The following is a 43586-nucleotide window of genomic DNA, read 5'->3' on the forward strand; positions in this document are numbered from 1 at the left end:
CAAAGTGTTCATTGGTCTTGGCAATCCATCATCGGCGCGACCGAAAGCCGGGCGCAGGCGTCAAGAGAGATCACATTCGTTTCAGCCATTCTGGCACCGACCGCCGCTTGCGGCTCCGCCTTGTTTCTGATCGCGAACCGGAAAACCCGGTCAGCCGCTTGCGCCCGTTTGACAAACCCCGCGCCTATCCAGAACCTGGCTGGACCGTCGTGGCAGGGTTTCGGCTGTCAGATTGCGGTGGTACCGCCTCCCCGGCTCGAACGGGGGACCCCCAGATCCACAATCTGGTGCTCTAACCAACTGAGCTAAGGCGGCACAGGCGGCTATCTAGCCCCAGCACGGTCCCGGCGCAAGCCCGTCTTGCCGGTTTTTCGCATGCAGGGTAAGGAAAATGTTCAGATCCACAGGCCACGCGCCAGGAGAACCAGCATGAGCATCAACAGCGAAAGCGATATTGCCGCGAATCTGCAAATCGGGCCTACTGATCGCGGCATGGTCAGGATCTATGTCGAGGCCGAGGGCGTCGATCTACCGCTGGATTTCGATCCCGAAGAGGCCGAAGAGATTGCCGAAGAGCTGCTTGCTGCTGCCGAGGCTGCGCGCAGCATGGGCTCTGGTGGCAAACCGGCCAAGGGCAATGTCAAGAAGCCCCGCCGCTGATTCCCATCGGATCGGTCAGCGCCATCAGCCGGGTGGTCGAGACCCGGGCGATGTCACGTAAAAGCCGGCTGCGCCGTGCCCCGGCCAGCCGCGATTCGGGCCCCATGCGGACCAGTTCGGCCCCCCATGAGTCAGCGCGGATCAGGCCCGAGCCCTGAGGCAGCAGATCTTCGGGAAAATCGGCGTCTACCGCCCAGAAAAAGCGGTCGCAGAACTCAAGATAACCCTGCCATTTGCGGTCCGAGACAAAATCGGCACGACAGCTTTTGCATTCGACCACCCAGATTTCGCCCTTGGGCGAGACCGAGATCACATCGACCCGCAACCCGCCGGTTGGCGTGAACTCTGCCAGTGCTGCATGGCCCAACCCGGTCAGCATCCGCGCCACTCCACGCGCCAGCCGCTGCCCCGGCTGAGCGGGCAGCAGATCTGCTGTGGGGTCGGTTTGAGAGGTCATGTGCCAAACATGAACGAAACGGAAACATCTTGCAAGCGTCGTGCGCAACGGGTCCGGTACTTGCGGCAGGCTGGCCCTCGTCCTATCTAGGGGGCTGGCGGGTTTCTGCTCTTCTCGTGCGTGGCCATTTTTCTCACTGGCCTATAATTTCACCGAGGGGGCTGGCTCTGTCGGGGCCTTGGTCCCGTTATCTGGCGCCCACCTGGATATCCAGGCTTTCGGGGAAACCTGCGCTGCCACGGTTGCTGCGGTTCCCGCCACTCTCCCCCGCTCTCCCTTTTTTTTGCTGGTACCCAAGAAAAAAGGGCGGCCCGCAGGCCGCCCAGAGAGAGGAGGGATCTTCTTTGCGATCAGAAGCCGTAGACCAGCGACACGCCCAGCGTGTTGTCGGTACGGATCGCGCGGTCCGAGACGTATTCGGTCTTGTAGGACACGCGGGTAGCAAAGGCGTCCGTCATCTTGAAGTTCAGACCCAACTCGTTCGTCGCCGTGTCGTTGGTGTCCGAGGTCAGATAGTCGGTGTCGTTGGTGATAAAGAACTGGTCGTTGATCTTGTGATAGAACCGCGACGACAGCAGGTAACCAACTTCGGTATTCGAGACATATTCGAAGGTACCGGTCTTCGGATCGACCGCATCGACGGACAGCACGTCCACAGCCTTGGTGTAGCGCACGCCGACGGCGGCCTGCACGCGCCATGCGGTGGTGTCGTTGGTGATCACGCGGTAACCCGGACCAACACCGAAGTAGGCGTCACGCTTCAGGCGGCCATCCAGTGCTCCAAAGTCCTGATCGCCGGCCAGGCTGACCGGATCGCTGGCCAGCGCATCGGTGGTCAGACGGCCCAGAGCAAAGGCATAGAAGCGATCGTTGAAGTTATACATCCCTTCATAGATCACGTAGGTCTTTTCGGTGTCTTTGTCGCCCGAGTTGTTTTCGCCATACTCAAGCAGCAGGCCGACCGATTGCGAGAACGGGCCCTGGTTGTGCGACAGACGGCCAGCCAGCGTAAAATCCTGGCTGTCGCTGTTGCCGGTGCGGCCGGCATAGGTCAGCGCGACCGAGCCGAACACGCCCTGACGCTGTTGCGGGGTGCCGTAGCGATAGGCGTCGGCCGAGCGGTTGAAGTCGTCGCGGACCGCTTCCTCGACGTCGTTCAGCCGTTCGTTGACCTGCGAGATGCCGGTCGCGTTAGCACCGGTTGCGATCTCGGATTGCGCGAAAGCGGGAGCCGCGAAGGCGGTGGCCAGAACAGTGGCACCAGCAAGATAAGCAAGCGTTTTCATTTTTCAGTCCTTTTTCGAACCGTTTCGTGTCCGTGGCACCGATCTTCCGGGCCACGAGCATCTCTGCTTGGACAGAGGTAAAACGCTGCTCTGAAGCGTTAAAGAGGCCCGGAGATTGCAGACTGACTCTCAAAAAAGTGAAATTTTGTGAGATTTTTAATATCGGCGGAAAATTGACCGTTTGAATTTGTGATGAAACCCTTTCTTCGAAGGGCGGTAACAAAATTTTTCGCCCCAGATCAGCCGCTAACGGCAAGTCCAATTGCTCACGAATTGTAAAGAAGCGGTAATACTTAAAGCCCGAGATGGTTTTGCCTAAAAATTAGGCGGGCGATGGCGGATTTTGCGCGCGTGAAATTGTTGCGAAAGACCCACACTGGTGGCGTAAAAGCGTGCGGGGCTTGCCACGTTCAACGCGGATCGGGTCGGGCGGCTGCCGAAGCTTTTGCGCGCTGCAGGTGAATACGCTGGCGCAATCCACCGCCCGGTCCACCCTGATTGGCCATCAGCATGACGCGAATTCCGAACTGCGTGCCCGAAAAAAGAATGGTGTGAAAGACAATTAGCATAAGCACCGCGATCCATCCGCCACGTGTGGCAGAGATCAAATGGCGCAGCCCTGCTACATCCAAAACCAGCAGTAGCGTTGTGAATGCCAGCGCCAGCGCAAAGCCAATGGCGATGCTGACGATATAAAGGCGGACAAGCTGCGGCATTGAACTTCCCGGGGCATGGTGGTGTCCGGGCATTCTAATGCGGCAGTGTCTGATCGCGAAGGGAAAAACAGGCCCGCGGCAGAATGTCTCGTTCGCGGGCCGGGAATCAAAAGGCCTCGGGCCGGGCCTCGCGCGCCATGTGGTCAAGAACCGCATTGACGAACTTTGCTTCCCGCCCCTCGGCAAAAAATGCCTGAGCGACGCGGACATATTCAGTGATGACCACCTTGGGCGGGGTCTTGGGCGTCACAAGTTCGGCCCCCGCTGCCCGAAAGACCGAGCGCAGAACCGGATCGATGCGCCCGATCGGCCATTTCTCGACCAGCGCACGGTCAGTCATCTGGTCGATGCGGGTCTGCCAGGTGACCGCGTCGTCGACGATCCGGGCAAAAAGCTCTTGGTCGGCGTCATCCGAGGGGACGTCCGCGTCTTCGTTGTCGCGGCCGATACGCCAGTTCAGGAATTCGCGCTGGACGCGGTCGGCCGACTGACCGGCGGCTTCCATCTGGAAAAGTGCCTGCACGGCATAGATCCGGGCGGCCGAGGCGCGGGCCTGCCGTTCTTGCCTGTTGCCGTGCGATTTGTTGCTCGTCCCGCTCATGCGCTGCCCGGCCCGTCGATTTCACCTGCCAGTCGGATAACGTCGCGGGGCGTCGCCGCTGCCTTGTCCCGCGGCGTCTGACCTTCCCAGCCGCGCTTGAGCGCGATCAGGTGCAGCGCCGCTGCCGCCGCACCGCCACCCTTGTTCTGGTCGTCCGGGTTTGCGCGGACCTCGGCCTGAGCAAAATTTTCGACTGTCAGGATGCCGTTGCCGATGCAATGGCCCTGCAACCCCAGCAGCGTCAGCCCGCGCGAGCTGTCGTTGCAGACGGTGTCGTAATGCGTCGTCTCACCCCGGATCACGCAGCCAAGTGCGACATAGCCGTCATAGAGGTTGCGGCTGGCGGCAAGCGCGATGGCAGTGGGAATTTCCAGCGCCCCGGGCACCTCGACCAGATCGACGGCAGCGCCGGCCGATTCGGCGACGCCACGCGCGCCGGCGATCAGCGCATCCGCGATCTGGCGGTAATAAGGCGCGACCACGATCAGCAGGCGCACACTGCCCTCGATCCGGGGCAGCGGCAGTTGGTAATGTTCAATGCTGGCGGCCATGACTTACTCTTCGGGAATTGGACGGGTGGAATGGATGGAAAGTCCGTAGGCGTCAAGCCCGATAGCCCTGACAGGGGCCGAATTGGTCAGCACCACCAGTTCTGACAGGCCAAGCGCAGACAGAATCTGCGCCCCAAGCCCGTATTGGCGCAGCACGTGCGAGGAAACCTCGTCCTGACGCGGCAAGCGCGGCTCAAGGTCGCGGAACAGCACTACGACGCCCCTGCCCTCTTCGGCAATGATACGCATGGCGGCGCCCAGCGTGCCCGCATTCTCGCGCCCGATTCCCAGAACATCATGCAGCGGGTCCAGCACATGCATGCGGACCGGAACCGGACCGGGTTCGCTCAGGTCGCCCTTTGTCAGCACGATATGCTCCGCGCCAGAGATCTCATCCGCAAAGATGCGCATCATCCATTCGCCGCCATGGACGGATTGCACCGCGCGCTGGCCGCGTTCGGCAATCAGGTTGTCGTGGCGGCGGCGGTAGGCGATCAGGTCGCTGATCGTGCCGATCTTCAGCCCGTGCTTCTGGGCAAAGCCGATAAGGTCCGGCAGCCGTGCCATGGTGCCGTCCTCGTTCATGATCTCGCAGATCACGCCCGAAGGGTTCAGTCCGGCCAGCCGCGAGATATCAACTGCGGCCTCGGTATGGCCTGCACGGACCAGAACACCACCGTCGCGGGCGCGCAGCGGAAAGACATGGCCGGGGGTTGCGATATCAGTCGGTCCCTTGCTGGGATCTATGGCCACCGCCACCGTATGGGCGCGGTCATGGGCCGAGATGCCGGTCGTCACGCCCTCGCGCGCTTCGATCGACATGGTAAAGGCGGTCTCGTGCCGGCTGGAGTTCTTGGGGCTCATCAGTGTCAGCCCCAATGCGTCGATGCGCCCGGCGGTCAGTGCCAGACAGATCAGGCCGCGGCCATGTGTGGCCATGAAGTTGATCGCCTCGGGCGTGGCCATCTGGGCGGGGATGATCAGGTCGCCCTCGTTCTCGCGGTCCTCGTGATCGACCAGGATGAACATGCGGCCGTTGCGGGCCTCATTGATGATCTCTTCGGTGGGAGAGATCGCATCGGACCAGTCGATCTCGACCGGGCCAGGCTTGTCATATTGCATCCGCCGCTCCTGCAAAGAACTTCTGGCCGGTGACGAAAGCCGCCAGCCCTCCTGCCATCATGATTTCGCGCTCATGGTCGGTCTCTCCGATCATCAGCACCGCGTCGCCCGGCAGGCCCTGCGCGCGCAGCCAATCCTTCATCCGCTCGCGCATGGCTGACCAGCTTGCGCCAAATTGCGGCAGCGCCAGTGCCGAGACTGCGCCGATCTGCTTGGCAACCGGCTGAGGCGCCAGGCCCGGCCCGTATCCCAGATGTGCGGCGGCGGCGCTTTCGCAGATGCGCTGGCGCTTGGCCGGGCCAACCGGGCGGTCGCTGCGAAACGCCCCCAGCGCATTCGTCGAATAAAGAAAGGCCACCAGATCGCGGCCTGTCGTTGCCCGGACGCCCGCATAGGTGCGGTAGTCAAGCCCCAGCTCTTTGGCCCGGCGCAGTTGCAGGCGCACCACTTCGACCGGCAGGCGCGCGCCCAAAAGCTCGCGCCGTGCCACGCTCCAGCAATGGGCACGAAAGCCGCTGCCAGAGCCGGGGCCGCGATTGTGGCCGATGCCTGCCATCAGCCCGCCTCGGCCAGCCGCGCCACATAGCGCGCCAGAGTGTCGATTTCGAGGTTCACCTGATCGCCGACTTTTGCCGTGCCCCAGGTCGTCACCGCCTGAGTATGGGGGATAAGGTTGATGCCGAAAAGTTCGCCTTCGACCTCATTGACGGTCAAAGATGTGCCGTTCAGCGCCACTGACCCCTTGGGAGCAATGAAACGCGCCAGCTCTTTCGGGGCGCGCAGGGTGATGCGGGTGCTGTCGCCCTCGGTGCGCATCTCTTCGATCAATGCGACGCCGTCGACATGGCCCGAGACGATATGCCCGCCAAGTTCATCCCCGACCCGCAGCGCACGTTCAAGGTTCAGCCGCTTGCCGCGCGCCCAGCCGTTCGCGCCGATATTGGTCTTTGAGATCGTCTCGGCCGAGATATCGACGTCAAACCAGTCCGCACCCTTTTCGATCACGGTCAGGCAGATGCCGTCGCAGGCAATCGAGGCCCCCAGATCGACCCCCGACATATCGTAACGGCACGAGATCCGCGCCCGCATGTCACCGCGCATCTCGACGCTGGAAACCTCGCCGATATCGGTGATGATGCCGGTAAACATGCGCATACCCCTTTTGCTTTTCAGGCTGAGAACTAGAACTTCGGGGGCGCTACTGCAAGCAAACGTGAAGCTGTGGCGCAACGTTCATCAGTTAATAAATCGTAAAAACCCGTGACAGGCTGTGAAAATTGGGGCAATCAGGTGTAGACATGACTTCGGTGGCCGGACGCTGCCTGTAGCGAATAGCCATGACGCCGGTGGCAGGGCGCCGCCTGTAGCGAAACGCCCGCTCAATTTTGCTCATCACTGACGCCAGATCCACCGAATGCTGAAAGCCAAGACGGAAACGCCTTCATCCGATCCCGCACCATTGGTGCCGGAGATCCAGAACCACCCCCGACGCAAAGCCGGTGGCGCGGTGCGCGCGGCCACGGCTGCGCTGTCGGTGGTGGGTGCCAGTGCGGCTTTACCTGCCACCAAGCGGGTCTTTCTGATGCTTCAGGGGCCGCATGGCCCGTTCTTTGATCGGGTGGGCCTGCTGCTGCGCGCTACCGGGGCGCAGGTCTGGCGCGTGGGCTTTAACGCAGGCGATGAGTTCTTTTGGTCGGACAAGCCGCGGTTCATCCGTCATGCCTCAGGTCCCGAGGACTGGCCCGAGCATCTGGAACAGATCATCACCGAGAAGGGCGTGACCGACATCGTGCTTTATGGCGATGTCCGTCCGATCCATGCCGTTGCGCGCGAGGCTGCGCAGCGCCACGATCTGGTGCTGCATGTTTTCGAAGAAGGTTATCTGCGCCCGTTCTGGATCACCTATGAACGCGGCGGCTCGAACGGGCATTCGGCGCTGATGCGCATCCCCGTGCGTGAGATGCGCAATGCTCTGCGCAATCGCATGAATGAGATGAACCGCCCTCCGGCGCGCTGGGGCGATATGCGTCAGCACAAATTCTATGGCGCGCTTTACCATTTCCTCGTGCTGGCGGCGAACCGGCGTTATCCCGGTTATCGCACCCATCGCCAGATCGGCGTGTTCCAGGAGTTCCGGCTGAACCTGCGCCGCTTTCTGCTGACGCCCTTTGACACATTGGCGCAGATGCGCGAGACGCGCTCAGTTCGTCGCGGCGGCTTTCCTTATGTTCTGGTGCTCATGCAGCTTGAGCATGATTCGAACTTTGTCGCTCATTCGCCCTATCAGCGCATGTCCGAATTTACTGATGAGGTGCTGACGGAATTCGCCCGCTCGGCCCCGCGCCATCATCACATCGTCTTCAAGGCGCATCCGCTTGAAGATGGGCGCGGCGGCGTCCGCCGGGCGATCCTGGACAGGGCGCGGATGCTGGGAATCGAAGAGCGGGTCCATTTCGTGCGGGGCGGCAAGCTTGCGCGCCTGCTTAATCAGGCGCGGGCAGCGGTGACCGTGAACTCTACCGCAGCGCAGCAGGCCCTGTGGCGCGGTCTGCCGGTCAAGGCGATGGGACAGGCGGTCTTTGGCAAGCCGGGTCTTGTTTCGGACCAGAGCCTTGCCGAGTTCCTTAGCGATCCGCGCCCGCCGCATGCCCTTTCCTATCGTCGTTATCGCGACTTTCTGCTGGAAAGCAGCCAGGTGCCCGGCGGGTTCTATGCCTCGCATTCGCGGGCTCATGCGCTGCGGCTGGTCGTTGATATGATGTTGGCGCCCGAGGATCCTTATCAGGCACTTTTTGCCGGCCGGGGCAAATATCGGCAACAAATGGGCGTTAGCGACGACTAGGTTGCCAAGAATTATGGAAAACCCGGACATGCTGCGCTAACGTGCGGCAAAACAAGCATTGCGATCCGGGAATCGCGCGAGAGGACAGGAGTAACAGTTTGACGCAAGCAGGTTTTTCGCGCTTTGGATCCGGCGCGCTCGGTGGCCGGAGACAGTCCCTTGCCGCCCGCATGGCCCAGGTTGCCCTGGTGGGGGCAATGCTTCTGGTCTCGGCCTGCGGACTGCCCCGTTCGGGCCCGACCAAGGGCGAGATCCTTTCGGGTTCGGTGGAAAAAGGCGGCAGCACCCATATCATCAATGTCGATAACCGGGTGAACCGTGCTGCGAACTTTACCCCCGCCTATGGTTTCTCGGCCGATTTCCGCGCCGCCGGCACCGTCGGTGCCGATGAAATCCGCCCCGGCGACGTGCTGGGCCTGTCGATCTGGGAAAACGTCGATGACGGGCTGCTGGCCTCGATGGGACAAAGCTCGACCCAGCTGACCGAACTTCAGGTGGACAGCCAGGGCTATATCTTTGTGCCCTATGCGGGCCGGGTTCGTGCCGCTGGTAACAGCCCCGAGGAGCTGCGTCGCCTTATCACGCAAAAGCTGGAAACCCAGACCCCCGACCCGCAGGTTATGGTAACCCGCGTGGCCGGCGACGGCGCGACCGTCTCGGTCATGGGCAAGGTGAACGCGCAAGGCGTCTATCCGATCGAGCGTCCGACCCGTACCCTGTCTTCGATGTTGTCGCGGGCTGGCGGTGTCGCGATCGAGCCGGAAATTGCCGTGGTAACCGTCAAACGTGGCAACTCCAGCGGCAAGGTCTGGCTGCGCGATCTGTATTCAAACGCCCGCAACGATATCGCGCTGCGCCCCGGCGACGTGATCCTGGTCGAAGAGGACCAGCGCAGCTTTACCGCGCTTGGGGCGCTTGGCGGCCAGACCAAGGTGCCGCTTGGCAATGAACAGATCAGCGCGATCGAAGCGGTGGCCATGGTCGGCGGTCTTAGCACCCAGCTTGCCGATCCCAAGGGCGTGTTCATCCTGCGCGATGAGCCGCAATCGGTGGCGCGCGCCGTGCTGGGCCGCAACGACATCTATGGCACCCAGCGATTCGCCTATGTTCTGGACCTGACCAAGCCGGACGGCATGTTCCTGGCCCGTGACTTTGTCATCCGCGATGGCGACACTGTCTATGTGACTGAGGCCCCGTTCGTCCAATGGCGCAAGACCCTGCAATCGATCCTTGGCACTGCGACCGAGGTCGGCAGCGTCGACAACGCCTTCAACTAGGTCGAATGGTGCAGACTGATAAAGCCGCCGGGGGATCTCGGCGGCTTTTCATATGTAACGGCGGTTTTCTTACCCGCCCGCGACTTCGTCGTATTCTTGCCCTTGCCGGATGGTCGGTGCGGGTCGGGGTGCCGGGACGCAGTGATTACGTAGGCATCTGGGGCGACAGTCCGACTGCATGGCGCGGCAAGGCGCTGGCCGGTCGGACTGGTGCCCGGCTGGTGCGCTTCGAAGACGCGTTCCTTCGCTCAGTCCTGCCCGGGCGGGCGCGGGGCACAGTGGCGCGGCGCGGCCCCGTTGGTCTGATGATCGACCCTATCGGGTTGCATTTTGATCCCCGTGCGCCGTCGCTTATCGAAACTCTGGTCCATGCGCCTGAAACGCAGGCGCAGCTTGATCGCGCCCGTCAGGGGATCGAGCGGCTGATTGCGGCTGATCTGTCGAAATACAATGCCCATCTGCCCGCTGTTGCGCCGCCGACCCCCGGCTATGTTCTGGTGATCGACCAGACGCGCGGCGATGCCTCACTGATGGGGGCGACGCGGGATGATTTCCTGCGGATGCTTCAGGCGGCGCGGGATGAAAATCCAGGCCAGCCTGTCGTCATTCGTAGCCACCCTGAGACAGCGCGGGGTCTGCGTCCCGGCCACTTTACCCCGCAGGACCTGCGTCCGGGGGATGAGTTCTGCGATAGCCCGGTCTCTCCCTGGGCGCTATTGCGCGGTGCGGCGGGGGTCTATGTCCTGTCTTCGCAGCTGGGGTATGAAGCTATGCTTGCCGGCCACAGGCCGCGGGTCTTTGGCCAGCCGTTCTATGCCGGTTGGGGCTTGTCCGAGGATCAGCATCCCGTCCCGCGCCGCCGCCCTGCCAGTATCGAACAGCTCTTTGCCGCCAGTCATCTGCTTGCCCCGGTCTGGTATGATCCCTGCCGGGACCGGCTGACCGATTTTGAGGGCGCGATGGACCAGATCGAGGCCGAGGCCCGGGCATGGCGTCAGGATCATGACGGGCATCTGGCCTATGGTATGCGGCTGTGGAAGCGGCCCTTTATGGCGCGCTTTTTCGGCAGCGGCCGGGGGGTGCGGTTCAGCGACAAGCCGGGGCCACAGGTCACTATGGCCTGGGCCAATCGCGCGGACGAGACACCCGGCGCGCTGCGGGTCGAGGATGGGTTTCTGCGCTCGCGCGGTTTGGGTGCGGCGCTGGTTCCGCCGCTGTCGCTGGTCGCTGACGATCTTGGCATCTATTACGATCCCAGCCGCGAAAGCCGGTTTGAGCGGCTGATGGCCCAGCCCCTGCCCCCCGGTGGGCGCGAGCGGGCGTCGCGACTGGCGCGGCAGCTGACCAGGGCCGGGATCACCAAATACAATCTGACCGGACAGCTGCCTGATCTGCCCCCCGGACGCCGCATCCTTGTGCCCGGACAGGTCGAGGATGACGCCTCGATCCGTCTCGGCGCGGGCGAGGTGCGCAGCAATCTTGCCCTGCTGCAACGGGTGCGGGCCGAAAACCCCGATGCCGTGCTGATCTATAAGCCCCATCCCGATGTCGAGGCTGGCCTGCGCCCCGGGCTGATCCCCGCGGCTGCGCTTGATGCGTTAGCCGATGTCGTTGCCCACGGTGCTCCGGCGGATGCGCTGCTGGGCAAGGTTGATGAGGTCTGGACCATGACCTCAACCCTTGGATTCGAGGCACTGTTGCGCGGCGTTTCGGTCACGACGCTGGGCGCACCCTTCTATGCAGGCTGGGGTCTGACCCGCGATCTGGGGTCGGTTCCCGCCCGCCGGCAGGTGCGGGCCGATCTTGAGCAACTGATCTATTGCGCGCTGATCGCCTATCCGCGCTATTTCGACCCGGTCAGCCGCCTGCCCTGCCCGCCCGAAGTCGCGGTTGAGCGGCTTTCGGACCCGACATTCGTATCGGGCGGTCCAGCCTTGCGCTGGCTTGCCAAGGCGCAGGGTGTACTTTCCAGCTATGCCTGGTTGTGGCGGCGCTAGTCGCGCAGCCAGCGATGCATAAGATCAGGGCCGATGCGCCGGGTCTCAGCCAGGTGAAAGCGTGGGGCATCGGCCAGATGATCCAGCGCAAGGGCTCCGATCCCGCTGCGTGCATCACCGCCCAGAACGACCCCGGCGCTATAACCGATCAGCTGATCAACCAGTCCGGCGCGCAGCAGGCTGGCGGCCAGCACCCCGCCCCCCTCGCAAAAGATCCGCGTCAGGCCACGGGCTCCAAGCTCGGCCATAAAGCCCTCAGGTGCGCCCGAAACCTGCCATAGCGGCCCATGTTCGGCCCCCTCTGGCGGCAGTTCGGGCAAGGGGCGAGACGAGACGACGACCCGCACCGGCTGGCGCACCGCGCCAAAGCCGCGCACGTTCAGACCGGGCCGGTCAGTGCGGGCGGTTTCGCCCCCGACCATCACCGCGTCATGCGCAAGACGCAGCGCATGGACATGGCGACGTGAATCGGGACCGGTGATCCATTGGCTTTCACCCGAGGCGGTGGCGATGCGACCATCGAAACTGACGGCCAGTTTTAGGGTCAGCATGGGCCGGCCAAGCTGGATGCGGTTTAGAAACCCCCGCTGCAACTCGCGTGCCTCGGCCTCGCACACATCTTCGGTCACAGTGATGCCCGCCTCACGCAGCATGGCATGGCCGCGCCCGGCGACGCGTGGATCTGGGTCTGTCAGCGCCGAGACGACGCGGCTTACCCCTGCCCGGATCAGCGCCTCGGCACAAGGAGGGGTTTTGCCGTGATGGGCGCAGGGCTCAAGCGTGACATAGGCCGTGGCGCCACGCGCGGCCTCGCCCGCCTGCATCAGCGCCCTGACTTCGGCATGGGGGCGCCCGCCGGGCTGAGTCCAGCCGCGCCCGACGATGACACCGTCGCGCACCAGCACGCAGCCGACGGCAGGATTAGGCCAGACATTGCCAAGCCCGCGCCGCGCCAGCGCCAGCGCGTGCCGCATGTGGCGCAGGTCGTTCACTCTTCGACCGCTTGCGGCCGCAATTCGGACACGAATTTGTCGAAATCGTCCGCTGCCTGGAAGTTTTTGTAAACGCTGGCGAAACGGACATAGGCGACGGTGTCGATCCGGGCCAGAGTCTCCATCACGATCTCGCCTATGACCTTCGAGGGAATGTCGGTGTCGCCAAGGCTTTCCAGCCGTCGCACGATGCCCGAAATCATCTGGTCGATACGCTCCGGCTCAATCGGGCGTTTCTGCATGGCGATGCGGATCGAACGCTCAAGCTTGCTGCGGTCGAAATCCTCGCGCCGGCCGTTTGATTTGACGACCACCAGATCGCGCAGCTGCACCCGTTCATAGGTGGTAAACCGCCCGCCGCAGGCCGGACAAAAGCGGCGGCGGCGGATGGCCACGTTGTCTTCGGCAGGACGCGAATCCTTGACCTGCGTATCGACATTTCCACAGAAAGGACAGCGCATCCCTTGTTCCCCCAAAGCCCCGGACCCCAGTCAGTATAGGCAAGCCCAAACCGCTTGGGTAGCCCATTGATCATCATACCAGATAGGGGATGGATCTGTGGCTGGTTGACGCTGCGGCAATCGGGTCTGGCCCGGGAGCGGGACGGGAATTTGCGCTGATATCTCGACAGGCTTGCGGGCGCGTGCAACATTTCCCCCACTATCGGCCGCCAGAAGGGGGCCGATCAATGCGGAGGAACCCAATGAAAAAAACCAACCAGATCGACCGGCGCGGCTTTCTGACCCGCGCCACGGTTGGCGGTACAGTGGCGGCGACCGGGGCCGCTTTGGCTGCGCCCGCCATCGCGCAGGAAATGCCCGAGGTGAAATGGCGTCTGACCTCGGCCTTTCCCAAGTCGCTGGACACGATCTATGGCGGCGCCGAAGTGCTGTCGAAATATCTGTCCGAGGCGACGGGCGGCAAATTCCAGCTGCAGGTCTTTGCGGGTGGCGAGATCGTCCCGGGCCTGCAGGCGCAGGATGCTGTGACCGACGGCACGGTCGAGGCCTGCCATTCGGTCGGCTATTACAGCTGGGGCAAGGACCCGACCTTTGCGCTGGGATCTGCGGTGCCTTTCGCGCTGTCGGCGCGGGCGATGAACGCCTGGCAATACCACGGCGGTGGCATTGATCTTTATAATGAATTCCTTGCCACGCATAATATTTTCGGCCTGCCGGGCGGCAACACCGGCGCGCAGATGGGCGGCTGGTTCCGCAAAGAAATCGCCTCGGTGGACGATCTCAAGGGGCTCAAGATCCGGGTCGGCGGCTTTGCCGGCAAGGTGCTTGAGCGGCTGGGTGCCGTGCCTCAGCAGATCGCTGGCGGCGACATTTACCCGGCGCTGGAAAAGGGCACCATCGACGCCTCGGAATGGGTCGGCCCCTATGACGACCTCAAGCTCGGCTTCTATAAGGTCGCGCCCTATTACTACTACCCCGGCTGGTGGGAAGGCGGCCCGACCGTCCATTTCTTCTTCAGCAAAGAGAAATACGAATCGCTGCCCGACAACTACAAGTCGCTGCTGCGTACGGCATGTCAGGCGGTCGATGCCGACATGCTGCAAAAATACGACCACCTGAACCCTGTTGCGCTAAAAGAACTAGTCGCTTCGGGCGCTCAGCTGCGTTCGTTCAGCGCCGAGATTCTGGACGCCTGCTATAAGGCCGCGAACGAAGTCTATGCCGAGCTTGAGGCATCGAACGCGCCGTTCAAGAAAATCTGGGATTCGCTCAAGGTCGCCCGCGCGGACTGGTACCTGTATAACCAGACCTCGGAATATACCTACGACACCTTCATGATGATCCAGCAGCGTAACGGCACGCTCTGAGCCATCTTCAGACCGACAAGATGGGCCGCTGCGAGTATATCGCGGCGGCCCTTTTCTGTGGCGGCGTTCATGAAAAAGACGGCCCGGAGGCCGCCTTTGCTATCAGTTGCCCTGAGGCTGCGCTGGTGCGGTCAGACCGGGTGGCGGGCCCGACAGCGGCCCACCCAGCCCGTCCGCCGGCGCAGCGGGGGCGGCAGCTTCGGGCGCAGGCGTTTCGGGTGCAGGGCTGGTGCTCGCGCCGAAATCCGGTGCCCCGCCAAGACCGCCCAGCCCATCCAGCGAGGGGGCTGCGGGCGCGGTCGTGCCTTGCTGGCCAAAGGGATCTCCTCCCCCAAGCCCGCCAAAGCCGCCAAGGCCCCCCAACTCGCCGCCGCCCGAGGGGATCTCGATACGGACGTTCGAGGTGTCGATCGGCGCGCCTTTGTAATGCATGACCAGCCCGGGGAAGATCATCACGATCGCCACCATGACCAGCTGGATACAGACATAGGGCACCGCGCCCCAATAGATCTGCCCGGTGGTCACTGGCTGCATCGTCCGCCCCGTCACCTTGTCCTGATAGGGTGCCCGCGGTGCGACCGATCGCAGGAAGAACAGCGCAAAGCCAAAGGGTGGATGCATAAAGCTGGTCTGCATGTTCACGCCCAGCAGGACGCCGAACCAGATCAGGTCGATGCCCATGGCCTCGGCCGCGGGGGCAAGCAGCGGCACGATGATGAAGGCCAGTTCGAAGAAATCCAGAAAGAACGCCAGCAGAAAGACCAGCAGCGACACCGCGATCAGGAAGCCGTATTCGCCCCCGGGCAGCGAGGTCAGCAGATGTTCGACCCACAGATGCCCGTTCACGCCATAGAAGGTCAGCGAGAACACCCGCGCCCCGATCAGGATGAACATGACAAAAGCCGACAACCGCGTCGTGGCCAGCAGCGCCTGTCGGATCACGTCATAGTTCAGCCGGTTCTTGATTCCTGCAAGAAACAGCGCCCCGACCGCGCCCATCGCACCCCCTTCAGAGGGCGTGGCGATGCCCAGAAAGATCGTGCCCAGCACCAGAAAGATCAGTGCCATTGGCGGGATCAGCACGATGATGACCTGTTGCGCAAGGCGCGACATCAGGTTGGTGTTCATCGCCCGGTCCAAAAGCGCCAGCACATAGATCACGATCACCGCCAGAGCCGGAGCCAGGATGTCGGCATCGCGTCCCTGCGTCGGGTAAAGCCAGCGGAATGCAAGCCACGCCATCCCAAGCGTCAGTGCCAGCGCCACCAGCAGCGAGGTAACGCCCGAGCCAAGCGTCCGCGCCTCTTTCGGCAGGGCCGGCAGGCTGTTCGGGCGGATGATCGACATGACAAAGATGTAAAGGATGTAGATCCCGGTCAGCACCAGGCCGGGGATCAGCGCGCCCTTGTACATGTCACCGACCGACCGGCCAAGCTGGTCGGCAAGCACGATCAGCACCAGCGACGGCGGGATGATCTGCGCCAGCGTACCGGCTGCGGCGATGGTGCCGGCAGAGATGCTGCGATCATAGCCATAGCGCAGCATGATCGGCAGCGAGATCAGCCCCATGGCAATGACCGATGCAGCAACAACCCCGGTCGTCGCAGCAAGAAGCGCGCCGACAATGATGACCGCATAGGCCAGACCACCCCGGATCGGACCGAAAAGCTGACCGATGGTGTCAAGCAGGTCTTCGGCCATGCCGGATTTCTCCAGCACGATGCCCATGAAGGTAAAGAATGGAATGGCAAGCAATGTCTCGTTTGACAGTACCCCCCATAACCTTTCTGGCATGGCGTTCAGCAGGGGCCAGCTAAGGTTGATACTACCGCCCGACAGCGGAGCGAGCTCGACCCCGATGACAAAGAACAGCAGCCCGTTTGCCGCCAGCGCGAACGCGACCGGATAGCCAAAGAGCAGAAAGAGCACCAGCGAGGCGAACATGATCGGCGCCATGTTCTGCGCGATGAAGACCATCATTTGCGGCTGTCTCCGTCCTCGGTGTCCTGTTCCAGTACGGCCTGCATCTCGCGCGCCATCATCTCGCTTTCCACGGCCGCGGCCTCATGGGCCGAGACGAAGGGGGTGGGGTCCTCGATGACGCCACGCATGACGGCGATCTTTTTGATGATCTCGGAAATGCCCTGAAAGAACAGCATGATAAAGGCGATGAGCAACATCATCTTGGCAGGCCACAGCACCAGCCCCCCAGCGTTGTTCGAGACCTCGCCCCGCGCATAAGAGCGCATCACCCAAGGGTAGAGATACCAGATCATCAGCGTGACAAAGGGCATCAGAAACAGGACATGCCCGATCAGGTCGATCCAGTGCTGACGGCGTCGGCTCCACATCCCGTAGATGATGTCGATGCGGATATGCTCGTTCTCTTTGAGCGTATACGCCGCCGCGCCAAGGAACGCGGCCCCAAAGAGGTACCATTGCAGTTCAAGCCAGGCGTTGGACGAGGTGTTCAGCACCTTGCGGACGACAGCATTCCCGGCGCTGACCAGAACGGCGACCAGGATCATCCAGCTCATGCCGCGGCCGATGATCGAGTTGATGCGGTCTATGCCGCGCGACAGGCCCAGCAGGGCACCCATATGAAAACCTCCCTCGTTCAATGGCAGCCCATGCGTGACGGGCCCCGGATTGTCCCTGACTTTCTCATGTGGCGGTCTGGTATGAGTGAACCGCAGGTATGCGTCAAGAAAAAGGCGACGCGCGGGGGTTCAGGCCAGCGCAACCATTGCGACAAGGCCCGCCGCCTCACCGATCTGCTGCATTGCGCCCAGGACGTCGCCGGTCTGGCCGCCAAGTCTGCGCATCGCCCATCGCGCAAGCCAAAGCTGCGCCAGCGCAACCGCCGCGATCAGGACAAGCCAGGCGGGCACCGGACTGGGCAAGGCAAGCGCGGGCAGGATGAGCGACGCACCGCCAAGGATCATCGCCGCCCGGATTGTCCCTTTCCCGGGCCGTCCAGCGGCATGGCCCAGCCCATCGACGCGCGCGGCAGGCATCAGCCCCAGCCCCGCGGTCATCCCGGCGCGGGATGCTGCGGCCAGCCCGACCACCGCTGCTGCCGCGGTCCATGGCTCGGGCATGAGTGCTGCGATGGCAAAGACGCGCAGCCCGACGGTTACGATCAGCGCCAGCACGCCATAGCTGCCAACACGGGAATCGCGCATGATTTCAAGCCGTCTTTCCCGGTCTGCGCCCCCGCTGCCATCCGCGCAATCGGCCAGGCCGTCTTCGTGCAACCCTCCGGTTACAAGCATGACCGTGCCGATGGCAAGCAGCGCGGCGATACCCCCCGGCAGCCCGGCAAGTGCCGCCAGGCCCAGCACGGCCGCCGCGATCAGGCCGACCACCAGCCCGACCAGCGGAAATGCCCAGGCGGCCTGGGCAAGTGTCGGAGGCGCGGCAGGCAGAAACCGTCCCACCGGCAGGCGGGTCAGCCAGACAAGCGCCAGCGCCGCCTCGGTCAGGCGCCTAGCCAATCCCGGCCTCGGCGAAAGTGGCCATACCGTTGTGGCATTCCAGCGCCGCGCGCAGAATCATCAGCGCCACGGCTGCGCCCGACCCCTCGCCCAGCCGCATGTCGAGCGTCACCACCGGCTTTTTGCCAAGGACGGCGATCAGCCGGCGATGCCCCGGCTCGGCGCTTTCATGGCCGATCAGGCAGTGATCCAGCGCATTGCGGTCGTTCACCATCAGGACCCCGGCAGCCGCCGAGCAGATAAAGCCGTCAAGGATCACCGGAATGCCCAGTTCGCGCGCCCGAATCACCGCGCCGCATATTGCCGCCTGTTCGCGCCCGCCATATGAGCCAAGGATCGAGGCCGAGGTTGCCGCGCCCTTGTGACGTTTCAGCCCGGTCTCGACAGCCCGCAGCTTGTTGGCCATGACCCCGTCGTCGGCACCGGTGCCCGGGCCGACCCAATCCTCGGCCGTGCCACCAAAGGTTGCTGCTGCCAGCGCCGCCGCGACGGTCGAATTGCCGATCCCCATTTCGCCAAGCAGGATGACATCGGCTTCGGGGTCGATGGCGTTCTTGCCGGTCTGGATGGCGGTGATCAGATCCTCGGTCTCCATCGCCATGCCTTGGGTGAAATCGGCGGTGGGACGGTCAAGCTCCAGCGCGATCACCTGCAGATCGGCGCCCGCCAGCCGGCAAAGCTGGTTGATCGCCGCGCCGCCGTTGCGGAAATTCCCGACCATCTGGGCGGTGACCTCGACCGGGAAAGGGTTCACGCCCTGATTGGTCACGCCATGATTGCCGGCAAAGACCAGTGCCTGCGCGCGGTCGATCACAGGCCGATCCGTACCCTGCCAGCCTGCCATGAAGACCGCCAGCTCTTCTAACCGGCCCAGCGATCCCGGCGGCTTTGTCAGCTGATCCTGACGGTCACGGGCGGCAGCGGCGGCGGTCTCGTCGAACTGTTTCACTATATCCCTCATTGCGATTTCAGGCACAGCGGCAGGCCGCTGACGGCCATCCAGACTTCGTCCGCAACGCGCGCGATTGCCTGATTCATCCAGCCATGCTCATCCCGGAAGCGGCGGGCAAGCGGATTTTCGGGCACGATGCCAAGGCCCAGCTCATTTGTCACCAGCACCACCGGGCTGTGCTGGGTGCCAAGCGTCTGACAAAGCGCGTTTACATGTGGGCCGGGATCACCCTCGGCCATCATGTTCGACAGCCACAGCGTCAGGCAATCGACCAGCCGCACCCCCTGCCCGTCGGTACGCGCAAGCGCACCGGCAAGGTCGCACGGCTCTTCGACCGTTTGCCAGCCGGGACCACGCTGGTCGCGGTGACGGGCGATACGGGCGGTCATCTCGTCATCCCATGCCTCGGCTGTGGCGATATAGATCCGCGGGCCGGGCTGGCGGGCGGCAAGGGATTCGGCCAGCGCCGACTTTCCCGACCGGGCACCGCCCGTAACCATGGTGATGCGTGTATCAGAACTCATGCCCTTGTTGTTTCACATGGCCTGACGTTGCGAAAGCCGGAAATCGCTCTTGCTGTCTTACAGCTTTTGGGCACTATTTCTCTAATCATCACGGCCGAGCCGGCAAGCAGCCGCGCCGCAAGATATCAGAGAGGTGCCCTATGACCCGTCTGTTCCTCACTACCGCACTGGTTGCAGGGCTTGCCCTGCCCGCTTTTGCCGTCCAGCCCGCCGAAGGTGAAAAGCTGGCCGAGAATCAGAGCTATACCTTCTGGCTGCTGGACGCGATCAAGACGACCGACCCGCAGAAGAACACCGATGTCGAAGGTTCGGATGTCCTGCGTCAGCTGTTCGAGGGGCTGATGAACGAGGACGGCCATGGCGCCCCTGTACCCGGTGTGGCGACGGGTTTTGATCTGTCCGAGGACAAGCTGACCTATACGTTCCACCTGCGCCCCGAGGCGAAATGGTCAAACGGCGATCCGGTCACGGCGCATGATTTCGTCTATGCCTGGCGGCGGCTGGCCGATCCGGCGACCGCAGCGGAATACGCGTGGTACATGGAGCTGATGAACGTCGAAAACGCCACCGCCATCGTCAAGGGCGAGAAAAAGCCCGACGAACTGGGCGTCAAGGCCGTCGATGACCACACGCTTGAGGTGCGGCTGACCACCCCCACCCCCTATTTTCCGAAAATGGTCACGCATCCCTCGACCTTCCCGGTCAACCAGAAGGTGGTCGAGGCCGGGGGCGACAACTGGACGCAGCCGGGCAAGCTGGTCGGCAACGGCGCTTTCGTGCTGAAAAGCCATGACCTCGGCGTGCAGATCAGCATGGACAAGAACCCCGAATACTGGGACGCCGCCAATGTCGTCATGGAGCATATCAAGGGCCTGACGGTGAATGACAACAACGTAGCACTGACCCGCTATCAGGCGGGTGAGCTGGACCGGGTGCAGATCCCTGCCGGTCAGTATCCCCGGCTTAAGGAACAGTTCCCCGATCAGGCGACCTCGATCCCCTTTTCCTGCACCTACGGCTATCTGATGAATGTGGGCGAGAAAGGCCCCGAGGCGCTCAAGGACGCGCGGGTGCGCAAGGCGCTGAGTTATGCCATGCAGCGTGATGTGGTGGTGAACCAGATCCTGCAGGGCGGCCAGAAGCCCGCCTATAACTGGACCCATTGGGCGATCGAAGGCTTTCAGATGCCGCAGATTGACTACGCCTCGTGGTCGCAGGCCGAGCGGCTGGAAAAGGCCAAGGCGCTGCTTGCCGAGGCGGGCTATGGGCCGGACAAGCCGCTAAAGCTGACACTGCAGTACAACACCGACGAAAGCCACAAGAGGATCGCCGTTGCCGCCCAGCAGTTCTATAAACCGCTTGGCATCGAGCTGACGCTGAACAACGTCGAATGGAAGGTACATACCGACCGGATGCAATCGGGCGATTTCCAGATGGCCCGCTATGCGTGGTGCGCCGATTTCAACGAGGCCTCGACCTTCCTCGACTTTTTCCGTTCGACCGGGATGAACTACGGCGGCTATTCGAACCCCGAGTTCGACAAGGTGATGGATCAGTCCAAGACCTCTGAGGACCCCAACCAGCAATATACCGCGGCCGAGCAGATCCTGGCCGAGGACATGCCGCTGGTCCCGATCTATCACTATGCCAAGGTTGATATGATCCGCGATGACATCAAGGGCCTGCCGACCATGAACGTGATGAACAACTGGTACGCCAGGAACATCTATCGCATCCAGAAATAAGCCATGGAGGCGACCGCCCGCACCCGGCCCTGATCCTGTCCGGCACCTGAATTCGGGAACCTGCACATGTTTGGCTTTATCTTGCGGCGGCTCGCGGTCGCCATCCCGACGCTGCTTTTGCTGATCGTCGTTTCGTTCCTGCTGATGTATGCCGCGCCAGGCGGTCCCTTCACGCAGGAACGCGCCCTGCCGCCGCAAGTGCTGGCCAACCTGAATGCCAAATACGGGCTTGATCAGCCGCTGTGGCGGCAGATCGTGGGCTATGTCTGGGGCATTGTCGCACATTTCGACTTCGGCCCCAGCTTTGTCTATCCCGACCGTTCGGTGAACCAGATCATCGCCGCTGGTTTTCCGGTGACGCTGACCTATGGCGGCATCGCCTTTGCCGTTGCGGTGGCGGTGGGCATCAGCCTTGGCGTGGCGGCGGCGATCCGGCAGAACTCCTGGCTTGATCACCTTGCGGTCGGTATCTCGATCGGCGCGCAGGTGTTGCCGAACTTCGTCATGGCGCCTTTGCTGGTGCTGGTCTTTACGCTGTGGCTTGGCTGGCTGCCGGGCGGAGGCTGGGGCGGTCCCACCTATTGGATCATGCCGGTCGTGGCGCTGTCGACCAGCTTCATGGCCTCTATTGCCCGTATCACCCGCAGTTCGATGCTGGAGGTACTGGGTTCAAACCATATCCGCACCGCGCGTGCTAAGGGCCTGCCCGAACGCGCGGTGATCCTGCGCCATGCGCTCCGCCCCGCGTTGTTGCCGGTCATCAGCTATCTTGGCCCGGCCTTTGTCACCATGATCACCGGTTCGGTGGTGATCGACATGTATTTCTCGACCGGAGGCATCGGCCGCAGCTTTGTCGATTCGGCGCTGAACCGCGACTATGCGGTGATGATGGGAATCACCATTCTTGTCGGTGCGCTGACCATTTTCTTCAGCCTCGTGGTCGATGTGCTTTACGCCTGGATCGACCCCAAGATCCGGTATTGAGCCATGATTGACAGCCAGAAAATGCAGTCACTGGCCACGCGCCTGGCCCAGCCCGAGGTCAAGGGCCGCAGCCCATGGGCTGACGCGCGCCGCCGCTTTCGCCGCAACAAGGCCGCCATGGTCAGCCTGCTGGTGCTGATCCTTGTCGGGCTGTTTGCCCTGTTTGGTAATCATATAGCTGCATGGTCGAACGAAGAGATGGACTTTTCGATCATGGGTCAGGCTGCGCAGCTTGGCGCGCCCAGCCTTGAAAACGGGCATTGGTTCGGCACTGACGATCTGGGCCGCGACCTGTTTGCCCGCACGGTGCAGGGCACGCAGATCAGCCTGATGGTCGGTCTGATCGGTGCGGGGATCGCCGTTCTTGTGGGCACGCTTTATGGCGCGACCGCGGGCTATCTTGGCGGCCGTATCGACGCGGTGATGATGCGTACGGTCGATGTGCTGATGTCCATTCCCTATATGTTCGTGCTGATCCTGCTGCTGGTGATCTTTGGCCGGTCGATGCTGATGCTGTTTCTGGGCATCGGGCTGATCTCATGGCTCGACATGTCGCGGATCGTGCGCGGCCAGACCCTGAGCCTGAAGAACCGAGAGTTCATCGAGGCCGCCCGCGCGACCGGAGTTCCTGCCTGGCGCATCATCCTGCGCCATATCGTGCCGAACCTGATGGGCGTGGTGGCGGTCTATGCGACGCTGCTGGTGCCGCTGATGATCCTGACCGAAAGCTTTATCAGTTTCCTTGGCCTTGGCGTGCAAGAGCCACTGACCTCCTGGGGCGCGCTGATTTCCGAGGGGGCGGGGACGATGAATTACGGCACGCTCTGGCAGCTTGTTTTTCCGCTGTTCTTCTTTTGCGTCACGCTATTTGCCTTTTTCTTTGTCGGGGATGGCTTGCGCGACGCTCTGGACCCGAAGGATCGCTGACATGGCATTGCTGGAAATCCGTGATCTGAAGGTGCGCTTTTCGACCGTCGAGGGCGAGGTTGCCGCCGTCAACGGCATCGACCTTGATCTTGAGCGCGGCGAGGTGCTGGGCATCGTCGGCGAATCCGGCTCGGGCAAATCGCAGCTGGCCTTTTCGGTGATGGGGCTGCTGGCGCGAAACGGGCGTGCCTCGGGTTCTGTGCGGTTCGAAGGGGCCGAGATCCTGAACGCTCCGCCAAAGGTGCTGAACAGCATTCGCGCCCGCCGCATTGCCATGGTGTTTCAGGACCCGATGACAAGCCTGAATCCCTATATGCGTGTCTCGGACCAGATGGCCGAGGTGCTGATGCTGCATAAGGGCATGGGCAAGCGCGAGGCAGTTGCCGAGGCTGCGCGGATGCTGGACGCGGTCCGCATCCCTGACGCGCAAGGCCGCATCAGGCTTTATCCGCATGAGTTCTCGGGCGGGATGCGGCAGCGGGTGATGATCGCGATGGCGCTGCTTTGCCGCCCCGATCTGCTGATCGCGGATGAGCCGACGACGGCGCTGGATGTGACCGTTCAGGCGCAGATCATGGAGCTTTTGGCCGAACTGCGCCGCGAATTCGGCATGGCGATGATCCTGATCACCCATGACCTTGGCGTCGTTGCGGGCGCTTGCGAACGGGTGATGGTCATGTATGGCGGCCGGGTGATGGAGCGAGCGGCGGTCGCGCCGCTATTTGCCGACCCTGCCCATCCCTATACCCGGGGGCTGCTTGCCGCCATCCCGCGCGTTGATCAGCAGGGTGAACAGCTGGCCGCCATCCCCGGCAGCCCGCCGAACATGACCAACCCGCCGCCCGGCTGTCCCTTTGCGCCGCGCTGCGCCTATGTCATGCCAGCCTGCGAGGCCATGCCGCCGCTTGAGGCTTTCGCCCCCGGTCGCGAGCGCGCGTGCCACGCAAACCTGGCCGTGCTGCGCAGTACCCCGCATTCCGATCTGTTGCAGGAGGCCAAGCCGTGACCGACCAGCCCTTGCTGGAGGCGCGCGATCTGCGCGTCACGTTCCAGCTTCCCGGACAAGGGGCCCTGCCCTGGGCCAAGCCGCGCCTGCTTCATGCGGTCGGGGGTGTCGATTTCACCCTGATGCCGGGCGAGACTTTGGGGGTTGTCGGCGAATCCGGTTCGGGCAAGTCCACGCTGGCGCGGGCGCTGATCGGTCTTGCCCCGGCAGATGGAAAGGCGATCTGGCAGGATGGCACCAATCTGATCGGCCTGTCTCCGCGTCGGATGATGCGCTATCGCAGCCAGATCCAGATGGTATTTCAGGACCCGTTGGCCAGCCTTAACCCGCGCATGACCGTAGGCCAGATCATCGCCGAACCTTTGACCACCCATCACAAGGGCCTTGGCCGTGACGAGGTCCGCCGCCGGGTCAAAGACATGATGGACCGGGTCGGCCTGTTGCCGAACCAGATCAACCGCTATCCGCATGAATTCAGCGGCGGTCAATGTCAGCGCATCGGCATTGCCCGGGCGTTGATCGTGCAGCCGAAACTGGTGATCTGCGATGAACCGGTCTCGGCATTGGATGTCTCGATTCAGGCGCAGGTCATCAACCTGCTGGCCGAGTTGCAGCGCGATCTGGGGCTGGCGCTGATCTTTATCGCGCATGATCTGTCGGTGGTGAAACATATCAGCGACCGGGTTCTGGTGATGTATCTGGGCCGGGTGATGGAGCTTGCCGGCGCAGACCAGCTATATGCCGATCCCCAGCACCCCTATACGCAGGCGCTGCTGTCAGCCGTGCCGATCCCCGACCCGGAGCTTGAGCGGGACAAGCGTATCATCCCGCTTAGCGGAGAGCTGCCCTCGCCCATGAACCCGCCCTCGGGCTGCGTATTCCGCACCCGGTGTCCGCGCGCGCAGGAGCGTTGTGCCCTGGATCGCCCTGATCTTACGGGTGGGGCACATCTGACCGCCTGCCATTATCCCGGCGCGCTTAGTCCCGAAGAGCTGACGGTGAGCATCTGACAAATACAGTCGGAATCAGGTTGCTGCCGGGGTGGCGCCTGGCGCAGCATGCCGCCATGAAAAAGGATCCGATTCGCGAAACCACCGATGAGGCCCGCGACCTTGCCCGGCAGTTGCTGGCTCAGGCGCGGCATGCCAGCCTTGGTACGATTGACCCTGAAACGGGAGTGCCGCTTGTTACCCGCATCGCCTTGCAGACCGATGCCGATGGTGCGCCGCTTGCGCTTTTGTCCGGGCTTGCGGCGCATACGCGGGCGCTGGCTGCGGATCCGCGTGCCGGTCTGTTGATCGTGGCCGATGTCGCCAAGGGTGATGCCATGACCCACGCGCGACTGTCGATCCTTGGCCGCGCCGTTCCCGCCCCTGCGGATACAGAGCGTCGTGCGCGCTGGCTTACCCGTGACCCCAAGGCCAAGGTCTATTTCGACCTGCCAGACTTTCGCTTCTGGCGGATCGAGCCGGTCTCGGGTCTGCTGAATGGCGGGGTTTGTCAGGCTTTCCGCCTGCTGCCATCAGACATGCTGAACCCCCCGGCAGAGTGATCCGCCGGGGAAAGTACGGTGGTCGCGCAGGGTGACGGTCAGTCCGGGTTGTCCATGCGCAGACGCAGGCTGACCGATCCACGGGCCGCTGTGCTCCAATGCAACGCCACCTGCCGGCGGGTCGATCCCAGTGCGGACTGCACCCATGGCATTTCGAAAACAGGCTTGTTCGCGGCATTGGTGATCTGGCTGGTCGCCACGACCGACTGAACGTTGCGCACCCATCCGTTAAAGGGCAACGCCGTATCCACCGTAATCACCCAACGGTTTGAAGCCGTCCCTTGGGTAAAGGCGACATCGACCGGGTTCGCAACATAGGTGTTCACGCCGTTGAACATGTTACCCTGAAACTGGATGTTGCGCATGCGCTGATAGTTAAGGTCGGCGAAACTGGTATCGACGCTGTCGATACGGTTGACCTTATTGTACAGCGACTTGAACACATTGCCCATCACGGCAAGGCCGTGGATGAAATGCCCCGCACCATAAGGTTTGACGACCAGCCAGTTAAAACCCTCGGTCGTGTTCGAGGCAAGAAAGGTGTTGCCGGTTATGGTCAGGCCGCCGAATGAATATTCATCCCCCTCAAACTTCGGACTGGGGTCGTGCTCATTCGTCCACTCGATCGAGCAGTTGTCGATATAGTTGCCGGTCACCGTAGTCTGCGCGTTGGTCTGCGTTAGCACCAGCCCGCCAAAACGCAGGCCGTTCTGGGCGTTGTCACCCTGAAACCAATGGTTGCCCTCGATGATATGGCCGCCCCCGTTCATCACCGCAAAATGCGCAAAGCGAATAAAGCGGCTGTGACGGATCTTGGTGTCGTTGTTGTTGACGTTCAGTGCAATGGTCGAACGGTTCTGCGCCAGATCGCCCATCTCGTTTGACAGAAACTCACAGCGGTCAACCAGCATACCTTGACAGGATGACCCGATCGAGGTGATGCCGCGATCCTTGGGCCGGGTGAAATAGCAGTCGCGGAAACAGTTCAGCGAACCACTTTTTGCCAGCATGACGCCGCTTGCATTTCCGTCGAGCAGGAATTCGATATCGTCGAAATTCAGTCGGCTGAGATGCTCCATATCCGAAAAGTCGAGCGCATAGCGGTAGCGCACAAAGGTATAGTTGCGCGTCCCCGCCCCGCCATAAAGCGGCTGTGAAAGGGTCAGCGTGCCTGCGGCCACGTTCTTGTCCAGCACATAGACCTCGCGCCCGACACCGCTCCCGATGATGCGAGAGCCGATCTCGATATTCGCGACATTGGCGACGGCAGTCAGGTTCAGCGACCGGGCCGGGTTAAAGGTCGCGGTTGAAGTCACCGTCCGGCTGTCCCATGCCGGGCCGGGCACGATGCTGATCTGCCCGTTCGAGATCACCCGGCGGTTGGAAAAGCTGGTCAGGCCCGGCGCGGCATCGGCCAAGGTGATCGGCGCGGTCAGGTTCACGTTACGGCCGCACAGATCCAGCACAGAATGGTCAGTATAGCCGAACAGCGCCTGTAGCGCGCGCCTCAGCCCCTCGGTTTCATCGCCGAAAGCCGCTGCATAGGTCGGATAGTCAAAGCTGCGCAGCAATGCCAGACGCGCGCTGCGCGGCATACGCAGGGTGCCGACGAAACGGGTGGGAGAGGTCAGGCTAAGATCCGAGCCGATAAAATAGCTCCCTTCGGGCACGAGGACCTGCCTTCCTGCGGCGGCCTGATCGGCTGCAAGGAACGCGGCGCGGTCGTTCGTCTTGCCATCGCCCACGGCGCCGAAATCGCGCACATCGACCCAGTCAAGCATACCCGGCACAAAAGCGGCAGTGACATCCTCGATCACGATGCTTTCAATACGGATCGAGCCGTTATTGTCGCCGATCAGGTCCAGACCAAAATGGCCAAAAGTGGCGTTGCGCCCCCAGGGCATGTCCACGCCCTCGCGTTGGCCGGTGCCGACGATGGCTGCGATCTCGACGACCTCGCCATAGCCCGGCAGCGTAACAGCCGGGCCGGTCTGAGACACGCCGCCGACATTGTTTCCCGCGGCATTGCCGGCAAAGCCCGCAATACGCACCTGCGGCAGGTTCCCCGCGATTGCCTTGACCCGGGCCGAGATGCGCAAATAGCTGCCCGGATTGATCGGGGTGCGTTTCATGTAGCGGATGCGGGTTTCGGTGTCTTGCTTAAGGATCTCAAGACAACTGCCGAAATCTTCGTCAGCAGGGACGATGGCGGCGTTTGCGGCCCCCGCCCAGGTCGGCGACCCCGGCCGGCCATCGGTCCGGGACCACAGATTCAACCCCTGCCGAAATGCGCGCGGCATCAGCGACTGGTTTCCGATGATCGCAAAGGTCATGCCAATTCTCTCCTGTTCCAGAACTTGCGAGGCGTTTGCCCGCGCGGTCTGGCTGGAATTTGGCAATGCCGCGTTAACCAGTCGTTAACCATGCGCGCGCGGCAACAGGGCCGCGCGCAACATCAGTGTCTGGCTGAATCAGGCGGCCGGACCGTCCGTCAGCTCTCCGGCCAGGGCGCGCTCGATCAGCGCGCGGGTTTCATTGACGCCGTAAAGCGCAATGAAACCGCCGAAACGTGGCCCCTGATCGGCACCCAGCAGGACCTGATAAAGCGCCTGGAACCAGTCCCGCATCGGCTCGAACCCATGCTCGCGGCCGATGGCAAAGACCATGGTTTGCAACGCTTCGGCATCGACTGGCTGATCCCAGCTTGCCAGTCGGCCGGCCAGATCCTCAAGCGCGCGACGCTCGACTTCGGTCGGCGCCCGGTAAACACGGGCCGGCGCGACAAAGTCGTTAAAATAGCGAACTGCGAATTCGGCAGCCTGGTCCAGCGCCGGATGCGTCTCGGGGCTGGCCTCGGGCGCATAGCGGCGGATAAAGCCCCAAAGCCCGTGCTTGTCCTTTGCCCCCGCGACCGAGGCCAGGTTCAGCAGCATCTGGAACGGCACGACCATGCTCGATTGAGGCACATTGCCGCCATGGATGTGCCAGACCGGGTTGGCCAGCTGCTGATCCAGCGTTTGATCGGGATAGGCCCGCAGCTGCTGATGATATTCGTCCACCGCCTTGGGGATCACGTCGAAATACATCCGCTTTGCCGTCTTGGGCTTCTGATACATGAAGTAGGACAGGCTTTCGGTCGCCGCATAGGTCAGCCATTCGTCGATCGACAGGCCGTTCCCTTTGGATTTGCTGATCTTTTGCCCGTGCTGGTCAAGGAACAGCTCATAGGTGAAATGCTCTGGCTTACGCCCGCCCAGGATCTCGCAAATGCTGTCGTAGATCGGTGTGTTGGTCGAGTGGTCTTTGCCATACATCTCGAAATCGACGTCAAGCGCGGCCCAGCGGGCACCGAAGTCCGGCTTCCACTGCAATTTCACATGACCGCCGGTGATGGGCAGCGTCAGTTCGTCGCCATCCTCGTCGTCAAAGGTGATGGTGCCGCCCTTGGCATCGACATGCTTGATCGGCACATACAGCACCCGACCCGATTTGGGGCTGATCGGCAGGAAGCAGGAATAGGTTTGCTGGCGCTCTTCGCGCAGCGAGGCAAGCATGACCTCCATGATCGCGTCGTATTTCTCGGCCGCTTTCAGCAGGGTCGCATCGAACTGCCCCGATTTGTAAAACCCGGTGGCGCTGATGAACTCATACTCAAAGCCGAAAGTGTCAAGAAACCGGCGCAGCATGGCGTTGTTATGGGCGCCAAAGCTGTCGTATTCGCCAAAGGGATCGGGCACCGAGGTCAGCGGCTTTTGCAGGTGCTGGCGCAGCATGTCGGTGTTCGGCACGTTGTCGGGCACTTTGCGCATGCCGTCCATGTCGTCCGAAAAACAGAAAAGCCGTGTCGGAATATCCGAGATGATCTCAAAGGCGCGACGGATCATCGTCGTGCGCGCCACCTCGCCAAAGGTGCCGATATGGGGCAAACCCGAGGGGCCATAGCCGGTCTGGAACAGCACGTAACCCTTTTCGGGATCCTTCTTTTCATAGCGTTTCAGCACGCGGCGGGCCTCTTCAAAGGGCCAGGCTTTGGATTTCATCGCGGCATCACGCAGGGCGGTCATCGGGAGTTCTCCATTTCACAGGCTTTTCCCCGTATTGAAATGAGGCGGATTGGTCAATAATTACGCCCGCAAACCGACGGAGAGAAGTGATGCCTGACACTCTGCCCTCTTTCTCGCCCTGCGACGCGCTGGTTGCGGTCATGGTGGCAGTCTCGGCCTCGGATCAGAACCCCCGCACGGCTGAGCTGGTCGCCATTGAGCGCGCGGTGAACCACACCCCGGTCTTTGCCGATTACGACATCGACCGGGTCCGGGCCGTATCCCAGACTGTCGTGACACTGTTCGAAGAAGAGGACGGGCTTGACGCCCTTTTCGGCCTCGTTCGTCAGGCGCTGCCGGAAAAGATGTTCGACACCGCCTATGTGCTGGCCTGCGACGTGGCTGCCTCGGACGGCCGTCTGGGCGAGATCGAAGCCGAGATGCTGGCCGAGATCCGGGACCAGTTCGACATCGACCGCCTGCACGCCGCGGCAATTGAGCTTGCCGCCCGCGCCCGCCACAGGGTTCTTTAATATCAGCGCCTTATATCTTGTTTTTAATCCCGTTTAGAGATTGACCCCGTCGGGCGTCGCGGCGATTGGGGCCGAGGCGGCGAATTCAGCCAGCCAATCCTCGATCAGCGCCTGCTGCAGCGCCTTTGAGCGTTTTGTCCAGCCCTGCACGCCCTCGGGCAGTTCTTGCCCCTCGGTCGCGGCGCGACGCGGCTCGTCTCCGGTCAGGATGGCAAAGGCCAGTGCCCGCCCCTCTGCCGGCTGTGCATAGCCAGCAAGGTTCGAGACAAAGTTCAGTGTCCCGGTCTTGGCCTCGACACGAATGTCGCTTTCCTTGCGTTTGCCCTGCGCATCCCGCAGCGGGATCAGCTTCATCAGCCGGCGCAGGTTGCGCGACTGGCCCGGCCCGGCCATCAGCGCGGCAAGCATGCGGGCATTGACCCGGTTTAGGGGCGACAGGCCCGAATGGTCGTGAAAGGCAAACTCGCTGTTGATCCCCTGACCGCGTAGCCAGTCCGCCATAGCATGGGCCGAACTTGGCGCATCGCCTGCGCGGCTCGCAGCAAGACCAATCACCTCGGCTGTCAGGTTGGTGGAATATTCCAGCATATCCTGCACGATCTGATGCAGAGGAGGGCTTTCGTGACGGGCGATCTCAACCCCTTCGGGCAGGATCTCGATCACCTCGGGATTAGGCAAAGCCAGCCCCCGCGCGCGGCAAAGCGTCTGGAACACGTCCCCGGCATAAAGCTCGGGGCGGCGAACCGGCAGCCAGCGGCTGCCCGAGCGGCCCAGGCTGCGCCGCGCGATAGTCCAGCTCTCCAGCTTGTCGGCGTCATAGGTAAACAGCGGCAGGGATCGGTCGACCGTTGTGATTGCAGTGGTATAGGCGCGGGGCGACAGTTTGCGGCCCCGTGCCTCAAGCGACAGCCGATAGCCCTTTTCACCGCGCCGCCAGTCCAGATGAACGCGGTTAAAGTTCAGGATCATCCCGGAAATCGACGGATTATAGGGCAGATGGACATCCTGCGCCGGGTCCAGCCGCTCGATACGTGGCAGCGCCCCGCCCCAGACAGCAAAGGTGGTCGGCGGCGTGCGCCCCGCTGCCTTTTCATCAGCCACCGCAGCAGCAGCAAGTTCATCCAGTGCATCGGTATCAAGCACCGGATCTCCGCCACCTGCGAGGATCAGCGTATTTCCGGCGCGGATCACGCGGGTTGGGAAACGGTGCCCCTCGCCCAGCCGGTCAAGGGCATAAAGCGCCGTCACCGCCTTCAGCGTGCTTGCCGGGGCCATGGGCTGATCTGCCTGACGTTCAGCCAGGACCTGCCCCGAGATGGGGTCGATCACCGCAAAGGCCACCACCCCGCCCAGCTTGGCCTCGGTGATCAGCTTTTCAGGCCCAAGGTGCGAGGGCCGGGGAGCAGGCGGCTGTTGCGCCACAGCCATGCGGGGCGTCAGGGCCAACAGCCCGAGGCCTGCCATGAAGCCACGCCGCGACAATCGGTTCATCAGTTTCCTTTCGGCCGCCGCGCCCGAATGGCGCTGGAGCTCAGCTTGTTCAGCGGCAGGTTTATCATCACCCATGCCGGAGTCCCAGAGCGTGCCAGCTGCCGCGCACGCAACCCGGGCAGACGTGCGCGCCACATCAGGCGCGCCGCACGGGAAAAGCGGGCGGGCATCCTCCAGCCCGGCCGGGCTACAACGCCAATGGGCACGCGCGCGGCGATCTCTTGCCAGCGGTCCCAGCGGTCGAATTGCACCAGATTGTCAGCACCCATCAGCCAGACAAAGCGTACGCCGGGATAAAGCCGCTGCAGCGCCGCGATGGTGTCGGCGGTCATGCGGGTACCAAGCTGTGCCTCGATCCCGGTGATTTCGACACGCGGGTGCTGCATGATCCTCCTCGCGCCAGCGATCCGCTCGGCCAGAGGTGCGGGGCCATGCGCCTTAAGCGGATTGCCCGGGCTGACCAGCCACCAGATCCGGTCGAGACCAAAGCGCCGCAGCGCCTCTTCGGTGATGTGGACGTGACCCTCATGTGCGGGATCAAAGGACCCGCCCAGCAGCCCGACCGTCATGCCGGGCCGGGCGACGGGAAGACCTGCGCGCATCGTCTAGAACAGGCCCTGCACGTGACCGTCGGCATCCAGCCCCACGCGCAGCGCCGCCGGTTCGCGCGGCAGGCCAGGCATAGTCATGATATCGCCGCAGATCGCCACCACAAAGCCCGCGCCGGCCGAAAGCCGCACCTCGCGCACCGGGACCGAGAACCCCTCGGGCGCACCAAGCGCATGGGGATCCGCGGAAAAGGAATACTGCGTCTTGGCCATGCAGACAGGCAGATTGCCGTGGCCCGCTGCCTCCCATTCGGCAAGGCGTTCAAGGATATGGGGGGCGAAGTCGACATGATCGGCGCGATATATGCGGCGGCAGATGGTCTGGATCTTTTCGGCCAGAGGCATCCCGTCAGGATAGATCGGGGCGAAATCTGCGCCACCTTCGGCCAGATCGACCACGGTGCGGGCCAGATCCTCGGCCCCTTTGCCGCCTTCGGCCCAGTGACGGCACAGCACCGCCTGCACGCCATGACCACGGCAATAGGCGGTCAATGCCCCGATCTCGGCCTGAGTGTCCGTGGCGAAATGGTTTATCGCCACCACCACCGGCAAGCCGAATTGGCGCAGGTTCTCGATATGGCGGCCAAGGTTGGCACAGCCCGTGCGCAGGGCGGCGACGTTTTCGGCCCCCAGATCGGCGCGCGCCACCCCTCCGTTCATCTTGAGCGCGCGCACCGTTGCCACCAGCACCGCCGCATCGGGGCGCAGCCCCGCCAGACGGCATTTGATGTCAAGAAACTTTTCGGCCCCCAGATCGGCGCCGAACCCCGCTTCGGTCACAACGTAATCTGACAGCGCCAACGCCGTGCGCGTCGCCATGACCGAGTTGCAGCCATGGGCGATATTGGCAAAGGGCCCGCCATGAACCAGCGCCGGGTTGTTCTCGATGGTCTGGACAAGGTTGGGTTGCAGCGCGTCGCGCAGCAGGACGGTCATCGCCCCATCGGCCCCCAGATCGCGTGCCGTCACTGGCTGGCGGTCGAAGGTCTGGCCGATGATGATGCGGCCAAGACGCTCTTGCAAATCGGCCAGATCCGAGGCGAGGCACAGGATCGCCATCACCTCAGAGGCGACGGTAATGTCAAAGCCGCATTCGCGCGGCACGCCGTTCGCCGGGCCGCCAAGTGCCACCACTACTTGCCGCAACACCCGGTCGTTCATGTCCATCACCCGCCGCCATGTTACCCGGCGCGGGTCGATGCGCAGCGCATTGCCCCAATGAATGTGGTTGTCGATCATCGCGGCCAGCAGATTGTGCGCGGTGGTAATGGCGTGGAAATCGCCGGTGAAGTGCAGGTTCATGTCCTCCATCGGCACGACCTGCGCACGCCCGCCACCGGCGGCACCGCCCTTCATCCCGAAATTCGGCCCCAGTGAGGCCTCGCGGATGCAGATGGTCGCCCGCTTGCCGATCCGGTTCAGGGCATCGCCCAGACCAACGGTAGTGGTGGTCTTGCCCTCGCCCGCAGGCGTCGGGTTGATGGCGGTGACAAGAATCAGCCGGCCCTGTGGCCTGCCCCCGAGCCCCGCGATACAGTCATGGGTGATCTTGGCCTTGTCATGACCATAGGGCAGGAAATCGGCCTCGCTCAGCCCCAGTTTGGCGGCGATCTGCGCGATCGGCAGTTTGCGCGCCTCGCGGGCGATCTGGATATCCGACTTCATCATCACTCCCTGGTTTGAGGCGGACAGTTGAGCGGCTTGCGCGGGCCAAGGCAAGCCCCGCCATGATCTCAGCCCCTAGCGCAAGCCCGGCTGTGACCGCAAGCGTGGCAGCCATTTCCCGCGCCGCATCCAGACAGCAGCAAGGGCCCAGAAAGCGGTGATCAGCCACAGATCAATGGCCAGACGCAACCAGATATTGGCCGGACCGGGCGGCACGGTCATGTCAAGCGCGTCGCCCCAGATCGACAGCATGACGCAGACGACAAAAGAATAAAGCCCGCCACGCCCGATTTCGGCCAGCACTTCGCCAAAACGGGTAGCGGCAAGCCAGGCAAAGGGCCGCGCCAGCGGCACAGCCACCACCCAGCTTGCAGCAAGAATGGCGATGAAGCGCATGAAATCCAACGACCATTTGTCGATCTTGCCAGTGACCTGGCGCAGGGTCTCGGTAATCGGCTTTGCCGGGGCGCCTATCTTCCAGCTGATGACAATGGTCAGGCTGAAAAGCAGGATCGCGACCGAGATCGTGGTCAGGATCGCCGAATGGCGGCGCAGCACCGGCATGATGCGGTCACGGAATGCCCCCATAGCGATGCCGGAAAAGAACAGCATCTGCCAGCCAAAGGGGTTGAAAAGCAGCCCCGGCCCCGGCCGCTGGTTTGGAATCAGCGCGTTCAACGGTTCGGCAAACAGCCAGACCGCGACCGACACGGCCATGGCAGGAAAGGGCCAGCGCAGCAGGAATGGCACGGTAACCGGTACGGTTGCGATCAGCAGCACGTAAAGCGCCAGCACATCCAGCAGGTTCGGCTGCATCCACATCAGCGCGACGGTGGCGACATAGCCGATGGGATGTTCAAAGATCCAGCGCGCATACTGGAACCATACTGCTGTATGGTTCATCTGCAGCTTGAAGAGCAAAGCCGAGAACAGCGCCAGCAGGATCGCCCCGGCGATCAGCGCCAGCCAGACCTGCGCGGCGCGACGCAGAAAGCGGATCTGGGCCGCCCATCGCCCCTCACGTGCCTCGATCTTGACCCAGACCAGGCCGACGAGGAAACCCGACAGCAGCACGAAAAGCTCGGCTGCGTCAAAGACGGCGAAATTGGTCAGCGTCACGTTGCGCAGCACGCCGATGGGCATATGATCCAGCATGATGCAGACCAGCGCATAGCCGCGCAGCATATCAAGGGCGGGGATCCGTCTCATTGCGGCAGCTTTGCGAATGTTTCTATCAGTGCCCGGCTTTCCAACAGCGCCAGCTGTTCGGCGGGGCTAAGGAAATTCAGCGCCTCGGCCTGCGAGGTAGCATGGGCGATCTTGGCCTCGGCCGCGATGGCGTTCAGACGGTCTTTGACCGGGCTGTCCGGGTTTTCAGGCAAAAGCGCCATGATCCGCGACCGCAGGGCCGGATTACGCCCAAGAAGGGTCAGTCCCCCTTCTCGTGGCAGAGTGCCGCTGATGCGGAACTCAAGCGCATGGGCGGCGGTCAGCATCTCGGGCGCCTCTCGCTCTTCGGGGGTGACGAGCAGACCTTGGCGACGTGCCCAGCGGCCAAAGACCGGGCTGGCGGACCAGCGCGAGGTCATGGGCGACAGGATCAGCCCGGCAAGAATCGGCGACAGCCAGATCAGCTGCCAGGGGGCCAGGAAAGCCAGCACCACCAGTGTCGCGGTGCCGGTGATGACATGGATGGCGTGGCGGCGCAGCACCACCCCCCAAGGCGGCATCTGGCCCGCGCGGACCTGTGCCTCCCATCCGGAATCACGGCCACGCAGGATCTCAAGGATCTGTCGGGTCTGGATCAGCATCTGCACTGGCGCGATCAGGGCGGACAGTACGATCTCGAAAATGGCCGAGGCCAAAAGCCGTACATTGCCGCCCGAATTCCGTGCCAAAGGCCGTAGCCATGCGCGAAGGATGGCGATGAATTTCGGCACCAGCAGAAAGGACATGGCGGCGATGAACAGCCACAGCATCCGTACCGGGTCAAAGGTCGGCCAGGTCGGGAACAGCTGATAGGTCTGCGGGAAATAATCCGGCCGCGACAACAGCACATTGGCCGACAGCGCCAGCCCGACAAGGATCATCGCCAGCCAGATCGGCGACATCAGAAAGCCGAGGATGCCGATGACAAAATGCACGCGGCTGATCCAGGCAAAGCCGCGCGAAAAGATCAGGCGGGCGTGCTGCAGATTGCCCTGCGCCCAGCGACGTTCGCGCACAGCCATGTCCAGCAGTGTGGGCGGACAGCCTTCAAAGCTCTGGCGCAGGTCGTGGTCCAGCCGTACCTTCCAGCCCGCCCGGCGCAGCAGCGCGGCCTCGACAAAGTCATGGCTCAGGATGGTGCCGCCAAATGGTGGCTTGCCCGGCAGTTCCGGCAGGCCGCAGCATTGCGCAAAGGCGCTGACCCGGATCATGGCATTGTGGCCCCAGAAATTGCCGCTGTTGCCCGACCAAGCCGCAACCCCGCGGGCAATCGCGGGACCATAGATGCGACCGGCGAACTGGGTCAGCCGCGCAAAAATGGTCTGGCCGCCGACCAGCATCGGCATGGTCTGGATAAGCCCGATGGCCGGATCGGCGTTCATCCGCGCGGACAGCGCCCGGATCGTCTCGGCCCCCACGATGCTATCGGCATCAAGCACGACCATCTGGTCATAGCGCCCGCCCCAGCGACTGACGAATTCGCCCACATTGCCGGCCTTGCGACCCTTGTTGCTGCGCCGACGGCGATACCAGACCGGCACCGGGGAAATATCGCGAAGACGGCTGATTGCAGCCATTTCCTCTAAAACGGAATCCGGCTCACGGCTGTCAGACAGCACGAAGATCTCGGCGCGTTCGCCCAGACCCACGCGATAAAGATCCCGCGCCAGAGCAGCCAGCAGCCCCGCCGTGGCTGCAGCGTCTTCGTGATAGACCGGCATGATCACGGCGATTTTTGCATCATTAGGCCCTTCGGGCGTGCGCAAGGGCCGCGCGAAAAGCCCCGAGATCATCGAGGTGAACGAGAACCCGACCCAGGTAAAGGTCAGTGCAAAAAGCACCAGCAGCACCGATTGCAGCCAGGTCATGTTGGCGCCAAAGCTCAGCACCATCTGACGCCAGCCGATCCACGCGATCACAGCCGCGCCGCCAAAGGCAACCAGTCGGGCAAGGATCGTGCCTGGCGAGGGCCAGCCACTGTCTGGGCCTTGTGGCGGGCGGGCGCGAAAGTCCTGCTCGGGCATCTCCAGCGGAGCCTCGGGCGGGGTTGCGGGGCCTCTGGACTGCGACAGTCCAAGTGTTTCCCAGCTTTCTTCGGCGGAAAGCGGCAGGTTGCGGATCTCGCTGGCCGGGGACGATCCCGGCGGGCTTGATATGCTGCTCACGTCGCTCACTCGCGGGTCCAACGGGCAATCCAGGTTTCGCTAAGCGCCCCGCCAGGGCCGTTCAGCACTGCCGAAAGGTCAGCGAATTTGGCCCCTTCGGGCAGGTATTCAAAGGCCAGCCGCATCCGCCCCTGTTCGGGCAGTCGCAACAGGTAGCTGTGCCCGATCCGCCCTGCCGAGGCGCGGATCTGCGGCACAGGATCCTCGGCACCAAACAGGCCCAGGTCGAAATCGACGATATACGAGCGGGCGTTGGAATTGTTCACCGCCCGACCCGACATGGTCTCGACGACCCGCGAAATTGGTGCACTATCAGGAACTTCTGATGAGAATGTCAGGATATAGTTGAAGTCATATCGACTGCCGCCCAGCAGCGGGTCCGATGGCTGCCAGAACGCGACGACATTGTCGTTGAATTCGTTATCGACCGGAATTTCGACCAGCGTGACGGTGCCCTTGCCCCAGCTGTCCTGTGGTGCGATCCAGGCCGAGGGGCGCTTTTCGTAACGCGCCTCGGCATCTTTATAGGATTCAAAGTCGCGCGCCCGCTGCGCCAGGCCAAAGCCCAGCGGATCATGGTCCATAAAGGCCGAGATTTGCAGCGTGCCGTGGCCGGAAAGCACGCGCCACAGCCGCTGTTCGCCGCCTGTCAGCATCTGCAGCCCGTCGCTGTCATGAACGGCGGTGCGGTAATCGTCGACGCGTGAACGGTCGGTCGGGCCGAACCAATACATCGAGGTCAGCGGCGCGATGCCGATATTGCGCATCTCTTGCCGCGGGAACAATGCGACGCGCGTGTCAAAGATCGTCTCGGCACCGGGAGTGATGCGGAATTCGTAAGCGCCCGAGACCGAGCGGCTGTCGAGCAGCGCGTAGATCAGGACCGAACGGTCCTGTTCGCTGGGCTTGTGGATCCAGAACGCCCGAAACAGCGGGAATTCCTCGCCTTCGGCGCTGCCAGTGCCGATGGCAAGGCCGCGCGCAGAAAGGCCGTACAGCGTGCCCCGCGACACTGCGCGGAAATAGCTTGCGCCCTGAAAGACCGCGATCTCGTCCATGACATCGGGACGGTTCAGCGGCGCGCGCAGGCGGAAACCCGACCAGCCCATGCTGCCGATCGTTTCGTAATCGACGCCATCGGGGAATTGCGCAGGGTCGAAATCGAACATGTGCGGGTCGAATTTCAGCGGAATCACCACGCCTTCGTCGACCAGATTGATATCGACCGGCTCGCGGTAGATCGCCCCCGGGGGCAACAGGTCCAGCGCGAAATCGCGGCTGCCGGCCCATGGATCGCGGTCGCGGCGAAAGCGGATGCCGCGATACTGGTCATAACTCAGATTGGCGAAACTGCCGACCAGCTCGGTTCCCGGTTGCTGGTACGGATTGGCGGCCAACTCTCTGGCCATCTCTGCCACATCCTCAAAGCCAAAGGGCTTGGGCTCGGCTGCTGCCTGCGCCTCTTCAGGCAGCTCTTGCGCGACTGCCGCCCCCAGCGAGGAAGACAGCGCGTTGACTGCCGTCATAGCTGCACCGGCACAAAGAACAAATTCTCGACGACGCATTGACCAACCCCAGTTTCGGGCAGAAAGGCCCGGAAATTCCGAGCGGATTTCGCATTGCCGCGCCGATCAGGCAAGCCTTTTCGCGCCGAAAGGCAAGCTCTTGCCAAGAGTTGATCGCATTCGTCCGATAAATGAGCCGCGCGGGCGCATAACCCGCGCGGCCTGCTCGACGGTAAATCCCGCCTATTGATTGATTTCCCGCATCACTTCGCCTTTCGGGCTTAGCTCGACCGTTACCGGCTCACCCTCAGGGTTGACGGCGCGTGCCGCGAGTCGCGGCCCGTCCTGCATGATTTCGCCGATGCGGCTGTAGCCGGCCGAGGCAAGTTCGCGGCGCAGGCCGTCGTGGTTGATCTGCTCGGGCGAGAGTGCGCCCTGACGCTCGGGCGCGTCACCTGCGGGCGGCGGAGGCGGAGGCATGTCGCCCTCTGGTCCCCCGCGGCCGTGACGCGGACCTGGCCCCCAATCGCCGCGGTGACGGTCATGGCCGCCTTTCCAGTGGTGATGATGGCGCTTGCCGTGCCAGCCCTTGTCGCGTTCCGCCTCGCCCCTGCCAAATCGCAGCAGGGTGCCGTCCTGGGCGAAAGCGGCGCGGATCTTGTTGCCTTCGTCATCCTGCCCCGCGAGTGCTACCCCTCGCTCGCCCGAGAACACGGCCTTGAGCTTGCCCAGCTCGCCGAACACGGCATTGTCGCGCACCGATTGGGGGACAAGCTGGGTGGTCAGCGTTTCGGGCAGAACGGCCTCGCCCCGGGCGCGCAGGCCGCGCAGCTCGCCTTTGTCGTCGAGCATGGCGTCGATCTGCGTGCCATCGGCCAGCTTGCCCTCGACGCGGCTGCTGCCACGCGGGCCGCGTTTGCTTTTCACATCGGTCAGCCCGGCGTCCTGCAGGACCTTGGGCAGCGTGACCGGCGCCTGCGCCTCGGCGGCGGGGGGCTGCGCGGGCTGTGCCTCCTGCGCCAGCACCGGCGCCGCCAGCACTGCCAGCAGGGCGGAGACTGCGATCGAGGTCGAGAGTTTTCTGCTCATCTCTGGTTCCTTCCTTCGCGGGGCATCCTGATCGGCCCCTGACGAATCGGTCAATAGCCTGCCGCGAACCAACCAAAAGCCAACGACACGTTTGGCTTTCGTTTGGATTTCGTGCATTAGGTTAGTGTGATGAACCGTTTGCGCATCCCGATCCTTGGCTGTCTGACCGCGCTGGCGCTGGCCCTGCCCGCGTCGGCCGATAATCACAAGGGGCACGACAGCCACCCCTGGCCCGAGGATTGGGCCCCCGAGTTCGAAAGCCTGACCCAGCGCGATCTGCGCATCCTGCCCCTGCGTCGCGCGGCCGAGATCGTCCAGAGCCGTTTTCGCGGCCGGCTGATCGCCGCGCGCCTGATGCCACCCCGCCCGGATGAGCGCGCGCGCGGCGTTGTCCTGGTGCATGAGCTGCGCCTGCTTACCCCATCGCGAGATGTACTGGTGGTCAGGCTTGACGCGCATGATGGCAAGTTTCTTGAGGTGGCGGGCAAGGGTCTGACCAAAGCCCGCCGGAAGGACGAAGACCGATGAAATGCCTGATCGTCGAGGACGACCCTCTTTTGTCCAGTCAGCTTGCCGAGGCGATGCGCGACGGCGGCTTTGCCTCTGACATCGCCGCCGATGGCACCAAGGGCGAGTTTTTGGGCTCGACCGAGACCTATGATCTGGCGATTCTCGATCTGGGCCTGCCGGGGATGCCGGGAATCGAGGTGCTGACGCGCTGGCGCGACACGGGCGTGACCATGCCGGTGCTGATCCTGACCGCGCGCGGCGACTGGACCGACAAGGTCGCCGGTTTTCGCGCCGGAGCTGATGACTACGCCGTCAAACCTTTCCGCCTGGAAGAGGTCGTGCTGCGGGCCCAGACCCTTGTGCGTCGGGCGGCCGGCCATGCTCAGGCGGTGATCAAGGCCGGGCCGCTTCAGCTTGATACCCAGCTTGGCGTCATCACCCGAAACGGGCTGGCGCTGAAACTGACGGCGTTCGAAACCCGCATCCTTTCCTATCTCATCCACCACCAGAACCGCGTGGTCAGCCGCAGCGAGCTGTCGGATCATCTTTACGATTCCGCTGCCGACCGAGACTTCAAGTCGATCGAGGTGGTCATCGGGCGTCTGCGCCGCAAAATTGGCGAGGGTCTGATCGAAACCCGGCGCGGCGAAGGCTATGTGCTGCGCGGCGGGGCCTGATGCTGCCCCGAGATTCGATACGGGCACGACTGATCGGGCTGGCGGCGCTGCTGATTGGCGTGGCGCTGATCGCGGGTTATCTGGTCATCGCCTCTATCCTTGAGGATTTCATCACCGGCCGCTTCGATGCCGAAGCCGAAGCGGTCGCCGATGCGCTGATCGCAGGCGCTGCCATTGACGGTGACGGCCGGTTGATCGCCGGTCCCGAACCCGCCGATCCGCGGTTTCAGATGCCGCTGTCAGGCTGGTTCTGGCAGTTGACGCAGGATGGCAGGGTGGTGGCAAAGTCCTCCTCGTTGTTTGACAATGTGCTGAACCCGCCCGAGGCTGATTTTCAGGGGGGACGTGGCCTTGGTCCGGCGGCCGAGCCGCTAAGGGTCACGCGCCATGTTTTTACCCTGCCCGATTCCACTTCGACCCTGGCTGTGACCGTGACCGCCCCCCGGGCCGAGATCGACACCGCGATGTCCCGCCTTCGCCGGCCTCTTGGGATTTCGCTTGCCGTTCTGGGGCTGGTGCTTGCGCTTGCCAGTCTGGTGCAGGTCGCGGCGGGGCTGCGCAGCCTTGACCGGCTTGGCCGCGACCTGCGGCGCATCCGTGCGGGGCAAGCCGAGGCCCTGCCCCTGCCCGCTGTGGCCGAGTTGCGCCCCGTCGCGGCCGAGATCAACGCGCTGCTTGAACAGAACCGCGCCGTGCTTGCCCGGTCGCGTGAACATGTCGGCAATCTGGCCCATTCGTTAAAGACGCCGTTGGCTGCGCTTGGGAACGCACTGCCGCCCGATCATCCCGGCCACGCGTTGATCACGCGCATGGACCGCCAGATCGGCTGGCACCTGCGCCGTGCCCGCAGTTCGGCCGCACCGCGACTGCTGGGACAATTTACCCCGGTTGCCCCGGTTATCGGCGACATCCTGATGGTGCTCCGCAGCCCGATCCGTGATTCGGGTCTGCAGGTCGAAACGCAGGCCGAGACCGCCCCTGCTTTTGCAGGTGAGCGGCAGGATCTTGAGGAAATGATCGGCAATCTGGTCGAAAACGCGGTGAAATGGGCCTCGACCTGTCTGCGCATCTCGGCCCGTCCCAAGGGTGGTCAGCTGCATATCCTGATCGAGGACGACGGTCCCGGCATGTCGGATGAGGATCACGCGCTGGCCCTTACCCGAGGCGCACGTCTTGACGAAACCGGCCCGCCCGGCAGCGGTCTTGGCCTTGCCATCGTCGCCGATCTTGCGGCGCTGCATGGCGGCAAACTGACGCTCGACAGTTCGGAACTGGGCGGGCTGCGCGCGGGTCTGCTGCTGCCTGGAATTGTGGTCGCAGGGTCGTGACAGCAGACGAGTGGGATAAGAGCACAGGACCGCTTGACTTCGCCGTCTGTGTCGGTTCTGTGATGCTTGGCGCAAGCGGCCTCCTTCCCCGGTGGCTGTCAGAGGACGCCAGGCGCTTGCAGCGGATGGATGGCCGAGTGGTTTAAGGCACTGGTCTTGAAAACCAGCGAACTGAAAGGTTCCGTGGGTTCGAATCCCACTCCATCCGCCACTTGCCTTCGCTAAAGCTTTCTCCCGATCCGGCTACGGCCGGATTTTCTCGTTGTTTTAGAGGGTTATGTGGGAAGGGCTGAACACCGAGCTCGGGGCGGAACCGCCGAAACGGTTCTCTCTGTGCCGATATTCTCCGGACCTGATGACTGCGCCGATTTGGTGAATTTCTTGCAACCCGTTGGATCGCATGCCTTTTTCGGATTCCCAACCTGAACACTTCGACGCCAGGGGCGCTCGGTGAGATGGAACCGGGGTCGAACTACCGCCATTAAAATAGCTCAGTGCGGCCGTCGTCAAAGATGCGGACAGCCGATCCGACACGAGCATAAGCCGTTGACCCGTCTGCAAATCTGCTGCGAAGCACCTGAGCGTGGTCAAAGTTCAAAAGGGTGAACGCAGCGGACTCCGTAGGGCTGTCCGCAGATAGGCCTGCACCGATCATGATCCCGCCTAGGTCTGTCAGAACGAAGCGGTCGTGAAAGTCTTCACCACCCTGCCTCTCTGACCATGCAAAGAGCTCAATGCTGTAGCCGAGTGGCAGCAAGCCTTTGACTTTGGCGGACCCGTCTCGAGCGAGGAGCTCAGGTGGGGGACGAGAACCGTGATCTCGGAAATGAATTCTGATCGCCTTTGGTGGCCAAGGCCCACCGCCAAGGCGTGCGAGCAGAGATGTCAGCGGAGCAAGGTAGTTGCCCTCGGTTGGTCGAAGATCGAAAAACGGATCAATGATGTCGACTTCCTTGGACACCGCGGTCAACAAATGCAGGGCATCGGCAATCTCATCCGCTGTCCTAGTCACGTCACGACTTGTCGCTGCACGAAAAAGCGGATGCCCATCAGAGCAATCGTCGGGCTGCATCGTCACGGCGCAAGCCGCCAAGCCGGCTTCACATATGATCGCCTTGAAGGGTCGGGTGCCGTGTTCGCGCAGGGCGTTTTTGATCCAATCGGCCTCGTGGTCATAGGTGCGATTAAAATCGACCACTTTGTGCTTCGAGTTGCTCAACCTGTTGATTTCCGTCGAGACGTGACCC

At 62.9% G+C, this 43586-nt stretch carries 40 protein-coding genes and 2 tRNA genes; 16 read left to right on the plus strand and 26 right to left on the minus strand.

The features are described from left to right. Window positions 1-238: 238 nt before the first annotated feature. A tRNA-His gene (locus PARACOCCUSGL_RS0115195) sits at window positions 239-315 on the minus strand. 114 nt (window positions 316-429) lie between these two features. Between PARACOCCUSGL_RS0115195 and PARACOCCUSGL_RS0115200 the strand changes: the two genes are divergently transcribed. Beyond that, a complete protein-coding gene (locus PARACOCCUSGL_RS0115200) occupies window positions 430-660 on the plus strand; it encodes a DUF6324 family protein (RefSeq protein WP_010398313.1) in 231 nt (76 codons plus the stop codon). On the opposite strand, the gene PARACOCCUSGL_RS0115205 is transcribed toward PARACOCCUSGL_RS0115200, so the two are convergent. The 8 genes from PARACOCCUSGL_RS0115205 to PARACOCCUSGL_RS0115240 all read right to left on the minus strand — a co-directional run bounded on the left by PARACOCCUSGL_RS0115205 (window position 641) and on the right by PARACOCCUSGL_RS0115240 (window position 6542). Then, window positions 641-1117 carry an MmcB family DNA repair protein gene (locus tag PARACOCCUSGL_RS0115205; RefSeq protein ID WP_029372386.1) on the minus strand — a complete coding sequence of 159 codons (477 nt, stop codon included), beginning with the start codon at window positions 1115-1117 and terminating at the stop codon, window positions 641-643. The two genes, PARACOCCUSGL_RS0115200 and PARACOCCUSGL_RS0115205, sit on opposite strands and share 20 nt — an antisense overlap. Window positions 1118-1467: 350 nt before the next feature. Next, window positions 1468-2403 (minus strand): YdiY family protein, encoded by a 936-nt coding sequence (locus PARACOCCUSGL_RS0115210; RefSeq protein ID WP_010398316.1) that lies wholly within the window; start codon window positions 2401-2403, stop codon window positions 1468-1470. Between the two features lie 410 nt (window positions 2404-2813). After that, window positions 2814-3119, minus strand: coding sequence for a hypothetical protein (locus PARACOCCUSGL_RS0115215; RefSeq protein WP_010398321.1), 306 nt, complete (start codon window positions 3117-3119; stop codon window positions 2814-2816). Between the two features lie 106 nt (window positions 3120-3225). Then, complete coding sequence (nusB, locus tag PARACOCCUSGL_RS0115220) at window positions 3226-3720, minus strand: transcription antitermination factor NusB (RefSeq protein ID WP_010398323.1); 495 nt, start codon at window positions 3718-3720, stop codon at window positions 3226-3228. Then, a complete protein-coding gene (locus PARACOCCUSGL_RS0115225; RefSeq protein WP_010398325.1) occupies window positions 3717-4271 on the minus strand; it encodes a 6,7-dimethyl-8-ribityllumazine synthase in 555 nt (184 codons plus the stop codon). Before PARACOCCUSGL_RS0115225 ends, nusB begins: the two co-directional genes overlap by 4 nt. A gap of 3 nt (window positions 4272-4274) precedes the next feature. Continuing rightward, window positions 4275-5393 (minus strand): 3,4-dihydroxy-2-butanone-4-phosphate synthase, encoded by a 1119-nt coding sequence (ribB, locus tag PARACOCCUSGL_RS0115230; RefSeq protein ID WP_010398328.1) that lies wholly within the window; start codon window positions 5391-5393, stop codon window positions 4275-4277. Beyond that, window positions 5383-5949, minus strand: a complete 567-nt coding sequence (locus PARACOCCUSGL_RS0115235) for a hypothetical protein (RefSeq protein WP_010398330.1) — start codon at window positions 5947-5949, stop codon at window positions 5383-5385. The genes ribB and PARACOCCUSGL_RS0115235 overlap by 11 nt, the downstream gene beginning before the upstream one ends. Continuing rightward, on the minus strand, window positions 5949-6542 hold the full coding sequence (locus tag PARACOCCUSGL_RS0115240) for a riboflavin synthase (protein ID WP_010398332.1): 594 nt from the start codon (window positions 6540-6542) through the stop codon (window positions 5949-5951). Before PARACOCCUSGL_RS0115240 ends, PARACOCCUSGL_RS0115235 begins: the two co-directional genes overlap by 1 nt. 265 nt (window positions 6543-6807) lie before the next feature. Here PARACOCCUSGL_RS0115240 and PARACOCCUSGL_RS0115245 point away from each other — a divergent pair, with 265 nt between their 5' ends. The 3 genes from PARACOCCUSGL_RS0115245 (at window position 6808) to PARACOCCUSGL_RS0115255 (ending at window position 11509) form a co-directional block, all read left to right on the plus strand. Next, window positions 6808-8235, plus strand: coding sequence for a capsule biosynthesis protein CapA (locus tag PARACOCCUSGL_RS0115245; protein WP_010398334.1), 1428 nt, complete (start codon window positions 6808-6810; stop codon window positions 8233-8235). Between the two features lie 170 nt (window positions 8236-8405). Beyond that, the gene (locus PARACOCCUSGL_RS0115250; protein WP_010398336.1) at window positions 8406-9512 is read left to right on the plus strand and encodes a polysaccharide biosynthesis/export family protein; all 1107 of its coding nucleotides are present in this window, start codon (window positions 8406-8408) and stop codon (window positions 9510-9512) included. A gap of 5 nt (window positions 9513-9517) precedes the next feature. Beyond that, complete coding sequence (locus tag PARACOCCUSGL_RS0115255) at window positions 9518-11509, plus strand: capsular polysaccharide biosynthesis protein (protein WP_029372392.1); 1992 nt, start codon at window positions 9518-9520, stop codon at window positions 11507-11509. On the opposite strand, the gene ribD is transcribed toward PARACOCCUSGL_RS0115255, so the two are convergent. Both ribD and nrdR read right to left on the minus strand, forming a co-directional pair. Then, entirely contained in the window at window positions 11506-12483 is a 978-nt protein-coding gene (ribD, locus tag PARACOCCUSGL_RS0115260) for a bifunctional diaminohydroxyphosphoribosylaminopyrimidine deaminase/5-amino-6-(5-phosphoribosylamino)uracil reductase RibD (protein ID WP_010398339.1), read from the minus strand. The genes PARACOCCUSGL_RS0115255 and ribD overlap by 4 nt on opposite strands. 14 nt (window positions 12484-12497) lie before the next feature. Continuing rightward, window positions 12498-12962: a transcriptional regulator NrdR gene (gene nrdR / locus PARACOCCUSGL_RS0115265; protein ID WP_010398342.1), complete on the minus strand. Its 465-nt coding sequence runs from the start codon at window positions 12960-12962 to the stop codon at window positions 12498-12500. A gap of 260 nt (window positions 12963-13222) precedes the next feature. Between nrdR and PARACOCCUSGL_RS0115270 the strand changes: the two genes are divergently transcribed. Further along, window positions 13223-14329, plus strand: a complete 1107-nt coding sequence (locus PARACOCCUSGL_RS0115270; protein ID WP_029372394.1) for a TRAP transporter substrate-binding protein — start codon at window positions 13223-13225, stop codon at window positions 14327-14329. Window positions 14330-14431: 102 nt separating this feature from the next. Here PARACOCCUSGL_RS0115270 and PARACOCCUSGL_RS0115275 read toward each other — a convergent pair whose 3' ends face one another. From PARACOCCUSGL_RS0115275 to cobU, 5 genes are all read right to left on the minus strand, one after another. Beyond that, on the minus strand, window positions 14432-16309 hold the full coding sequence (locus PARACOCCUSGL_RS0115275; protein ID WP_010398346.1) for a TRAP transporter large permease subunit: 1878 nt from the start codon (window positions 16307-16309) through the stop codon (window positions 14432-14434). Further along, window positions 16306-16929 carry a TRAP transporter small permease subunit gene (locus tag PARACOCCUSGL_RS0115280; protein ID WP_010398348.1) on the minus strand — a complete coding sequence of 208 codons (624 nt, stop codon included), beginning with the start codon at window positions 16927-16929 and terminating at the stop codon, window positions 16306-16308. The genes PARACOCCUSGL_RS0115275 and PARACOCCUSGL_RS0115280 overlap by 4 nt, the downstream gene beginning before the upstream one ends. Window positions 16930-17058: 129 nt before the next feature. Further along, a complete protein-coding gene (gene cobS / locus PARACOCCUSGL_RS0115285) occupies window positions 17059-17826 on the minus strand; it encodes an adenosylcobinamide-GDP ribazoletransferase (protein ID WP_010398351.1) in 768 nt (255 codons plus the stop codon). Further along, window positions 17819-18787 (minus strand): nicotinate-nucleotide--dimethylbenzimidazole phosphoribosyltransferase, encoded by a 969-nt coding sequence (gene cobT / locus PARACOCCUSGL_RS0115290; RefSeq protein WP_050804204.1) that lies wholly within the window; start codon window positions 18785-18787, stop codon window positions 17819-17821. The genes cobS and cobT overlap by 8 nt, the downstream gene beginning before the upstream one ends. Beyond that, window positions 18784-19302, minus strand: a complete 519-nt coding sequence (gene cobU / locus PARACOCCUSGL_RS0115295; RefSeq protein WP_029372396.1) for a bifunctional adenosylcobinamide kinase/adenosylcobinamide-phosphate guanylyltransferase — start codon at window positions 19300-19302, stop codon at window positions 18784-18786. The genes cobT and cobU overlap by 4 nt, the downstream gene beginning before the upstream one ends. Before the next feature lie 140 nt (window positions 19303-19442). On the opposite strand from cobU, the gene PARACOCCUSGL_RS0115300 reads away from it, so the two are divergent. The 6 genes from PARACOCCUSGL_RS0115300 (at window position 19443) to PARACOCCUSGL_RS0115325 (ending at window position 25516) form a co-directional block, all read left to right on the plus strand. Next, window positions 19443-21047, plus strand: a complete 1605-nt coding sequence (locus PARACOCCUSGL_RS0115300; protein ID WP_010398357.1) for a peptide ABC transporter substrate-binding protein — start codon at window positions 19443-19445, stop codon at window positions 21045-21047. Between the two features lie 66 nt (window positions 21048-21113). Beyond that, the gene (gene oppB / locus PARACOCCUSGL_RS0115305) at window positions 21114-22031 is read left to right on the plus strand and encodes an oligopeptide ABC transporter permease OppB (RefSeq protein WP_010398359.1); all 918 of its coding nucleotides are present in this window, start codon (window positions 21114-21116) and stop codon (window positions 22029-22031) included. 3 nt (window positions 22032-22034) lie between these two features. Continuing rightward, a complete protein-coding gene (locus tag PARACOCCUSGL_RS0115310; RefSeq protein WP_010398362.1) occupies window positions 22035-22958 on the plus strand; it encodes an ABC transporter permease subunit in 924 nt (307 codons plus the stop codon). 1 nt (window position 22959) lies between these two features. Next, window positions 22960-23964 (plus strand): oligopeptide/dipeptide ABC transporter ATP-binding protein, encoded by a 1005-nt coding sequence (locus tag PARACOCCUSGL_RS0115315; RefSeq protein ID WP_010398364.1) that lies wholly within the window; start codon window positions 22960-22962, stop codon window positions 23962-23964. After that, window positions 23961-24974 (plus strand): oligopeptide/dipeptide ABC transporter ATP-binding protein, encoded by a 1014-nt coding sequence (locus tag PARACOCCUSGL_RS0115320; protein WP_010398366.1) that lies wholly within the window; start codon window positions 23961-23963, stop codon window positions 24972-24974. The genes PARACOCCUSGL_RS0115315 and PARACOCCUSGL_RS0115320 overlap by 4 nt, the downstream gene beginning before the upstream one ends. Window positions 24975-25030: 56 nt before the next feature. Beyond that, on the plus strand, window positions 25031-25516 hold the full coding sequence (locus PARACOCCUSGL_RS0115325) for a HugZ family protein (protein ID WP_029372397.1): 486 nt from the start codon (window positions 25031-25033) through the stop codon (window positions 25514-25516). 38 nt (window positions 25517-25554) lie between these two features. Here the strand turns inward: PARACOCCUSGL_RS0115325 and PARACOCCUSGL_RS0115330 are convergent, their stop codons facing one another. Beyond that, window positions 25555-27849 carry a glycosyl hydrolase family 28-related protein gene (locus tag PARACOCCUSGL_RS0115330; RefSeq protein WP_010398370.1) on the minus strand — a complete coding sequence of 765 codons (2295 nt, stop codon included), beginning with the start codon at window positions 27847-27849 and terminating at the stop codon, window positions 25555-25557. 138 nt (window positions 27850-27987) lie between these two features. Beyond that, window positions 27988-29580 (minus strand): lysine--tRNA ligase, encoded by a 1593-nt coding sequence (locus PARACOCCUSGL_RS0115335; protein ID WP_010398372.1) that lies wholly within the window; start codon window positions 29578-29580, stop codon window positions 27988-27990. Between the two features lie 89 nt (window positions 29581-29669). On the opposite strand from PARACOCCUSGL_RS0115335, the gene PARACOCCUSGL_RS0115340 reads away from it, so the two are divergent. Beyond that, window positions 29670-30092, plus strand: a complete 423-nt coding sequence (locus tag PARACOCCUSGL_RS0115340) for a tellurite resistance TerB family protein (RefSeq protein WP_010398374.1) — start codon at window positions 29670-29672, stop codon at window positions 30090-30092. A 33-nt stretch (window positions 30093-30125) separates the two neighbouring features. Here PARACOCCUSGL_RS0115340 and PARACOCCUSGL_RS0115345 read toward each other — a convergent pair whose 3' ends face one another. From PARACOCCUSGL_RS0115345 to PARACOCCUSGL_RS0115375, 7 genes are all read right to left on the minus strand, one after another. Beyond that, window positions 30126-31583: a D-alanyl-D-alanine carboxypeptidase/D-alanyl-D-alanine-endopeptidase gene (locus PARACOCCUSGL_RS0115345; protein ID WP_010398376.1), complete on the minus strand. Its 1458-nt coding sequence runs from the start codon at window positions 31581-31583 to the stop codon at window positions 30126-30128. Continuing rightward, complete coding sequence (locus tag PARACOCCUSGL_RS0115350; RefSeq protein ID WP_010398379.1) at window positions 31583-32185, minus strand: nicotinate-nucleotide adenylyltransferase; 603 nt, start codon at window positions 32183-32185, stop codon at window positions 31583-31585. The genes PARACOCCUSGL_RS0115345 and PARACOCCUSGL_RS0115350 overlap by 1 nt, the downstream gene beginning before the upstream one ends. Before the next feature lie 3 nt (window positions 32186-32188). Then, window positions 32189-33862, minus strand: a complete 1674-nt coding sequence (locus tag PARACOCCUSGL_RS0115355) for a formate--tetrahydrofolate ligase (RefSeq protein ID WP_029372400.1) — start codon at window positions 33860-33862, stop codon at window positions 32189-32191. Window positions 33863-33931: 69 nt separating this feature from the next. Continuing rightward, complete coding sequence (locus PARACOCCUSGL_RS0115360) at window positions 33932-35065, minus strand: OpgC domain-containing protein (protein WP_040602208.1); 1134 nt, start codon at window positions 35063-35065, stop codon at window positions 33932-33934. Beyond that, window positions 35062-37230 carry a glucans biosynthesis glucosyltransferase MdoH gene (gene mdoH / locus PARACOCCUSGL_RS0115365; RefSeq protein WP_237701534.1) on the minus strand — a complete coding sequence of 723 codons (2169 nt, stop codon included), beginning with the start codon at window positions 37228-37230 and terminating at the stop codon, window positions 35062-35064. Before mdoH ends, PARACOCCUSGL_RS0115360 begins: the two co-directional genes overlap by 4 nt. A 5-nt stretch (window positions 37231-37235) precedes the next feature. Then, on the minus strand, window positions 37236-38756 hold the full coding sequence (locus PARACOCCUSGL_RS0115370; RefSeq protein ID WP_010398387.1) for a glucan biosynthesis protein: 1521 nt from the start codon (window positions 38754-38756) through the stop codon (window positions 37236-37238). A 222-nt stretch (window positions 38757-38978) separates the two neighbouring features. After that, a complete protein-coding gene (locus PARACOCCUSGL_RS0115375) occupies window positions 38979-39824 on the minus strand; it encodes a hypothetical protein (protein ID WP_010398390.1) in 846 nt (281 codons plus the stop codon). A gap of 129 nt (window positions 39825-39953) precedes the next feature. Between PARACOCCUSGL_RS0115375 and PARACOCCUSGL_RS0115380 the strand changes: the two genes are divergently transcribed. From PARACOCCUSGL_RS0115380 to PARACOCCUSGL_RS0115395, 4 genes are all read left to right on the plus strand, one after another. Beyond that, the gene (locus PARACOCCUSGL_RS0115380; protein ID WP_010398394.1) at window positions 39954-40352 is read left to right on the plus strand and encodes a PepSY domain-containing protein; all 399 of its coding nucleotides are present in this window, start codon (window positions 39954-39956) and stop codon (window positions 40350-40352) included. Next, window positions 40349-41011 carry a response regulator transcription factor gene (locus PARACOCCUSGL_RS0115385; protein WP_010398398.1) on the plus strand — a complete coding sequence of 221 codons (663 nt, stop codon included), beginning with the start codon at window positions 40349-40351 and terminating at the stop codon, window positions 41009-41011. Before PARACOCCUSGL_RS0115380 ends, PARACOCCUSGL_RS0115385 begins: the two co-directional genes overlap by 4 nt. Continuing rightward, on the plus strand, window positions 41011-42339 hold the full coding sequence (locus PARACOCCUSGL_RS0115390) for a HAMP domain-containing sensor histidine kinase (RefSeq protein WP_010398400.1): 1329 nt from the start codon (window positions 41011-41013) through the stop codon (window positions 42337-42339). Before PARACOCCUSGL_RS0115385 ends, PARACOCCUSGL_RS0115390 begins: the two co-directional genes overlap by 1 nt. Window positions 42340-42462: 123 nt before the next feature. Then, a tRNA-Ser gene (locus tag PARACOCCUSGL_RS0115395) sits at window positions 42463-42550 on the plus strand. A gap of 270 nt (window positions 42551-42820) precedes the next feature. On the opposite strand, the gene PARACOCCUSGL_RS0115400 is transcribed toward PARACOCCUSGL_RS0115395, so the two are convergent. After that, on the minus strand, window positions 42821-43586 hold a 766-nt coding region (locus tag PARACOCCUSGL_RS0115400; RefSeq protein ID WP_010398402.1), incomplete at its 5' end, for a hypothetical protein.

It is taken from the genome of Paracoccus sp. TRP, from assembly GCF_000185925.1.
In the GTDB taxonomy this organism is placed as follows: domain Bacteria; phylum Pseudomonadota; class Alphaproteobacteria; order Rhodobacterales; family Rhodobacteraceae; genus Paracoccus; species Paracoccus kondratievae.

What these genes read in the sequence shown, in the direction of transcription:
- PARACOCCUSGL_RS0115200 (WP_010398313.1), top strand. Translation starts at nt 430, where the DNA reads ATGAGCATCAACAGCGAAAGCGATATTGCCGCGAATCTGCAAATCGGG.
- PARACOCCUSGL_RS0115205 (WP_029372386.1), bottom strand. Translation starts at nt 1,117, where the DNA reads ATGACCTCTCAAACCGACCCCACAGCAGATCTGCTGCCCGCTCAGCCG.
- PARACOCCUSGL_RS0115210 (WP_010398316.1), bottom strand. Translation starts at nt 2,403, where the DNA reads ATGAAAACGCTTGCTTATCTTGCTGGTGCCACTGTTCTGGCCACCGCC.
- PARACOCCUSGL_RS0115215 (WP_010398321.1), bottom strand. Translation starts at nt 3,119, where the DNA reads ATGCCGCAGCTTGTCCGCCTTTATATCGTCAGCATCGCCATTGGCTTT.
- nusB (WP_010398323.1), bottom strand. Translation starts at nt 3,720, where the DNA reads ATGAGCGGGACGAGCAACAAATCGCACGGCAACAGGCAAGAACGGCAG.
- PARACOCCUSGL_RS0115225 (WP_010398325.1), bottom strand. Translation starts at nt 4,271, where the DNA reads ATGGCCGCCAGCATTGAACATTACCAACTGCCGCTGCCCCGGATCGAG.
- ribB (WP_010398328.1), bottom strand. Translation starts at nt 5,393, where the DNA reads ATGCAATATGACAAGCCTGGCCCGGTCGAGATCGACTGGTCCGATGCG.
- PARACOCCUSGL_RS0115235 (WP_010398330.1), bottom strand. Translation starts at nt 5,949, where the DNA reads ATGGCAGGCATCGGCCACAATCGCGGCCCCGGCTCTGGCAGCGGCTTT.
- PARACOCCUSGL_RS0115240 (WP_010398332.1), bottom strand. Translation starts at nt 6,542, where the DNA reads ATGTTTACCGGCATCATCACCGATATCGGCGAGGTTTCCAGCGTCGAG.
- PARACOCCUSGL_RS0115245 (WP_010398334.1), top strand. Translation starts at nt 6,808, where the DNA reads ATGCTGAAAGCCAAGACGGAAACGCCTTCATCCGATCCCGCACCATTG.
- PARACOCCUSGL_RS0115250 (WP_010398336.1), top strand. Translation starts at nt 8,406, where the DNA reads ATGGCCCAGGTTGCCCTGGTGGGGGCAATGCTTCTGGTCTCGGCCTGC.
- PARACOCCUSGL_RS0115255 (WP_029372392.1), top strand. Translation starts at nt 9,518, where the DNA reads ATGGTGCAGACTGATAAAGCCGCCGGGGGATCTCGGCGGCTTTTCATA.
- ribD (WP_010398339.1), bottom strand. Translation starts at nt 12,483, where the DNA reads ATGCGGCACGCGCTGGCGCTGGCGCGGCGCGGGCTTGGCAATGTCTGG.
- nrdR (WP_010398342.1), bottom strand. Translation starts at nt 12,962, where the DNA reads ATGCGCTGTCCTTTCTGTGGAAATGTCGATACGCAGGTCAAGGATTCG.
- PARACOCCUSGL_RS0115275 (WP_010398346.1), bottom strand. Translation starts at nt 16,309, where the DNA reads ATGATGGTCTTCATCGCGCAGAACATGGCGCCGATCATGTTCGCCTCG.
- PARACOCCUSGL_RS0115280 (WP_010398348.1), bottom strand. Translation starts at nt 16,929, where the DNA reads ATGGGTGCCCTGCTGGGCCTGTCGCGCGGCATAGACCGCATCAACTCG.
- cobT (WP_050804204.1), bottom strand. Translation starts at nt 18,787, where the DNA reads ATGAGGGATATAGTGAAACAGTTCGACGAGACCGCCGCCGCTGCCGCC.
- cobU (WP_029372396.1), bottom strand. Translation starts at nt 19,302, where the DNA reads ATGAGTTCTGATACACGCATCACCATGGTTACGGGCGGTGCCCGGTCG.
- PARACOCCUSGL_RS0115300 (WP_010398357.1), top strand. Translation starts at nt 19,443, where the DNA reads ATGACCCGTCTGTTCCTCACTACCGCACTGGTTGCAGGGCTTGCCCTG.
- oppB (WP_010398359.1), top strand. Translation starts at nt 21,114, where the DNA reads ATGTTTGGCTTTATCTTGCGGCGGCTCGCGGTCGCCATCCCGACGCTG.
- PARACOCCUSGL_RS0115310 (WP_010398362.1), top strand. Translation starts at nt 22,035, where the DNA reads ATGATTGACAGCCAGAAAATGCAGTCACTGGCCACGCGCCTGGCCCAG.
- PARACOCCUSGL_RS0115315 (WP_010398364.1), top strand. Translation starts at nt 22,960, where the DNA reads ATGGCATTGCTGGAAATCCGTGATCTGAAGGTGCGCTTTTCGACCGTC.
- PARACOCCUSGL_RS0115325 (WP_029372397.1), top strand. Translation starts at nt 25,031, where the DNA reads ATGAAAAAGGATCCGATTCGCGAAACCACCGATGAGGCCCGCGACCTT.
- PARACOCCUSGL_RS0115330 (WP_010398370.1), bottom strand. Translation starts at nt 27,849, where the DNA reads ATGACCTTTGCGATCATCGGAAACCAGTCGCTGATGCCGCGCGCATTT.
- PARACOCCUSGL_RS0115335 (WP_010398372.1), bottom strand. Translation starts at nt 29,580, where the DNA reads ATGACCGCCCTGCGTGATGCCGCGATGAAATCCAAAGCCTGGCCCTTT.
- PARACOCCUSGL_RS0115340 (WP_010398374.1), top strand. Translation starts at nt 29,670, where the DNA reads ATGCCTGACACTCTGCCCTCTTTCTCGCCCTGCGACGCGCTGGTTGCG.
- PARACOCCUSGL_RS0115345 (WP_010398376.1), bottom strand. Translation starts at nt 31,583, where the DNA reads ATGAACCGATTGTCGCGGCGTGGCTTCATGGCAGGCCTCGGGCTGTTG.
- PARACOCCUSGL_RS0115350 (WP_010398379.1), bottom strand. Translation starts at nt 32,185, where the DNA reads ATGCGCGCAGGTCTTCCCGTCGCCCGGCCCGGCATGACGGTCGGGCTG.
- PARACOCCUSGL_RS0115360 (WP_040602208.1), bottom strand. Translation starts at nt 35,065, where the DNA reads ATGAGACGGATCCCCGCCCTTGATATGCTGCGCGGCTATGCGCTGGTC.
- PARACOCCUSGL_RS0115370 (WP_010398387.1), bottom strand. Translation starts at nt 38,756, where the DNA reads ATGACGGCAGTCAACGCGCTGTCTTCCTCGCTGGGGGCGGCAGTCGCG.
- PARACOCCUSGL_RS0115375 (WP_010398390.1), bottom strand. Translation starts at nt 39,824, where the DNA reads ATGAGCAGAAAACTCTCGACCTCGATCGCAGTCTCCGCCCTGCTGGCA.
- PARACOCCUSGL_RS0115380 (WP_010398394.1), top strand. Translation starts at nt 39,954, where the DNA reads ATGAACCGTTTGCGCATCCCGATCCTTGGCTGTCTGACCGCGCTGGCG.
- PARACOCCUSGL_RS0115385 (WP_010398398.1), top strand. Translation starts at nt 40,349, where the DNA reads ATGAAATGCCTGATCGTCGAGGACGACCCTCTTTTGTCCAGTCAGCTT.
- PARACOCCUSGL_RS0115390 (WP_010398400.1), top strand. Translation starts at nt 41,011, where the DNA reads ATGCTGCCCCGAGATTCGATACGGGCACGACTGATCGGGCTGGCGGCG.